Genomic DNA, 57468 nt, shown 5'->3' on the forward strand with positions numbered 1-57468 from the left:
GGGTGCCAACAGGTGCCTCTTCGAGCCAGCGCCCGACAGCGGGCAGCGCCGTCTCGTCGGCAACGAGGAGGTGGAAATCGATGTCGTCGGCCAGCCCGGCGCAGGTCTTCGGTCCGGCGAAGCTGATCCGATCACCGACCGCGACGCCGAAAGCCCAGTCAGAGGCCAGTCCGGAGTCATGGCGCACGATGTCGATGCTGAAGGAGTTCGTCTCGTGGTCGACGCTGCGAACAGTGTAGTCGCGGGCACGGTTGAGCGCTTCCCGATTCCAGTTGAAGCGGAACTCCTCCTGCTCGCCGATATCGAGGGATGAGCCGTCGGGCGGGGGAATGACGAGTTTCACGTGATCGTCGAAACCCTCGGAGCGGAATGCAGGCCGTGCAGCCTCGCCGACCCCACCGGCCGCCAATTGATCGCCTGCCACTGTCAGGCGTCGCATGTTCGGGGTGATGTCGACGATGCCGGTGACTTCCACTTCTCGCAGGATGATCGGCAACACCTGCAGAGGCCTGGAAGTACGCGGCATGTATTCAGCTCCGAGGGTTCTTGACGTATGAAACAGCGAGAAACAGAGAAGCCGGACCCACAACTTCAAGCAGGTGTGTCAACTGCCTTAGGCAAGACCGATGTTCCCTATATCTCATAGGTGAGCCTAACCTGGGATCGCAGCAGGTGCAACCACTTATTTTCAACACCGACCAGAGACCGCCACCTCAGTTCGCTCCGACACCCCTGGTCTCGCCTCGTCTTATTCGCGCGGTCCCGACAGCAGCATGAGCGCGGCACCGGCGACGATGCGCTTGTACACCGGCTCGACAGACAGCGTGTCTCCGCCGGCTGTGAGGAGCCCGAACTCGGTGAGTTCCTGCAGCTCGTCTGCCAAGAGCGTGGAGAGTCGCTCGGCGCGCACCTCGCCGAGGTCGAGGTCGGGGCGTTCGGGTGCCGAGTCAGGAGTGAGGATCTCGATGAGGCGTTGGGCGATCGTGATCGCCGGGGCGCCGTAGTCCTCTCCGGGAACGAGGTTGATCACGTCGAGCAGCCGCTCGTAGATGAAGGCGCCGATGACCGGCAGTGCGGTATCCGCGCTCACCTCACCCTTCTTCCACTCGTCGGCGGCGCTTCCCGGGCGGACCTTGGTGCCGGTGATCTCGGTGATCTCAGCACTCTGCATCACGGCCCACATTGCTTCGAGGACGGGCACCTCATCGGCGCTGCGCGCATAGTTCACGCCGTCTTCGTACCGGGCGTTCGACGCAACCCCGACGGCGTCGATGCCGAACTTTTCGGCCGCCTCGGCGATATCGGCCCGCTTCACCCGTCCCGTACCGGTCAACGGGCGGGAGTCGCCGATCCATTCGAGAATGCCGGCCACACCTGAAACGAGGCGGTTGTCCGACAACGGCTGCGCGAGCTGCTCCTCACTCAGGGCATTGGCTTCGACTGCGGCCATCAGGGCCGAGGGCAGCGGGTCGGTGCGCATGCTCGCGGCCTCGGCTCGGGCGCGGGCGGCGTTCCAGCGTTCGGGGTTCTCGTCGGTGTCCATGCGGAAGCGGAGATAGTTGTCGAGAGCTTCTAGGCTGTCGAGGAAGATCACCGTCGACGGCGATTCGCCATCGGTCTTCTCGGCCTCCTCCTGTCCGTCGACTGCGAAGCTTTCAAGGACGTCGAGGAGGTCGTCGATTCCCTCCGGTTCGTCGATATCTGCGCGGGAGGACACGGCGATGCAGAACAGGAGGTGGGCGATGTCGAAGACCTCTGAGTCCTCGTCGACGTCGTCGTAGGTCTCGGCCAGCCAGTCGCGGAAGCGCTGATAGAGCGGCATCTCGTAGACGGTCTTCTCGACCGCGTCCATTCGTTCGTCGACGCTCTGCGGGTCGGCGTGGGGATTCGCCTGTGCGCTCGCCTCGGCGCTCGATCCGCCGAGCCACTCAGGCAGGTCCTGTTCTGCGGCAGGGCCGTCCTGGACGTCCTGGTCGTCCTGGTCGTCCTGGAACACTCGGTCGGTGGAACCGTAGGTGCCCGCAACCGGTTCCGGATAGCCGTCGAGCGGCATGAGCTCGTCGACGAATTGCTGCTCCAAGACCTTGTTTCGTTTGGCCAACCGCGCGACCGCGGCGGCTACGGCGAGCATGGAGCCCTCGAGGACTGGACGTCCGCTGTTGCTGGCGATGAGGCGATCGAGGCTGTCGACGACGCGGCCCTTATGTGCCAGGGCCAGGATGTCGCGGGCCACGGCACGGGACTTCTTCGCCGACCACTTCGGTGCCATCACTCCGCCGAGCTTCGGTCCGTGCACGTCGTCGGTGAACCATTCGTCGAGGAGGTCCATCGCTGCCCCGGTCACCTGCGCGACGCTCGGGTTGAAGTCCTGGGGGTCAGAGGGCAGGGAGGCCACAACAGCCTCGGCGGTTTTGATGTCGCCTTCGGCAAAGGTCACGGAGAACGACCGCAGCTTCCCCAGAGCCAGTCCGCGGTGGGCACCGACCGGGGTGAACAGGCGGCGGTTGTATTCCTCCTGCGCCTTCTCCATGGCTGCGTGGAATTCGGCCTCGGTGAAGTCCGCATTCGGATCATCGACGTCAATGCCTTCGGCCTTGAGGAACGGCGCCAGCTCCCGCATCATCCCGTCGCCCATGCCGGGGTTGTGGCTGATTTTGCCGCCCGCTGCCATTCCGTGGAATTCGGGACCGTCGAAGAAAGTAGACACGCATTGCTCCTGCCGAGGATGAACTGAAGAAATAACGGTAACAAATCAGACCTCGTCGGCCCCACAACTGCCCCGGCATGGCCCCGCGGCTTCACCGAGATCACATTTCGGGAGTCGGCGGTACCGCACACAGCTCTGCGGGCCCGGTCGGTGTTCACGCCCTGGTCAGCGCTCAGCCTCCCGGAGAAGCGAGGGTCTTCCGCACCGCCCTGATGGTCAGCTCGAGAGACTGGGCGCGCGCGGTCGGATCGTCGACGCCGACGCTCACGCTGTAGAGGTGTCCGGAGCCGATGGTGAGGTAGACGAACGCCGCCGCCCATCCGATGGGCACGCCTTCATCGATGGAACCGTCCGCCTGCCCTTTCGCGATGACGGCCTCGAGGGGATCATCCTCGGCATCCGCAGATTCAGCGCACGTGCTGGACTCAGCGCCTGACCGGGACTCGGCGGCCGCCTCGGCGAAGGATTCATCGGTGATGATCGGGTTGTCGGCGAAGAGCAGGGTGAGCACATCGGGCAGAGTGAACAGCTCCGCACAGATCCGCTCGAGCGCAGCCAGCCCGGTCCCTTCGCCGGGACGGGCCTTCATGACCGCCTCACCGAATCGCCGGGCACCGAGCAGGGCCGCCGCACCGACGAGCGCCTCCCGATCACCGAAATGTCGGTAAAGAGTGGTGCGACCGACGCCGATCGACTGTGAAAGTTCGATCATCGACGCCTGCGGGTTCGCGGCAAGGTGGGTCAGTGCCTCGCTGACCAGCGCCTCTCGGCCCAATCGACGCATTCCCTGCACCGGCACAACCCCTCCCTGACTCTGCGAACGATACAGAGCAGTCTACTTGTGGAACAGCGTTGTTCCACTTTGGTATCATTGAGTACCGACAATGCCTTCGAGGATCGAGCACGTGATGGATCAGCCCCAGCAGAAGATCGACTTCGCAACCCAGCAGCCCCACGCCCCCGCGACGTTCGCGCTCAGTCGGAGCGACGTCGTCGTCATCGGCCTCGTCTGCATCGGCATCGGGGTGGCGCTCGGCTTCTTCCTTCCAGCCCTCGGCTCGATTGCCGCGACTTTCCCCATCCCTTTCGGTGACGTCATCGAGAAGCTCAGCCGCTTCGACCAGGCGTGGGTCGTCATCGCCCGACCGATCATCGGCGGGTTGCTCGGACTCATCGCCGCCTTCTTCATCGCCGCATCGACGACTCCCCTGGTCGTCGATGAACACGGAATCACCATCGGCCGAGACGACGACCACCCGCTGCGCATCTCCCGCGCCTCGTTCTCGACCGCGTACTTCACCGACGGCAAGCTCGTCGTCGTCACCGAGGGCGGGCACCAGGCCTTCAAAGGAGATGCCGAAGGCAAAAAGACCGCGATTGCCGAGGCCTTCACCTCCCGCGGATATCGCTGGGGCGAGATCTGAGGGCCGCGGCGCCGAAGGTTGGGACGGCGTACATCGCCCCGCTCGGAGAGGACTTCTCACCGAGAGCTGATGCGATCGACGGGAGGAAGTAATCCAGAAGTGACGAGCTGGCGAGGGCGATATCGATAAGGCTTTTCAACGTCCTCGATGCCAACCCTGCGGTCGTCGTCCACAACCGCGACAACGAAGAATGCCGAGCCAAGCCGACACCGCCGCTCTCTCGTCGGCACGAATGAGAATCGGCCCCGAAATATAGTTCTCCGAGGCCGATTAACAATGTGGGAACGCAGGCAACCACGCGGCAAAAACGCAATCTCTCATACGCGTCCACATGCTTGCTAGACGCAACGTCCCGGTTTCAGACTTATCCGGCTCATCCCAATCGGGGGTGTAGGAGTTGGGGTCTGAAGCCGCCGGTCTCGAGCAGGCTTCGGGCGATGTAGTTGGTCAGGTTGCGGAACCCGAGTGCGGAGCCGCGCAGGTGTTCGAGCCGTCCGTTGAGCGCCTCGGTCGGCCCGTTGCTGGTGCCGGGTCGTTCGAAGTAGGCGAGCACGTCAGTGGCTCGCTTCTTCAGGGTCCGGCCCAGGGCGGTGAGCTCGGTGAGCACCTTGGGGACGCCGGCGCTGAGGTCGGTGATCAGCTTCTCCAAGAGCTCGCGGCCACGTTGCCGGTCCTCGTGGCGATAGGCGGCGATCATGCGCTGGTAGACACCCCAGGTCGCCTCGACCTCGACGTGAGCGTCATCAACGAACAGCGCGCGTAGCCTGTCGCTCTGCTTGTCGGTGAGCAGGTCCGCGCCGGTGTGCAGCGTGCGCCGCGACTTGTAGAGCGGGTCGTCCCTGAACCCACGGTGCCCGTGGATCGCGAGTTGGACCCGGCGCCGGCACCTGTCGAGGGCGTCACCGGCCAGGCGCACGACGTGGAAGGGATCCATCACCGTGACTGCGTCCGGGATCTCCTCTGCAGCGGCGGTCTTGAACCCGGTGAACCCGTCCATCGCCACCACCTCGACCGCGTCACGGAAGGCGTCGTCGCGGTCGGCGAGCCAGGTCTTGAACGCCGCCTTCGACCGGCCCTCGACCATGTCCAGCAGCCTTGCTGGGCCGGCGCCATCGCGGACCGGGTGAGGTCGATGATCACGGTGACGTACTTGTCGCCACGCCTGGTGTGGCGCCAGACGTGCTCATCGACGCCAATGACCTTCACGCCCTCAAACCGCGTGGGGTCGTTGATCAGCAGCCGCTTGCCTTCGCCCAGGACCGCGTTGGTGGCGGTGTCCCACGCGACCCCGAGTCCCTCGGCGACACGGGCGACGGTGAGGTGTGCGACCACGATCCCTTCCAGCGCCCACCGCAGCCCGGTGCGCGAGAGCTTCGCGCGTGGCTCCGCCGCGGCGCTGGTGTCTCGGCGCCACACGTGTCCACAGTCGGCACAGCGGTAGCGGCGCACTACAACTTCCAGCACGGTCGGTCGCCAGCCCAGCGGCTCGTGGGCCAACCGCCGGATCACGGCGTCACGAGCAGCGCCTTCGCTGCCGCACCGTCGGCACCACTGATCTGGTTCCACCACGCGGCACGCGAGGACCGCACGATCCGGTTCAAGTCGTTGTCCGGTCACGCTCAGACCGAGGCCGTCGAGTCGAGCGAAGGCGGTCAGGTCAAGGCGGCCGAAGCCGGCCGGCGGGGTAGCGTCGGACACGTCGAGGTCTTTCGGATGGATGGCGTAGGAACCTCCGTCGTCGCGAGATCTCGATGTCTATCTGCGGACCGACGCGCCCGGCCGACCTACACCCTCATCTGAGAAGACCCCTGAAACGTCTTCGACGACGACGGGACCGGCGAGGAGGAGGGCGCGGTGAGCTAAAGGAATGGAGCTTGCTCGGCTTCGACGCCGCCGCAAGCTCCGGTGAAACGATCGGTACTGGTCGGTCGTCGTCGGTCACCACCGGATGGCGGCGTCCCCCACGCTCGGCGTTTGCGCAGGTCAGCGGTTCGTTCGCCCAGTGGGCGCATCAAGCGATAGACGCAAAGCCGACGTGATTAGGTCGTCGGTTCGATTCCGACAGGCGGCTCCGGCGAACAGCCCCTGACCTGCGGAAACGCAGGGCAGGGGCTGTTCGGTTCTGGTGGTCGCGCGATGCGCTGGCCTCACGGCTCTGCCCGACACCGACGTCGCTCTCCTCTGCGACGGACCCTCGCCGGCTGAGCGCTCGCGGCCGGCATCCTGTCCGTGTGCCGATAGGCCTCGCGCCGCTCGGCAACGCCGCATGGCGTTGCGTCGCGACCTGGCGACGGCTCGGCGGGGCGCGATCGTCTCGTGCGTTGGCGGACTACGGGAGCTTGGACGCGAGGACGTCGGCCGCCAGGATCTCGGGTGCTGCGCTGAGGAGGTGCTGGTTGGCCATCAGGGCTGCGACGATGGCGCCGTTGGCGTGGGCGTCGCGAGCGGCCTCGTCGGGGAATGCATCGAAGATCCAGAAGGTGTCGGCGTCGGTCCTGACCGCGAACCAGACAATCGTTCCTACTTCTTCGTTGGCGAGTGCGACAGCGCCGGCGAGCAGATCGGCGAGCGCGTCGTGCTGTCCATCGGCCGCGACGATCTTGGCGACGAAGGCATACGGAAGTGATGCGGGTGTTGACATGAGGGACTCTCCTTGAAGTCGTGTTTCTTCGTGTGACGAGTTCAGCATATGACGAGCGAGGGCCGGTGGGTAGTGGCGTATACGGCAGTATTGCTATTGTTTACGTCATGCGTATTGGACTGATCGCGATTGACGGCTGCTTCGGTTCGGCTATCGCGTCGATCATCGACATCGTGCGGGTGGCCGACGGAGCCCGCGGCGATGTCGACCCGCGGATCGACCCGATCGAACTCGCCATCCTCGGACCGAAACGGCGAGTGGCCACGACGGCATCGATGACCCTGTCGGTGGACCACCCACTGTCGGAGTCCGCAGAGTTCGACGTGGTCGTCGTCCCTGCGCTTGGAACCCTTACGGCCGCCGCTACCAACGACGCCCTCCAGAGCCGAGATGCTCGTTCGGTCATCGCCTCGCTCGGGCGCCTCGACGAGGCGACCACCCGGATCGCCGCGGCGTGCACCGGCGTGTTCGCTGTCGCCGAGACCGGACGGATGCATCATCGGCGGGCGACGACCAGCTGGTTCCTGGGGCCGGAGTTCCTGAAGCGCTATCCGACCGTCGCCCTCGATCTCGACACCATGGTCGTGGTCGACGGGAACCTCGTCACCGCCGGCGCCGCGTTCGCCCACATCGACCTCGCGCTCTCACTCGTGCGATCGATCAGCCCCGACCTGGCCCAACACGTCGCCAAGCTCCTCATCATCGACGAGCGCCCGTCGCAGGCGGCCTTCGTCGCCTACGAACATCTCCGGCACGAGGACCCGATCGTCGTCGAGTTCGAACGCTTCGTGCGCGCCCGCCTGGACGAACCGTTCAACGTCGCCTTCGTCGCGCAGTCGCTCGGCACCAGCCGGCGCACCCTCGAACGACGAGTCCGTGCGGCGCTCAACCTCACTCCGCTCGGCTTCGTCCAACGGCTTCGCATCGAACGAGCTCGGCACCTCTCAGCAACCACGGACCTCACCTCCGCCGAGATCGCGCTACGGGTCGGCTACGCGAACGCCGAGACTCTGCGCTCCCTCCTGCGTAGGGAGCGACGCCGTTCCTGACCTATCGCCATGCCTGTAGCCGGTGTGCTAGTGCTCGACTGGAACCACCTCTCAGCACGTCGCGTAGCCGCTCCTGCGTCGCCCCTGGGCGACCTACTCGACACGCCCGCAGCACAGGCCATGTGACGTGTCCCGGCTTCCCGAACGGTCTGGGTTGGGTGGCTGTGATGTCGCTGCGTTCTCGTCGAGAGGATCAGCAGACCCGATCAGAGTCGATTGGGATAAGACGCGAAGGCGGTCAGTTCAGGGCGGCCGAAGCCGGCCGGCGGGGTAGCGTCGGACACGTCGAGGTCTTTCGGATGGATGGCGTAGGAACCTCCATCGTCGGGAGATCTCGACGTCTATCTGCGGACCGACGCGCCCGGCCGACCTACACCCTCATCTGGGAAGAGCCACTTATCCGCGAACCAGGGCAGAGACCCCGAAAGCATCTAGCGCTGAGGACGTTCCCAAATACAACGCGCATAATTCGATGCCGAAAGCTGAATAGTCCATGGCTTCAGCTGTGTTTAGTGTGACAGTTGCGTTTCTTTCTTTTACTGCCGTTTTAGCCCAGTCACTGTAACGGCTTTCGTCAGTTGCACGGCCCGGTTCTTCGGGTGCCAGCCCTGCCACTTTCCTCCATATCGAACTGCACCCTGCTTATTGCCGGTGTGGAACCACTTGATGCTCTTCCACTTCCCGGACAGAGAGCCAGTTCCTTTGAACCCGTAGTAATTAGAGCCCCTCATACAGAAATATCCGCTCGCCGCCGAACACCCAGGGCCGACAATTGATATCTTGTGGGCCGAGATTGTGGTTTCCAGTTTTGCTGCGACGATCTTCCCGTTGTCAGGATCGACCACTACAGTTGCCGGAGCTCCCGACTCGTCAATCTCTTTGACCTTGTCAGGGTCGGTGGTCGCACCGGGTACAAGCTCCAGCGGGTCTGCTTCGGCACCGTCTTTCAGTAGCGAATCAACTCGAGCGTCTTCATCTGCAGGCGAAGACTCTACCGGCTGGATGTCTTCACTCAACACTGCCGATGCTGGTCCCGCGGCGAACGTTGAACCGGCGACCAGGGCAAGCCCACCAACAATTGAGACAAGCTTCTTCATAATTATCCGTTCTATCCAGTGTGGCCGGAGTCCAATCATCGTATTCGACTCGACCCATCTATGTTCGTTCCCTATCTGCGTGTCTGAAGTATTGACACTTGGGGCATAGTCAGCTCTGCAGCTGGCCTTGATCCCCTTTTTGTTTAGTCTTCCGAATCTGGCTCGCTACCAGTCTTCCCACCAGCATTCCCACTACAATCCCGACCCATCCGATTACGACCGTCGCTGAGTTGAACTGTACTCTGCCCAGCGGGATAACCATGTACTGGACAAGTTCGACAGCAAGCGACAGTAACGCCGCAATGGAAGCGGCCCCGACAATGTGGCGGAACCGAAGGAACAGTCCACTAGCTACCCCTAATGGCGCAAAAAGCAGCAGGTTCATCGACTGCCAATTGACCGAGAATAGCGCCCCTGGGGCCGGGAACGACCAGGCCCAGACTCGGGTCGTCGTCAAACCATCGTTCAATCCCGGCGCGTGCCCTGACGGTGTCACTGTCGCAGCGATCACAACGGACACGCTCGCCATCCAGAAGAACACGATTACTGGATGCTCTCGAAGCCGTCGGCCAACAGGCTTTGCGATTACTGCTGCAACGATCGCACCAACTGCCGCGACCGGAAGTGCGTAGGGCAGTGCAGTTAGATATCTAAGCATTTACAGTCCTGTACAGAACGTCGTTCTCGTGTAGTAGTTCTTGCCCGAAATCGTGTCTTTCATCAGAGCACGAGCGCATGGCCGTTTGCTGCTCAACGACGCAGAGCCCGAGAACGTCGCTGTCTTTGTTTGCTTCGACTTCATCTTGTAGGTTCCGGACCACGACACCGGGCCTTGAGCTCCGCCCTTCTTGTTGACCGCCTGGAATCCGAACTTAACCGAAACCCCCGAACCTTTCGTCTTCTTGTACGTGACTTTGGCCTTCGAGACACGGTTGCCATTGGAGTAGACCTGGGCGTTGAGAGAGCCGTTCTGCACGTCGTTATATCCCGCGTTATACCAGGTGTAGCTTGCTGCTTCCGCGTTGGTTGAAACCCCCCAGCGTCAGGGCCGCTGCCGCTACCCCTGCAATGAGCATCTTCTTCACATGATTCCTCTCTGCTGGAACTCCGGTAGTCCTCAGCCGGTATAGAGGTTATGTTCATACTCGGCCTCCGCACATCCCCCAAAAAGACGAAATTGCACAAGAAATGTTGATCTACTGCGCTGGACTTGCACGCACGGCTGTGTGAAAGAGCCCTCACCGTCCAGCCAAACGTCCACTCGACCTGCCGGAACCGGCCCCTTCGTCCCGAGTTCGCGACACGTTTGGCCGCCCGTCCTCACCTGCACCTAAGCCATGGAATCGTGACTCGGCTCACGCCACCATGGGGCCATGACCATTGACGTTCCCACCACAGGCCGCTCACTGCCCCAGCTGCAGCCGATCAGCTTCATCGGCGCAGATGGCCGGCTCACCGACACTCCGACCGAAGGGCTGCGGATCCCCAGCGATGCCGCCCTCACCGGTCTCTACCGGCAGATGGTCCTCGTCCGCCGGTTCGAAGCGCAGGTCACGCATCTGACCCGGCAGGGTCGACTTGCAACCTACCCCTCCGCGGCAGGACAGGAAGCCGCCGAGGTGGGGGCCACCACCGCGCTGGCCCCGAACGACTGGCTCTTCCCCACCTACCGCGACTCGGCAGCGCTGCTGACCCGCGGAGTGCCCGTCGCCGAGATCCTCGCCGCCTTCCGCGGGGACTGGCACTGCGGTTTCGACCCGTGTGAGTATCACGCCTCACCTGCGGCGACACCGCTGGCAACGCAGACTCTGCATGCCACCGGATTCGCGATGGCCGCGAAGCTCAAAGGCGAGGATGCAGCGACTCTGACCTTCCTCGGCGACGGCGCCAGCAGCGAAGGCGACACCCACGAGGCCTTCAACTTCGCCTCCGTGTGGCAGACCCCGACGGTCTTCGTGCTGCAGAACAACCAGTACGCGATCTCCACTCCCCTGCGGGAGCAGACGAACGCGACGATGCTCGCCGATCGCGCCGCCGGATACGGAATGCCGGGCCTGCGCGTCGACGGCAATGATGTCGCTGCCGTGTTCGCCGCCGTCGCCGCGGCACTCGAGCGCGGTCGGAACGGGGACGGTCCGACCCTCATCGAGTGCCTCACCTACCGGATGGAGTCGCACACGAACTCCGACGATCCGACGAAGTACCGCGACTCCGAAGAGGTCGAGCACTGGAAGCAGTTCGATCCCATCGACCGTCTCGAGAAGTATCTGCGAACGACCGGTGCCCTCGACGATTCGACGGTCGCAGAGGTCGCCGAGGCGGCTGAGACCCTGGCCGCGTCCGTGCGCGATGCGATGAACCAAGAGGCCGAGGTCGACCCGCGCGAACTCTTCGCCCACGTCTATGCGACCCCGCGCACGGCCCTTGCCGAACAGCAGCAGGTCCTCGAAGCCGAACTCGCCGCGGCAGGCCACGCATGAGCGTCGAAACAGGCACCGACCCGACGTCCGATCCGACCGCGGTGAACGACGAAACAGCACCGGCCGCCTCGGCGAGCACCGAACCGGCGACAATGGCCGCACCGTCATCGGTGACGATGACGAAGGCCCTCAACCAGGCGCTGCGCGATTCTCTGGCCGACGACGACACTGTGCTCGTCTTCGGTGAGGATGTCGGCCGCCTCGGCGGGGTCTTCCGCGTCACCGAAGGACTGAGGGCCGAATTCGGGTCGAACCGGGTCTGGGATTCCCCGCTTGCGGAGTCGGGCATCATCGGCACCGCAATCGGCATGGCGATGAACGGCATGCGCCCGGTGGTCGAGATGCAGTTCGACGCCTACGCCTACCCCGCGTTCGAGCAGATCGTGTCCCATGTGGCGAAGATGCGGAACCGGACGAAAGGCCGGGTCAGCCTGCCGATCACGATCCGGATTCCCTATGCCGGCGACATCGGCGGAGTCGAACACCACTCGGACTCGTCCGAGGCCTATTGGACGTCGACGCCGGGTCTGACCGTCGTCACGCCGTCGAATCCGGCCGATGCGTATTCGCTGCTGCGCGAGTCGATCGCCTCCGATGATCCGGTCGTGTTCATGGAGCCGAAGTCGCGGTACTGGATGAAGGAGACCCTGTCTCTGCCGGTGACGACGGCGCCGATGAATCGGGCCCAGGTCATCCGCGAGGGCACCGACGTCACCCTGCTCGCCTATGGTCCGACGGTGCGGACGGCGCTCGATTCCGCCGAGGCCGGGGCCGAGCACGGACTGTCCATCGAGGTCATCGACCTGCGCACGCTGTCGCCGTTCGATGATGAGACGGTGTCCGAGTCCGTGCGCAAGACCTCGCGCGCGGCGATCATCCACGAGGCCGCGCAGTTCGGCGGATACGGCGCCGAGGTGGCCGCCCGCCTCACCGAGCGCAACTTCACCCACCTGTCGGCCCCGATCCTGAGGGTCGCTGGATTCGATGTGCCGTATCCGTCGCCGAAGCTTGAGGAGTTCTATTTGCCCACCGTCGAACGCGTGCTCGATGCGCTCGAGTCCTGGGATTGGGAGCTGTGATGAGTGCTGATCTGAATACGGGCACGCGCGAGTTCATCCTTCCCGACCTCGGCGAAGGCCTCACCGAGGCGGAGCTGATCTCCTGGAAGGTCGAGATCGGGGACGAGGTCCACGTCGATCAGATGGTCGTCGAGGTCGAGTCCGCGAAGTCCGTCGTCGAACTCCCCTGCCCGTACGCCGGGCGGATCGTCAGCCTTCACGCGAACGCCGGGGACACCGTCAGCGCAGGTCAGCCCTTGCTCTCCGTCGCCGAGGCGAGCGCCGAGGCGAGCGCTGAGGCAGGCGCTGAGGCAGGCGCTGAGGCGGGCGCGGGCGCCGGGCCTGTGGACGGCGGCGAAACTGGTGCCGGCGAATCGAGCGGCGCGAACCTCATCGGCTACGGTACATCGGAGCCGAAGACCCGGTCGACGAAGAAGCGCTCGTTCGGCGGCAAGCACACGGCCGGGCCTGGTGCGGCCGAATTTGGTGCGGCATCCACTCCGAGCCCGGCTGAAGCGCCCGCTGTTCCGACCGTCGCCCCGGACGCCCCATCGCAGCCGCCGGCAGAGACGTCGACCTCCACCGATGAGTCATCGACGGAGGCAAGCGAGCGCGTCTCCCCCGTCTCTTCCCCACTTGTGCGCAAGCTCGCGAAGGACCACGGCATCAGCGCCAAACACATGCCCGGCACGGGTCCGGGTGGGGTCGTGACCAGGGCCGATGTCCTCGCCGCGATCGAGTCGGGCACGGCTGCGAACGTCGAAGCGGCGAGCGCTCACGTCCCCGCGGGGACGTCACCAACCGGCGAACCTCAGTCGACCACGCAACGCAGCGCCACCTCGGTGGGGGCACCTTCGCCTGTCGGGCGGGCCGACCGCGATACCCGCACCCCGATCACGGGGCTGCGGAAGGTCGTGTCCGAACGTCTCACGAAGTCGCGGCAGGAGATCCCCGAGGCGACGATCTGGCTCGATGTCGACGCCACCGAGCTGCTGGGCACGAAGCGCGCGCTCGAGGCGCGCACGGGTGAGAAGTATTCGCTGCTGTCCCTCGTCGCCCGCTTCGTCGTGGCCGGGTTGAAGAAGTACCCGATCATCAATTCTTCGATCGACACGGCCGCCGGCGAGATCGTCACCCACGGCGACATCAACCTCGGCTTGGCCGCGCAGACCCCGCGCGGGCTCATGGTTCCCGTTGTCCACGGGGCCGGCGAGATGAGTCTGAGGCAGATGCGCGACTCCGTGTCCGAGACCGTCGGGAAGGCCGCCTCGGGCAAGTTCGATCCGTCCGAGCTCTCCGGCGGCACGTTCACGCTGAACAACTACGGGGTGTTCGGCGTCGACGGTTCGGCCCCGATCATCAATCTCCCCGAGGTGGCCATGCTCGGTCTCGGTCGGATCAAGGACCGCCCGTGGGTTGTCGACGGCGAGCTCACGGTACGCAAAGTGATGTACCTGTCGTTCGTCTTCGACCACCGGGCGTGCGACGGTCAGGAGCCGAGCGAGTTCCTCACCTTCGTCGCCGACTGCATCGAGAACCCGATCTCGCTGCTGCCCGAGCTCTGACGAGCGCTCTCGATCAACTCGAAGCTCGAAAAAGTCGTCACCCGCGACGACTTTTTCGAGTTTCGCGTTGACTGAGCGGGGACGAACTCAGGCACCGAGCGGCGCCGCTGCTCTTCCGATGTCGAGACGCGGCCAGTCCGCGAGATCCGCCAACATCTGCCGGTCGTGGGTGACGACGATGAGCGCCGCCGTGGCGGTCCCGAAGGACTCCGTGAGTTCGTCGACCAGCGAGGCGGACAGATGATTCGTCGGTTCATCGAGGATGAGCACGTCGGGTTCGACCGCCAGACACATCGCCAGCTGGAGTCTGCGCTGCTGACCCTGCGAAAGTCGGTGAACCGGTGTTGTCGAGTCATCCGCCGAGAGCAGCCCGAGGTCCTGCAGGGTAAGGTCGCCGGACAGCGACGACCGTAGTGCATAGTCCTCGAACACACGGGCGGCGGTGTCGGCGGCGTTCCATTCGGGCACCTCCTGACTGAGCAGCTCGACCCGTGCCTGCGGATGTCTGTGCACCTCTCCGGAACTCGGATCGAGACGGCCGGTGAGGATGTCGAGAAGCGTCGACTTGCCGGTGCCGTTCGCGCCGGTGATGAGCAGGCGGTCGCCGGGAGCGATGCTCAGAGACACCGTCTGCCTCATCCGCCCTTCAACGGTGACCGATTCCGCTGCCAGCGGTGAGCCGCCTTCCGCTTCCCACCGCTCGTCATCGGATTCCGATACGTCCGGCCACTGCAGACGCAGAGGCGGTTCGGGCACTTCCACGGCGTGCCGTTCGAGGTCTTCGACGCGACGGTTGAAGGCCTGCACGACGCCGGCGGTCCTCGTCGCGCGAGTGTGCTTGCCGGTTCCCTTCGGCGGACGCCACCCCGTGCTCAATCGGGATCGGGCGTCATCGGCGGCTTCGGACAGTCGGGCGTGCTCGGCCACCTCGGCGAGGTAGTCCTGCTCCCAGTTCTCACGGTCCCGACGTTTCCCCGCCACCCATCCGCGGTAGCCGCCGGAGTAGTTCCGGGGGCGTCCGTCGCGACTCCGGTCGAGATCGAGGAATTCGTCGGCAACATCGTGAAGCAGCGCCCTGTCATGGCTGACCAGGGCGAATCCGCCGTGTCGGGTGCGCAGTCGCTCGGTGAGGAACGCCAGTGACTGGGCGTCGAGGTGGTTCGTCGGTTCGTCGAGCAACAGGATGTCGGTACTCGAGCCGAGGACGACGGCCAGACGCACTCGATAGCGCTGGCCGACCGAGAGGCTCGCGAGGCTCCGCGTCCGGTCCGAGCACGCGGAGAGTCCCGCCAGTGCCGTGTCGATGCGCCGCTCGCCGCCCCATGCGTCGAGGCGGGTCGCCAGGTCGAGGGCCTGCGTGAAGGCTTCGTCTGCTCCGGGCTCGTCCCGCGCCATTGCCTCGCCGGCGGCGTCGAGAGCGGCCAGCGCGGCCTTCTCCTGGCGCAGGGACTCATTGATGAGATCGCCGACCGTGCGGTTGTCGTCGGCGTCGAGCGCCTGCTCGAGCAGGGTGACGGTACCTGATCGCCGCAGCTCTCCCTGATCGGGTGGAAGGGTACCGGCGAGGACATGCAGCAGGGTCGTCTTTCCGCTGCCGTTCTCACCGACGACGGCCAGTCGCGAACCGGCGGAGACCGTCAAGTAGAGACCGGTGAGGATCTCGCGGTCGCCGCGCATGATGTGAATGTTCTCGGCGCGGATGTGTGCGGAAGATCCTGCGGGCAGGTCGAGTTCGGGGGATGAAGATGTTGATTTCGGCATCGTGGTCTTTCAGCTCGTCGTGGAGCCGGACAGCATGAAACCACCGTCCGGCGAGGGCCAGGACGGCGCACGAGAGTGATGTGAAGGGTCCCGCCGCCGTCAGCGGCGGCTACGGAGCCTTCTGGAGGGCATACCGAATTCATGGCACCAATTCTAACAGCGGGATATTTCTGTATTAGTCCCGGGGACAGCGAGCCACTGGCGGAGTCGTCCCAAACGACAGGGCGAGCGGTGTGGTCGAAGTTCCAGCCATTCCAGGTCCAGACGATCAGGCCGAGCGCGGCTCCGGATGGATCTCAACCCGCAGGTTCAGCGCCTTGGTCACTTGCAGGACTGTTGACCAAGTCGGATTTCCATCCTCCGACAACGCCCTGTAGAGGCCGTCGCGGCTCATGCCGACTCGGCGAGCCAGGTCGCTCATATTTCCTGATCGAGCGATGATCCCGAGCGCCGCCGGAAGGGCACCCGGGTCATCCGCGGCATCTTCAAGGGCCGTCTCCAGCAAGATCGCGGCATCATCGGCAGTGGCAATGTGATCAGCGGCGTCGAAGATCGGATACTTCACGTCGTCAGTCATGTCCACCCTCCTTCCTCTGGTCCAGCTTCCAAGTATCAGCAAGCTTCTTCGCAGCGGCTATGTCCTTACCCTGCGTCGACTTGTCACCACCGCAGAGCAGCACGATCAGCTCAGACCCGCTCTGAAGGAAATAGATCCTGTAACCGGGACCGGAATTGATCTTGAGTTCAGACAACCCGTTTCCGATCGGTGCCACCTGGCCAGGATTCCCGTGCGCAAGCCGATCCAGTCGAAGCAGAATGCGGACACGAGCTTTCTCATCCTTGAGGCCCTTGAGCCAACGATCAAATGTTCGGGTAGTTCGAACAACAGCCACGTGTCGATTATATCTGACACTTTTGCGCTGCACCAGGGTCCGCATTGTCAGCTGACTGCTCGGTCATCTCCGTCAGCATAGCTCTCCGATTCCACACTTCGGACGGCCATTTCATCTGTGATTCATGGCACTAACCTTGCCGAGGCTGCCGACCGGCTGCCGGTGTCGAGTGAAAGAAGGTCGCTCATGTCGCAATGTGACGATTCGGCCCCAACGTCAGGGCCACCTCGGCGGCGGTATTCGCTGGTCCTCCTCATCGTTCCCGTCATTCTCTACGTCCTCACCCCGGTCGTGGCGAACTCGGTCGAGCCGCGTGTCGCCGGATTGCCGTTCATCCTCGCCTATACGATCGCGGTCACGATCCTCACCTGGCTCTTCGTGTGGATGACCGCTCGCGGCGACCGGTACTACCGGCACGATCTGCCCGAGCACATCCCCTCCGATGTCGCATTCGGTGAGGACCACGAGATCGAAGAGGCCGCGAAATGAGCACCCCCGCGATCATCGCCTGCATCATCTTCGGCCTCGCAATGCTCGCGACCATCGGCATCGGCATCTGGTCCGGCCGCGGCCGGGAGAGGTCGCTGGACGAATGGTCGGTGTCCGGGCGGGGGCTCGGCTTCGTCTTCATCCTGCTGCTCATGGCAGGCGAAACGTATACGAGCTTTTCGTTCCTCGGCACGGCCGGTTGGTCCTACTCCTACGGTGTGCCGATCCTCTACCTCATCGGGTACCTGAGCATCGGTCTCGTCGTCGCCTACCTCGTCGGCCCTCTGTTCTGGACCTATGCCGCCCGGCACAAGCTCGTCAGTCTCTCCGACATCGTCGAACACCGGTTCCGCTCGCGTGGGTTGGCGATCCTCGTGGCTGTCCTCGCGACGATCTTCATCGTCCCCTACATCCAGCTGCAGATTCAGGGCATGGGTGCAGTCGTCAACGCCATGAGCTACGGCGCGATCGACCTCAAGGTCGCCGCCATCGTCTCCTTCATCGTTGCCGAGGCGTTCATCCTCTTCTCCGGACTGCGCGGTTCCGCCTGGGTCAGCGTCCTCAAGGACGGACTGGTCATCCTCGCTGTTGCGTTCCTCGCGATCTACGTACCGCTGCACTATTTCGACGGCCTGGCTCCTCTGCTTGACCGCGTCGTGAGTGAGAAATCTCAGTGGCTGACCTTCCCCGGTGCAGGCGATGGCATCTACGGGGGTGCATGGTTCATCTCGACGATCATCCTCAACGGGATCACGATCACCGTGTTCCCCACGTCGATCGCCGGCTACCTGTCGGGCACCTCGGCGAATGCTCTGCGACGCAACTCGATCATTCTGCCCTGGTATCAGCTGCTGCTCCTCGTGCCGATGATGGTCGGGGTGGCTGCACTCTTCGTCGTCCCTGCCCTCAAAGACGCCGACCTGGCTCTGTTCTCCGTGGTCATCGACTCACTGCCAGCACCTCTGGTCGCACTCATCGGTGTCGCCGGTGCCCTGTCGGCCATCGTCCCGATGAGCGTGTACATGCTCTCAATCGGGTCGATGTGGGGACGCACCGTCCTCGGTGGTGGGCTGTCTGGCCCGAAGAACTCCGCGTCGATGACTGCCGAACAGGCGTCGGCTCGGGGTCTGCGGCAGAAGACGCTGTCACAGTGGGTATGCCTCATCGTCGGCGTGATTGCGCTGGTGATGAGCCTGCTCATGCCCGATGCCCTCGTCGAGCTCTCGGTGCTCAGCTATGAGGGTCTCGCGCAGGTTGTTCCCGCCGCTCTGCTCGCCCTCTACTGGCCGCGGATGAGCAAGCAGGCAGCTGCCGCCGGTCTCATCGTCGGTTCGGTGACCATGGTGGCCCTGCACTACACCGGACACGATCCGCTGCTGGGTATCAACGGCGGCCTGTGGGCGGTCGCGGCCAACCTCATCGTCGTCGTCATCGTCACCCTGGCCAAGCCGGACCCACGCTGGGTCCCGGCCGCCGAGCGGGCGAAGGTGGCCGCCTGAGGACGTGACCAAGTCAAACCATCCACCGCCGAGGTGGGCCCTCAGTTGGGGTCCACCTCGGCGAGGGTGATCGTCACACGGTTTCAGTCAGTGCCGACTTCAGTCAGTGCCGGTTCCTGCTGCTTCTTCGCCGACCGTGAGTGCCGGACGTGCTGCACCAGCGTGAACAGCACCGCAATGGCGAGCACGGCGTAGATTCCAATTGTCAGCGGACTGCCCACGAGCACGGCCGCATCGCCGTCAGCGACTGCCAGCGCGCGCCGCAGCTCGGTCTCGGCAAGGGGTCCGAGGATGACGCCGATGAGCAGTGGCGCAACGGGGATCGCGTAACGACGCATGAGCAGACCGAGGAATCCCAGGACGATGAGGATGATCAGATCGACCAGCGACGCCGAGATGGCATAGGCGCCGAACATGGCGATGACCGTGATTCCCGCGTAGAGATAGTGCTGTGGAACGCGGAGCAGTCGGGCCCAGGCCGGGGCTGCCAGCAGGTTGATCACGAGAAGGACGACGAGGCCGATGAAGAGTGAGGCCAACAGAGTCCAGACAAGATCACCTGAACGCTCGAACAGCAGCGGTCCTGGCTGCAGACCGTACTGCTGAAATGCCGCGAGCATGATGGCCGCGGTGGCAGAGACCGGCAGGCCAAGTGCCAGCATCGTGCCCATTGCCGTTCCAGCGGTGGCATTGCCAGCAGCCTCAGGTGCCGCCAGCCCCTTGATCGAGCCGACGGTGCCGAACTCCTTGTCACCGCGCATGGCGGCCAGGCGCTTCTCCGTGCCATAGGCCAGGAAGGTGGGAACCTCGGCTCCGCCGGCCGGGATGAGCCCGAACGGGGCCCCGAACGCGGCACCGCGCAGCCATGCCGGCAGTGCGGCACGGAAATCCTTGCGGCTCAGTCGAGCGATTCCCTCCGATGAAACCTTGAGCGATTCCGGATCCCGGTGGATCCGCGAGGCCACATGGAAGACCTCGCCGAGGGCGAGCAGCCCGATGGTGATGACGACGATGTTGATGCCGTCGAAGAGCTGCGGAACATCGAAGGTGAAACGCGATGTTCCCGACGGTCCGTCGATGCCGACGAATGCCAGTGAGACACCGATGCCCAGCGATGCCAGGCCGCGAACCACAGACTCCGATACGACAGAGCTCACCGCGATGAACGCGAAGACAGCCAGGGCGAAGTATTCGGCGGGCCCGAACATGGTCGCCAGTTTGACCAGGTAGGGCGAGAAGAACACAACGATCGTCGTCGAGATCAGACCACCGATGAACGCTCCGATCGCGGCAGTGGCCAGGGCCGCCGCCGCACGACCGCTCTTGGCCATGCGGTGACCTTCGAAGGTCGAGGCGATCGCTGAGGACTGTCCCGGAGTATTCAGCAGGATTCCTGCGGTGGAGTCACCGAACAGACCGCCGAAGTAGACCCCGGCGAACATGATGAACGCCGCCGTCGGGTCGAGTGAGAAGGTGATCGGCAGGAGGAGGGCGACCGCCATCGACGATCCCAGTCCCGGGAGCACACCGACTGCTGTGCCCAAGACGGCACCGATGAAGACGAAGAGCAGATTCGCGGGCGTGAGCGCGGCGCCGAACCCGTCCAGAAGAAGATGCAGCTGTTCCATCACAGACCTCCGATGAATCCGACAGGCAATGGCAGGCCCAGCAGACCGCCGAACAGCAGCTGAACCGTCGAGGACAGGAACACCGCAACCCAGATGTCCATGATCGGGTGCACAGAGCCCAAGGCGCGGGCGATCATCCAGAACAGGGCCGCTGCGGTCAGAATCCAGCCGAGGGGTTGGAGCAGAACGACGAATCCGATGCATGCCGCCACGACGATGCCGATGGTCTTCCAGTCACTGTGCATCCGCTTATCGGCAGGGTCTTCGCGGTCGCCCACCCGGTGCACCGAGTCTTCTGAATCCTCCATACGTCCTAAGTCGTGGAGCATGTCTGTGGAGAAGTTCGCGCGATCGGGCACACCGGAGGACTCATCGGGTTCGGGCCGTCGATACACGTCGACAGCGAGCACCAGAGCATTCGCGATGAGGAGCACTCCGAGTATCCTGGGCACGAATTCGGGTCCGGGAACCGAGTCACCGAGGATGTCCATGGTCAGCGACCCCACTATCAGGGTGATGCCGATGGCCAGGAGAATGCCGACGATGACGAACTCGCTGCGGCGCCAGAAGAAGGTGGTCGCGGCGGGCTTTGAGTCCGTCGCCTTGCCTGTGGTCTTAGTCTTCGTACTCATCACATTCCCAGTTCGTCGACGGTGCGTTCGGCGGTTTCGGTCTCGTCTGCGATGAAGCGGTCGAGTTCATCACCGACCATGTACGAGTCCGTCCAGCTGTTTCGCTTCAATGTCTCTTTCCATGCCTTGCTCGAATGGAGTTCGTCGATGATTTCAAGGTATTCGGCCTTGGCCTCGGCCGAGATTCCGGGAGCAGCCACGAAACCGCGCCAGTTCGCCATCGACACATCGGCGCCCAACTCCTTGAAGGTCGGCACATCGACTCCCGGGACTCTCTCATCTGAGGAGATCGCGATGGCGCGAAGGGTGCCGGCGTCGATCTGGTCGGCAACCTCGTTGTAGCCGGAGACTCCCACAGTCGTCGAGTGCGACAGCAGTGAGTTGAGCGCTTCGCCGCCCCCGGAGTAGGCGATGTAATTGACCTGCGCCGGATCGATGCCGACTTCCTTCGCCAACATGCCTGAGAGCAGATGGTCGATCGATCCCAGGGATCCGCCCGAGATGGAGAGTCCGTGCGGATCCTTCTTCCACTGGGCGATGAAGTCATCGAGTGTCTCAATGTCCGAATCAGCGGGAACGACCAAAGCGGAGAAGTCGTCGGCCATCCTGGCGATCGGTGTGACATCGCTGAGGTCGTACTCACTGTCATTGAGCGCGATCGCACCGACCATCACTCCGCCGCTGGTCATCAGCGTGTCATCGCTGCCCTCCTGCTGGACGAACTGGCTCAGTCCGATCGTTCCGCCGGCACCGGGGATGTTGACGACCTGAACATTGTTGACGATTCCATCGGAGCGCAGCACCTGCTGTGCCTCGCGGGTGAATCCGTCCCATCCTCCGCCAGTGGCTGCTGGAACGATCGCAGTGAGGTTGCTCCTCGCTGAGGCTTCACCTGCCGATGTCGCTGCACTGACGCCGGCCAACACAGTCACGACTGCAGCGACTGCGGCGAACCCTGTCTGTACCCATCGTGTCTTGATCATGTCGTAGGGAACCTCCTCGTTCCATTGCCGTTCGTTCGGGCGGCACCTGCAGCGCCATCCGAACTTGGTGTATACATTGAAGCGTAATTGAGTACACTCGTATACTGCAAGTACTTTTCATGAAGCGTCTGTATTTTCCTCAGACCACTGATACACATACAAGGAGGCTCGTTGTGAGCACGGAGAATCAGGAACTCGATGCTGAGGTGATCGTCGTCGGAGGGGGCAACGCCGGCTTCACCGCAGCACACGCTGCCCGCGAAAGAGGACGATCGGTCATACTTCTCGAGGCGGGGAGCGACGACAGTGCCGGCGGAAACAGCTTCTACACTGCCGGTGCCACCCGCATCGTCCACAACGGGATCGACGACCTGACCGACCTGGTGGAGGCCGATGACCGCCACTCCGTCAGTGAGGTCCCGCCCTATTCGAAGGACGAGTACATCGCCGACCTGGTCCGGGTCACCGAAGGACGAACCGACCTCGAGCTCGCCGACGTCCTCGCCGAGGAGTCTCACTCGACTCTCAGCTGGCTGAAGTCGCTGGGCCTGAAGTACCGCCTGATGTATGAGCGCCAGGCCTATGAGCGTCCCGACGGCTCCTACCTGTTCTGGGGCGGACTGCACGTGGGCAATGTCGACGGCGGCCAGGGCCTCATCGCCGACCACACCGCAGTCGCAAAGCGGATGGGCACCGACGTCCGATACGGTCATCGCGCCACGGAGCTGCTCGTCGAAGACGGTCAGGTGCGCGGAGTCAGCGCCGAGACCCCGGACGGGACGGTCACACTGCGCGCAGAATCCATCGTCCTCACCGCAGGCGGATTCGAAGCCAATGCCGAGATGCGCGCCGAGCACATGGGCGAGCGCTGGGCCAATGCCAAGGTCCGCGGCACTCCCCTCAACAAGGGAGACATGCTCCGCGCCGCACTCGATCTGGGAGCCGCACGCGGCGGGGACTGGTCGTCCTGCCACAGCGTCCAGTGGGACGCGTTCACCCCGAAGAACGAATCCAACCGGGAACTCACGAACCGTCTCACCCGGCAGTCCTACCACCTCGGCGTTCTTGTCAACAACGAGGGCCAGCGGTTCCTCGATGAGGGCGCGGACTTCCGCAACTACACCTATGCGAAGTACGGCAAGGTGATTCTCGAGCAGCCGGATTCCACCGCCTATCAGATCTTCGACCGCGATCTGCGCCCGATGCTGCGCAGCGAAGAGTACGAAATGCCAGAGATCTCTGAGGTCATCGCCGACACTCTGCCCGAGCTCGCAGAGAAGCTGAACATCGATCCGGCCGCGTTCAGCGCCACAATCGAGGAATTCAACGCAGGAGTTCTTCGCGACGTCGACTTCGACCCCACGATCAAGGACGGAAAGAGCTCTGACGTCACACCGGTCAAGAGCAACTGGGCAGCACCGATCGAGTCGGGTCCCTTCTACGCCTACCCGGTCACCTGCGGAATCACCTTCACCTTCGGTGGGCTGAAGTCCGACCTCGAGGGACGCGTGCTCAACGAATCGGGTCAGCCGATTCCCGGACTGATGGTGGCCGGCGAGATGCTCGGTGGCCTCTTCAGCCTCAACTATCCCGGCGGTTCCGGACTGGCCGCAGGCTGCGTCTTCGGTCGCCGCGCCGGTTCCATCGCCTGATCAGGATCGCACCGATCTCAGGGTGATGCGCCCGCCGGGTCGCTCTGGAACCAGTCGTTTGGTACGCCATGGCTTCTCGTTCTCGCACTGTCGAGGCAGGAGCCATGGCGTACTGTATACATAGTGCTCGAATGTGATACAAACCAGCCAGAAGGGACGTGCGGTCGTATGAAGAACTCCGCTGCCGCTCAACTGACAGATCGCGATTCGATCTTCGAAGCGGTCAGGATGGACATTCTTGACGGAACCATCCCACCGGGAACTCAGCTCAAGGAAGTTGCCCTTGCCGAGCGCTTCGGAGTCTCACGGACCCCTATCCGGGAAGTGCTGAGCCGACTGGAAGAAGCCAGCCTCGTCTCTCGTAAGGCGCGCGGCCTCGAGGTCGCTGCCATCGACACCGAGAAGATCGTCCAGGTCTATGACACACGGATCCTGCTGGAAGAGGAAGTGGCCGGACAGGCCGCCATGGAGCGCTCGATTCGCGACGTGTTCCAGCTGCAGGCACTGCTCGAACGAGACCGCACACTGGTCGACGCCAGTGACCGCACCTTGATTCGCAGCAATCTGGAATTCCACGCCGCGGTGTGGTCGGCTGCTCACAATCCCGTGCTCGAAGATCTGCTCAACAGGCTGACGACCCACCTCGTCCACGCACCGCAGTCCACTTTGTCCATCGGCAATCGCTGGGCAGAAGCGCTCGACGAGCACGAGGCTCTGATCGGCGCCATCGAGAACAGAGATTCCGGTCGGGCTCGCGAGATCGCCCGCGGCCATTTCACCACAGCGCGCTCAATCCGTCTCGATATGCTTCGCCAGATGGTGCTCGAGCAGCAGATCTCGGATCTGAACTAGATCGTCTAACGGCTCAGGCCGAATACACCGCGTCCCCACCGACATATGTCGCGCGCACGTCGATGTCCGCGATCCCGTGCGGGTCGATAGTCAGTGGGTTGTCGCCGAGGACGGTGAAGTCGGCGAGGTATCCCGGTGCCAGCCGACCCTTGTAGGACTCCTCCCCTGAGGCTTCGGCAGATCCGAGGGTGAAGATCGACAGCGCCTCGGCGGCCGTGACCTTCTGCGAGGCTCCGACAGTGATCCCGTCGTCGACGCCCGTGCGGGTGACCAGGGACTGCAGTCCGGACAGCGGCTGGTAGGGCCCGCACGGATAGTCCGAGGACCCGGCGACCGTGACACCGGCGTCGAGGAATGCCCGGTGGGCGAACATCCGCCCCATCCGCTCCTCGCCGTACCAGGAATTCAGCGCCCCGCCGTGATAGCCGGGGTAGCCGGCGAAGGGGACCGCGATGGCGCCGAGGCGGTGCATCCGCTTCAGAATGTCGTCGTCGATGAGGCTGCAATGTTCGATCCGGTGCCGCAGTCCCGGGCGCGGGATCCGGGCGGCAACGTCTTCGAGGGCGTCGAGGACGAGGCGGATCGCGGCGTCACCGTTGGCGTGGACGCCGACGCGGTTGCCGTCGGTATGGACACGTTCGACGTTGGCCCGCAGCTCCTCGGTCGAGGTGGTCTGCACGCCCTGGTAGTTCGGGTCGGTGAAGGGTTCGGAGAGCAGGCAGGTCCGCCCGCCGATGGCTCCGTCGAGGAATGCCTTGACGCCGATCAGCTTGAGCCGATCATCGCCGAATCCGCTGCCCACCCCGAGGTCGACGGCCTTGTCGTAGTGGTCGATGGACAGGAGCATGCCGATGCGCATGCTCAGATCGCCGGCATCGCGCACGGCCGAGAGAATCGAGATGTCCTGTGGACTGATGAGGGCGTCGCAGATCGACGTCAGTCCGGCGGCGTTCCACTGCGCGATGGTCCGTGCCGCTCCCAGCTGCAGGTCCTCAACCGTGTCGCCGGTAATGAACCGCTCCCCGCGGGCAGTGGCAGGCATCAGCACATTCATCAGCGCCCGTTCGATGAGCTTCCCGTTGAGCCGACCATCGGAATACCGGTCATAGCGCCCGCCGTCCGGGTCGGGCGAGGACTCCTCTATGCCCAACCACCGCAGTCCCGCGGAGTTGACCACACCCCAGTGTCCGGCGACATGGCTGACGACTACCGGGGTCTCCGGGGCGATCCGGTCGAGGTCATCGCGGAGGATGATCCCGGTCTTCTCATCGTCATAGCGGCTGCCCTTGACCCACACCCCCGCCGAGGTGGCGCTCACCTCGGCGGCGATCGTGTCCAGAAGTGCGGGGACCGTTCCCACTGCCGCGTGCGAGAGGTCGAGGTGGAGGGCATCGCCGGCGGTCATCGCCAGGTGGATGTGGGCGTCGTTGAGGCCGGGGATGATGGTCGAGTCACCGAAGTCGAGCACCTCGGCGCGGGGGAACCTGTCGCGCAGCTCTGACAGTGCGCCGGTGGCAGTGATCATCTCACCGGTGACGGCCAGTGCCTCGGGGTCTGGCTTGGGAGCCGACGCTGAACCTGCCTGTGCCGCGATCGCCTTCGCGCGCACGATCGTCGGTGTTCTCTCCTCCATGGGATGCTCCGTCTCTGCAGCTGGTGTGAGTTACCCACCATCGTGCCACCTCACAGCACCCAACACCGTGGACCAACGACCGCCGAGATTCCCGGACGAACGCCGCTCAGTCGTCCCAGTCGTCTCAGTCGTCGAGCAGGGCAGCAGCGTACATGGGGCGGGCGGCATCGGCGCTCGGCGGGTGGAACAGCCCGGCGGTCGCATCTCGGTAGAGGCGTGAGAGTTCGTGGCTGTTGTCGAAGCCGCTGCCTCCGGAGCACATGAGCGCTGTCTCGGCAGCGTGACGAGCCGCATCGGACGCCTTGATCCGTGCTCCCACCAGGCGCAGCGGCCAACCGGAACCATGGTCGACCAGGGCGTCGAAGTCCCTGGTGTAGGCATCGAGCATGGCGGGAACGGACAGGTAGTCGAGGTGCGCGTCGGCGAGGCGAGCGCGGGTCTCGGGCACCTCGGCGAAGGTGGTTCCGGCCTTCGCTGACTTGCGCTTATTCAGTCCTGCGGCCCCGAGTTCCAGAGCGCGAGCGGCCACACCGGCATAGACGGAGGCGATGAGCAGCTGGAAGTTGCTCGTGATCGCGAAGGTCAGCGGGTCGGGGTGCTTGCCGGCGGGGATGGTGCGTGAGACGCGTTCGGGGCGCATGGGGACCTTGTCGAGGATCGTCGCCCGCGACTGCGAGGCCCGCATGCCCATGACGTCCCAGTGTTCGGAGACCGTGATGCCCTGAGCGCTGCGTTCGATGAAGCCGTAGACCAGCTGTCCCTCGGCGGGTTCATCCGCATCGGGACCTGCGAAGCTCGCGTCATCATGTTCGATCGCCCCATGGACGATGAGTCGCGTCCACACGGGTGAGAGGGAGGTGAAGATCTTCACGCCGGTGAGCAGGTAGCCGCCGTCAGCGGTCGGTTCGGCCACCGTGTTCGAGCCCTGCATGACCCAGTCGTTGGAGGGTTCGGAGATGCCGAAGGCGAAGATCTCCCCGGCCATCGCCTCTTCGAACACCCAATTCAGGGAGGCGTCGCCGCGGTCGTTGAGTGCCTTGACGACGCCGGTGCACATGAGGTGCATGTTGATGGCCAGCGCGGTGGCAGGTGCCGCCGAGGCCAGGCGCTGCTGGAGTCGGGAGACCTCGTGCAGGCTCAGTCCTGGACCCCCGTAGGCGTCGGGGACGAACAGGGTGAGGTAGCCCAGGGATTTCAGTTCTTCGAGGTCTTCGTCGAAGAACCGGTTCTCCCGGTCGTAGACGCCGGCGCGTTCGCGGAAGCGCTCGAGCACCTCGGCGGGGAGGTATTTCTCGGCCAGTTCGCCGAGGTGGGTCTCGCGGTCCGTCATCATGTCTCCTCGTTCACGGGGTCGGGTTGTTTACCGGTTCAGGTTGCTCAGTGGGGCCTGCGCAGAATGATGGCGCCGTTGTGCCCGCCGAAGCCGAAGGAGGTCGACAGCACCGTATTGATCGAGTCCCCAGAGGTGCGCGCCTGACCTGCGACGATGTCCCAGCCGTCGAATTCCGGATCGCCGAGGTTGAGCGTCGGCGGCAGCCTCTGTTCCGCCATCGTGCGGATGGCGATGATGGCCTCGACGACTCCGGAGGCGCCGAGGAGGTGGCCAGTGGACGACTTCGTGGCGCTGATCGGAATCGAGTGCGCGGTCTCCCCGAGCGCGGATTCGAAGGCCTTGAGTTCGGCGGCATCTCCGGCAGGGGTGCCGGTGGCGTGGGCATTGATGTGGTCGATGTCGTCGGCCCCGAGGCCGGCATCAGCCAGGGCCTGGGTCACCGCCGAGGCGGCACCTCGCCCCTCGGGGTGCGGGTTCGTCGGATGGTGGGCGTCGCTGGCGGCGCCGAATCCCGCGAGCTCGGCGAGCACACTCGCCCCACGAGCAGCGGCACTCTCTTCGGATTCGAGGAGGATCGCCGCGGCGCCTTGGCTCATGACGAATCCGTTTCGGTCCTTGTCGAAGGGTCTGCTGGCATGGGTGGGATCGCCTTCGAAACCGGCGGCGAGGGCTCGCATGTTCGCATTCGAGGCCAGGTTGACCGGGTTGAGGCAGTCCTCCATTCCGACGACGAGGACCGCGTCGGCGTAGCCGTGGCGGATGCGTCGCATTCCTTCGCCGAGGCCGATCGCCCCGCTGGCGCAGGTGGCCGAGACTCCCTGTCCCGGTCCGCGGAAGTCGAAGCGCTGGCTCAGCAGTGCCGCGGCGGAGTCGGGTGCGCCGTGGATCGCCAATGTCAGGGGCACCGAGCGGGGTCCACCGTCGACGAGTGAGCGTGTGGCATTCTGCATGGAGTCGACAGGCCCGGAACCGGTGGCGGCGATGACAGCGACACGGGATCGGTCCCAGGGGAGCTCGTCAGCCTCATCGGTCTGCGCTCCCGCCGCGGCTCCCGACCGTGCAGTCCCTGCATCCGGCCGAGCGATCCCGGCCTGGGCGAGAGCTTGGCCGCCGGCGGCGATGGCCCAGTGCTGAACCGGGCTGAGTCGGCGGGCGAGCGCTCGGGGCAGCACCGCCTCGGCGTCGAAGTCCTTCACCTGGCCGCCGATGCGCACGGCCAAATCCGTGAACTCTTCGCCTTCGAGCACGCCGATCGCGCTGTGACCGTCGACGACGGATTTCCACAGGGAGTCGACGTCGTTGCCGCTGGGCGTGATTGCGCCCAAACCGGTGATGACGACGCGGCGGCTCGCCGTGCTCTGCACGTGCCGAGCCTCGGGTGTCGATGCGCTCACAGTCGCTGTCCCTGTCCGTCCATGATGAGGTCAACGGTCTCGGCGCGCCGAATCTTCCCGCCCACGGTTCTGGGCAGCTGTTCGAGCCGATAGATGCGACGCGGAACGAACTGGGGTGCCAGGTGAGTGCGCGCATGGTTGAACAGCGCAGCCTTGTTGATAATGGGTCGCGCTGTGCCGGCAACGGGCCCCGGTGTGCCGGGGCCGGTTTCGATCACGAGGACGATGATGCTGCCCAATGCGGGGTCGTCGAGGGCGATCGCGCAGACCTCGCCGAGGTTGTCGTAGGTCTCGAATGCCCGCTCGACCTCCGGCAGGGAGACCTTGTGCCCACCGGTGATCGCAATGTCCCCGGCCCGCCCGGCCAGCTGCAGCATCCCGTCCACCATGCGGCCCTGATCATCGACGCTGGCCCAGCCGTCCTGACCGCGCAGCACTGCGTCGGTGGTGCCGGTGACGTAGCCATAGGAGCAGGCCGCAGCCTGGATCCACAGGGTGCCGATTTCCCCCTCGGGGACCTCGCCGCCGGACTCGCTGCGGATCTGGGCGCCGATGCTCGGATAGATGGTGATCCAGGTGCCGTCACCATCGCGGCTGTCACCGATGAATCCGATCTCCGCGGCACCGTAATAGCTGATCAGGCGCGTGTTCGGAAGGATTTCGCCGAGGCGGTTGCGGATGCTCGCGGGCAGGTTGGCTCCGCCTGTGACGACGAGATCCAACTCGGTGAAACGTTCGGGGTCACGGCGGGCCGCCTCGGCGAGGGCACGGACGACTGCGGGGACGGCGACGACGCGGGTGATGGCCTCGGCGGCGATGCGTCTGCCCATCGTGATCGGGTCGAACTCGTCGGCAACGTGCACGCTGCCCCCGGTCGCGAGGCTCTCGATGACGGCGTAGAGCGTGAGGCTGTAGGACACCGGACCGGGTGCCAGGGTTGCGACGCCGGGCAGCGGTTCGAGGTGGGCCGAGGAGACTGCGACGTTGTCGCGGTACTGCTGGCGGGTCTTGATGAAGGCCTTTGGATTGCTCGTCGTCCCAGAGGAGAAAAGCATGAGGAAGGGCTCGGACGCATCGCGGACGGTGGGCGCAGGGGCGGGAGGTGCGGGCGCGAGAGGTGCAGTCACTTTCGCTGCGACGGCGGCTTCGCGGGCTCGGAAGTCGGCGAGACCGATGACTGTGCCGGTCCAGGTGGAGGCGGCGAGCGCCTCGGCGAGGGCGGTGGAGTCGCTGATGACGAGGCCGATTCCGGTGGCCCGGATGATGCCGAGCTGGTGGGCCATGGGCCAGCGCGGATCGATGGTCGCGGACACGGCGCGATAGCCGGCGAGGCCGGCGATGATGCGCGAGGTGTCGAACGCCGAGGTGGCACTGATCGCGGTGATGGGGATGCCCTCGGTCTCCGGCGCGGGAGTCGGCGGGACAGACTGCGCCCGATGCAGCTCATCGACGACGGCGAACATCGACCGGGAGTCCTCGAAGAGCTCAGCGTACGTCAGCGCCTCGCCGGAGCCGACGAGGGCAAGCTGCTCGGGGTGGCTGTCGGCGACATCGAGGATCGTCGAGGTAATCGGCACGTGCAGCCTCCAGTCTTCTGCGATCTGGCTGGATCCGGGGTCCTCGGTCAGCCGCCGGGATCGTCACCCCCGACACACGAGTCAGTATAGGAGGAGTGGGATCACGTCGCAGACCTAGTCACGTCGAACGGTTCACTGCCTGACCTCAGCTCCAACATCGCCTGCGGGCAAAGCCGGGCGGCTGACTCGCGACCAGCGCTGCACTCCCAGACAGATGAACGAGGCGGCGAGCATCACGACACCGGCTCCTGCCATCAGGATTCCGGTGTCGACCGTGTAGAGAGCGGCGAAGACCGTCACACCCACGGCTCCGCCGACGTTGCGGGCGGTGCTTCCCGCGCCCGAGGCGAATCCCGGTCGCTGTGGCAGCGCATGCATCGCCGCGGCAACAATCGCCGGGGTGAGGATCCCGACCCCGATCGCCCACACAACCAGCGCAAGCCACAGCCCCCACAGGCTCGGCCCTGACACGGTCAACCCCATCAGCCCGAGTCCCACGCCGGCGATGATGAGCCCGAGTGCGCTCGTCCTCCATACGCCGAGGCGGTTACTGATCTTCCCCGACAATGCCCCGAATATCGGCATCGGCAGCAGTGCGGGAAGAGTGGCCAGCCCCGCTTGGAGGGGGCTCAGTCCGCGATCGTCTTGGAAGAACTGGGTGAGCAGGAACAGGGAGCCGAGGACACAGACGTTCATCAGTGCGGCGACGATGCAGGCGAGCAGGAGTCTCGATCGCGATGCGCCCGAGGAGCCAGCGTGGTCTGGCCGTGCATCGGAATCCGAGCTTTCGGCGGCACCCAGGTCCCGCCTCGGCGAGGAGAACACGACGATGGGAATGAGGGCTACGAGGATGATGGGCAGGTTCAGCCAGAACACGGCCCGCCAGCTGTCCAGTTCGACGAGCAGCCCGCCCAGCAGGGGCCCGATCGGCAGCGCGACCCCGCCCAGTGCCGCCCACAGTCCGACGAGCTTGTTGCGCCCCCGGTCATCGGCGGCCGACTCCGAGAGCATCGCCAGGGTGCCGGTCATCGTTGCGGCGGCGCCAACACCCTGCAGTCCGCGTGAGGCCACGAGTGCCTCGATCGTCGGCGACAGCGAGCAGGCCAATGAGCCGGCGAAGAAGCAGAGGAACCCGACGATCACGATCCGACGATGGCCCCAGCGGTCCCCGATCGCGCCGAAGGCCAGCAGCAGGGCGGCGAGGACAAAGGTATAGGCGTTGACGACCCCGGCCATCCCGGCCTGTCCCGCCTGCAGATCAGCGTTAATCTGCGGCAGTGCGACGTTGACGACAGTCACATCCAGGAGGACGAGGAAGTACCCGGCGCAGAGGCCGAGGACAAGCAGTTTCGGCATGCACCGACGCTATCGGCGCCCTCTCACGCGTGTCGAGGGTCGGACAAGACTCACATCCGCTGCCCGCGAAATCATATCCCAGCACAAAAAGAGGAACTTTTGGTGCGGAAATCACCTCGGATTCCGCACCAAAAGTTCCTCAATGTCATGCCCCGCGCCGCAGACTTTCTGGCCTCCAGCTGGGATCAGGCTACCGACTCAGCATCAGTCAGCGCTGTAGTCAGTCAGCCACGTAGTACATGCGCTTGTTGACGAATTCGTCCATGCCGTAGGGGCCCAGTTCGCGGCCGAAGCCCGAACGCTTGGTGCCGCCGAATGGAATCTCCGCACCTTCGCCACCTGGGGTGTTGACGTTCGTCATGCCCACGTCGAGACGCTGAGCCAGCTTCGCAGCACGCTCGGGGTCCTTCGCGAACACGGCGCCGCCGAGGCCGAAGCGGGTGTCATTGGCCAGCTTCAAAGCGTCATCGTCGCTGCCCACCTTGTACACGGTGGCCACGGGGCCGAAGAGCTCCTCACGGTAGGCGTCCATGTCCGAGGTGACTCCGGTCAGCACGGCAGGAGAGACATAGGCCGAACCGTCGTCGGCAAGTTCGCCGCCAACGAGGGTCGCGCCCTGTTCGACTGCACGGTCGAGCTGCTTGCGCAGGTTTTCCGCGGCACCACGCGAGGACATCGGCGAATATTTGCCGTCGCCCGCCTCGTCGGGGGTGCCCTTCGTCCAATCCTGGGCGCGCTTAGTCAGCCCGGACACGAAGTCCTCGTAGATGTCGTCCATGACGATCATGCGCTTGTTCGCGTTGCAGACCTGGCCGGTGTTGTAGAGGCGGGTGCCCCATGCGGGGTCGACGGCCTCGTCCATGTTGTCCGTGTCGAGGACGATGTAGGGATCGGATCCGCCGAGTTCGAGGACGGCCTTCTTGAGGTTCTTGCCTGCAGTCGCGGCCACGGCCGAGCCGGCCCGCTCGGAGCCTGTCAGCGACACACCTTCGACGCGGTCATCGGCGATGATGGTCTCGATCTGCTCGTGTGTGGCGTAGATGTTGTTGTACACGCCCTCCGGGATGCCGGCTTCCTTCATCATGTCGGCGATGATCGCCGATGACCGGGGGCAGATCTCCGCATGCTTGAGGATGATCGTGTTGCCCAGCACCAGGTTCGGCGCAGCGAAGCGCGCAACCTGGTAGTAGGGGAAGTTCCAGGGCATGATGCCCAGGAGTGCTCCGACGGGTCGGCGCTGGATGAAGGCCTTGCCGCCCGACATCGATTCGATGGGCTCGTCCGCGGCGAACTTGGGTCCGTTGTCCGCGTAGTAGTTGAAGATGGCCTCGCAGAACTCGGCTTCCTCGATGCCTTCGGCGACGGGCTTGCCCATCTCCAAGGCGATGACCGTTGCGAGTTCTTCCTTGCGCTCACCGAACAGGGCGGCGACCTTGTTCACGATCGCGCCGCGCTCTTCGATGGTCTTCTCGCGCCAGGCCAGGTAGCCCTTGTGAGCCGCGTCGAGGACCTCCTCGATCTGCGCATCGGTGGCGTTGTCGAACGATTCGACGACCTCGCCCGTGGCCGGGTTCTCGACACGGTAGCCGCCTGCAGCACTGCCTACATTGCTCATTCCAGACTCCTTTGACTAGCGACGCCCTTGTAGCGCCGGATAAGGCGTTTGCATCGCTGTTGCCGCCGAAATCGACGGATCGCGTATGCCTGCCTCTCACGCTATCAACACGTGACGTGTGCAACAAGTGCCGGAACCTGGGGGAATCATCAGTGCGTGACGACCTGGAGCGGTCTCGCCGAGGTTGTGCGGATTTCGCGGACAATGTCACGAAATCCGCATCCTCGGCAGGTCGTACTCACGGTTTCTGCACCGCCCTGCGGCGCTCGTTCAACGCCGCGTCGAGACAGAGAGCCTCAGAAGATGGAGCTGTAGGCGTTGAGCGCCAGCTGTCCGCCGAGGTGGGCGTAGAGGACCGTCGAATCCTTCGCCACCGTGCCGCTTCCGACGAGGTCGAGCAGCCCCGCCATCGACTTGCCCTCGTAGACGGGGTCGAGGATGACGCCTTCGAGTTCGGCGGTGGTGCGGATCGCGTTGACGGTCGTCTCGTCGGGGATGCCGTAGGCAGGGCCTTCCCAGCCGGAGCGGATGTCGACGTCAGCATCGGTGATCTCCCGACCGAGGCCGATGAGGTCAGCGGCATTGTTCGCGATGCGTTTGACCTGGTCACGGGTCTTGTCCAGGGTCGCAGAGGCGTCGATGCCGATGACCTGGCGCTTGGGACCTCCGGCCGCCTCGAGCGCGGCGAAGCCTGCGATCATTCCCGCGTGAGTGGAGCCGGTGACCGTGCAGACGATGATCGTGTCGAAGAAGACGCCGAGCTCCCTCTCCTGTTCTGCGACCTCGTAGGCCCAGTTGACGAAGCCGAGTGCACCGAATTTGTGCTCCGAGGCACCGGCCGGAATGGGGTAGGGCCTGCCACCTGCGGCCTCCACCTCGGCGATGGCGTTCTCCCAGCTCGAGCGGATGCCGATGTCGAATCCAGCGGAGTCGAGGTGCACATCGGCGCCCATGATGCGGGAGAGTTCGATGTTGCCGACTTTGTCGTTGACCGGATCGTCCCAGTCGACCCAGCGTTCCTGGACGAGCCGCGACTTCAGTCCCAGGTGTGCCGCGACGGCCGCGACCTGCCGCGTGTGGTTCGACTGGTAGCCGCCGATCGAGACGAGCGTGTCCGCGTCAGAGGCGAGGATGTCGGGAACGATGTATTCGAGCTTGCGGGTCTTGTTGCCGCCGAACGCGAGTCCGGAGTTCACGTCTTCGCGCTTGGCCCATACCCGGGCCCCGCCGAGGCGGTCACTGAGTCGCTTCAGCTCGTGGACCGGGCTGGGCCCGAAGGTCAATGGGTAACGTTCGAAATCGGTGATTGCCATGGTGCCCTCTTCGTTTGGTGAAGCCGGTGTGGTCTGGTGAAACTGGAGTCGTCTGGTGAAGCCGGTGATGAGTCCTTGCGATATGCAATATATTGCATTCTGCGAAGGACTACAATGGGTCGAGCACGATATCCCATATGCCAGGACCGCCGAGCAGATCACCCCAACGACAGGATCGAGAGAGGTCGAGAGTGCCGATTCCCACGAATGCACCGATTCCCCAGCGCAGACTGCTGCGCGACGACGTCTACCGCTCGATCCGCGACGCCATCGTCCGAGGCCAGCTGGCACCCGGGGAACAGCTGCGCGACCAGGAGCTGGGGGCCTGGCTGCAGGTCTCGCGCACCCCCGTCCGGGAGGCGCTTCAACGCCTGGCACAGGCTGGACTGGTCGTGGCAGAGCCCGGACGCATGACCCGCGTGGCGCCGGAGAATCCCGAGGCAGTCGTCCACGCTCGCCAGATCGCGGCCCAACTGCACGCCCTGGCCATGAGCCTGGCCTTCCCGAACCTCAACGTATCCGATGTCTCCGCAATGGAAGCCGCCAACAATGAGCTGAGATCGGCACTGAGAGACTCCGACATCGACGCGGCCATCGCCGCCGATGACGCATTCCACGAGGTGGCCCTGGTCCGCAGCGGCAATCCCCTCATTCCCGAACACCTCGAGGTCGTCACCGCGACACTCCGGCGAGCCGAATATCTGCACTTCGACTCCGTCAAGGGCTCGGCCTCACCCGAGCAGCATGACCAGATCATTGCCGCCGTCCGAACGGGCGAGGCCGATCGAGCAATGGCTCTGACCTGCGAGAACTGGTCGACGCTGACCAGCCACGGCGCCGACTGACTGAGCCTGCTGACTCCCCCGCCACTTCCGCCTGCCAACACAGCCCGATGACGCCCCTGGGTCGATCGCACCCACAGTAAGTCATCAAGTGATTAGATGTCTCGTGTAGAGTGGCGCCCACGATCACCGACGATCAAAGGAAGAACAATGCATTCGACGACGAAACGCATACTGTCCATCGGCCTGACTCTGGCGCTCCTGCTCAGCCTGGCCCTCGCCCTCACCCCACGATTGACCGCGGCCGCCACCCCGCCGAACCAAGCAGACAGCCGCTCCTCACCCGGATGCGGAGTCGAGCAGAAGCCCGGAAACGACCAGGGAACGATCACCTCGGCGGGAGAGGATCGCACCTACCGGATCAACATCCCCCGCGACTACGACATCACCTCGCCGATGCCGCTCATCCTCGGCTTTCACGGCCGCGGCTCCGATGGGGCGGAGTTTCAGAACTACACCGGACTTCCCGAACTGCCTGCCATCACGGTCTTCCCCGACGGCATCGCCGAGGACGGAAAACGCTCCTGGCAGGGCGCGCCCTACGCCAGCGGCGCCGATGACGTTCGCTTCGTCGCCGACCTCCTCGACTCGCTAGAGGACGACCTCTGCATCGACCTCAACCGCGTCTTCGCAACCGGAAAATCCAACGGAGGCGGCATGGTCTCGGTCCTCGCCTGCCAGCTGCGGGACCGATTCTCCGCCTTTGCCACGATCGCCGGCGCCTACTACCCGCAGTCCTTCGACGGCTGCGACTACTCCGAACCGACGCCGATGCTCGCCATCCACGGCACGGGCGACGCCACCATGCACTACGAGGGAGGCGAGCGCCAGGGCGAGACCTACCCATCGGTGCGCACCTGGCTGGAGCCCTGGGCCGAGGCCGCGGACTGCACCGGCTCGAAGGATCGGAAGGTCGGCAAGAGGGGTGAGAAGGTCGTGCGCACCAAGTGGCAGAACTGCCGGGACGGAGTCGATGTCGAACTCTATTCTGTTGCCGACGGCGGTCACGTCTGGCCAGGTGAGACCATGTACAGCGGTGGTGGATATGTCACGCAGGATTTCTCCGCCACGGACACCCTGTGGGAGTTCTTCAAGGACCATCCGAGGGCCGAACCTGCCCACGAGTGACCCTTGACACACGATTCACTAAGTGATTAGATGACTTAAACACTTGAAGGAGAGTGCCATGACAGCACCCATCGGACTCGTCGAACGACTCACCCGCGAGATCGTCGGCACGATTCGCACCCAGAACCTGCAGCCCGGTCAGACCCTGCCCTCGGCAAAGGCCCTGGCTGAGCGCTTCGAGGTCACCGTCCCCACCGTCCGCGAGGCCCTGCGCCGCCTCGAGGCCACAGGATCGGTCGAGCTCAAGCACGGTTCCGGCACCTATGTGCGAGAGGCGATCAACCGTCGCATCCTCGACAATCCGCACTACGTGCCCGTGGATCTCGCCGCAGCCATCGAGCTTCTCGATGCACGCATCGCCATCGAACCCGGCATCGCGGAACTCGCGGCCAGCGTCCAAGGTGACAGTGCCGTGGAGACGATGGAGACCGCGGTCGACAACGCCCTGCAGCTGCACACCGAGGTGCCCGCGGGTCACTTCCACGTCGAGCTGGCCAAGGCCTCGGGGAATCGGGCGCTGCACGAAATGCTCGTCTCCCTGCTTGCCATTCACTCCCGCACTCAGCAGGCGGCCCGCTTCACCTACGATCGCCTCCGCGACCACGACGAGCACGCCGACATCCTCGATGCGATCAAGCGCGGCGATGGCCTCGAAGCATCGCACCGGACGCGCAAACACCTCGAGAGCATCAAAGCCGCGGTGCTGGCCGATTGGTCGGAACAGTCTGCAGCCGATTCGTCGGAGTCCACCACCACTGAAGGAACCGAACAGTGACCCGGCAGAGCGTGGCCGAGATCCGACCACAGGTCCGCAAGTACGGAGAGCTGACCTCACTCGAGGTCGAGGTTGCCAAGGCGAATGACGCCCTCCTCATCCTGCCGGTCGGCGCCTGCGAGCAGCACGGCGACGGGCTGCCGCTGAGCACCGACAGCATCCGGGCCGACCACGTGGCCATGGCCGTGGCCGAGGAGCTCGCCGGCAGCACCGAATCCCCCAACGCCTTCGTCCTCCCCAGCATCGACTACGGGGTGTCTCCTCATCACGGGAACCTGCCCGGCACGATCAGCCTCGACCCTCGTACCTTCGTCGACATCGTGACCACCGTGGCCGGTCAGCTCTGCGACTCCGGCTTCACCCGCATCCTCGTGGTCACCGGCCACGGAGGCAACATCGCCGCTCTCGGGGTCGCCCAACAGGTGCTGCTGAGCTCCCACCCGGATCTCGCCTTCGCCTACTCACCGGTCAGCGGCCTAGCCACCGAGACGACCGCCCAGCTGCCACGCACCGAGGTCAGTGGGCATTCGGGTGAATCGGAGACCTCGCAGATGCTGGCCATCGACGACAGCCTCGTCGACTCATCTCGACTCACTGCCGGTGCCACGGCACTCGACGAGCTGTCTCCGCGAGCACGCCTGACCCGGACCAAATCACCGTCCAGCGCGGTCACCTTCGACCGATACGCCGACAACGGTGTTCTGGGCGACCCTCGCACGGCCACGGTCACGGCCGGGGAGGACATCCTCGGCGAGATCATTGCGAAACTCGTCTCCTACTCCAAGGAGATGCTGCGTCTATGACAGCCGCCCGCACCTGATCCCACCAACGATCCGCAGCCACACCTTTCACCGCAGCTACACCTTTCACTTCAGTCACACCTTCACCACCTCAGTCCCATCTCTCTGACCAATGGAGTTCACGGGTCGCGCCGAGTCGTGCCCAAATGCTCCTTCACCACCTGGAAAAACAGGAGCCAGACATGGAAACGACCACCACGGACAAGCCCACTCAGGAACGCCTCCCAGCAGTCATCCGCTTCCTCAACGTCATCGAGAACGTCGGCAACAGACTCCCGCACCCCTTCTGGCTGTTCTGGATCCTGGCCGGAATCCTCGCCGTCCTCAGCCTCGTTCTCTCCTCCATGGGAGTCGGGGTCAACGACCCCGGCACCGGGGAATGGACGCCGGTGAACAATCTGCTCAGCGGCGACGGGATCGCGATGGCGGTGAGCACCTCGCTCGCCGCCTACCAGTCCTTCCCGCCGCTGATCACGATCATGGTCGTCATCATGGGAGTGGCCCTGGCCGAGCGCACCGGGTTGCTGTCCACAGCGATGAAGGTCTCGATCGCGAAGGTCCCCGCGTCTCTCATCGTCTTCACCGTCGCCTTCATGGGCACGGTCTCCCACGTGGCCTCGGCAGCGGCCTACGTCATCCTCGTCCCCTTGGGCGGCATGGTGTTCAAGGCGGTCGGGCGCTCCCCCGTCCTCGGCGTCATCGTCGCCTACACCTCGATCGCCTCGGGATACGACGCCAGCCCCATCCCGACTCCAAATGATGCGATCTTCGCAGGAATCACCTCGGCGGCGGCGAACATCATCGATCCGGACTACATCGTCACTCCGATCGGCAACTGGTACTTCAACATCGCCAGCTCCATCCTGCTGGCCATCGTCATCACCATCGTCACCGAACTCGTGCTCACCAAGCGTCAGAACCTCGAAGCTGACGAGGACGCCGAACACGAAGACCTGGTCATCACCGCCAAGGAGCGGTCGGCGCTGCGGTACTCGATGTTCGCAGTGATCGCGATGCTCCTCTTCGTCGTCGTCCTCGTCGTCCCGGACAACGCTCCCCTGCGCGGGGACGGCCCCATCGGCGAGTCCCCGTTCCTCACCGGCATCGCATTCATCATCGCCATGATCTTCGGCGTCGGCGGAATGGTCTACGGGTTCCGTGAGGGCACGATTGAGAAGTTCGCCGACGTCCCCAAGCTCATGAGCCAGGGCATCGTGTCCATGGCCCCCGTCCTCGTCCTGTTCTTCGCGATCGCCCAGTTCCTCGAGTACTTCGCGTGGACGAACATCGGCATGCTCGTGTCCGTGTCGAGCTCGGAACTGTTCACCGGCCTGGGGCTGCCGACGTGGGTGATCTTCATCCTCGTGCTGATCGTTCTCTCGATCGTCAACGTCCTCATCACCTCAGGCTCGGCGATGTGGGCGATCATGGCCCCGGTCATCGTGCCGATGCTCATGCTCCTCGACGTCCCACCCGAGACCTCGCAGGCCCTCTTCCGCATCGCCGACTCGGGTTCGACTTCGATCACCCCGATGAGCCCCTACTTCATCCTGGCCCTCGGCTTCATGCAGCGCTATCAGAAGTCCGCAGGCATCGGCACCCTCGCCTCCCACACCCTGCCGCTGGCGGTGTGTATGACGATCATGTGGAGCCTGCTGTTCTTCCTCTGGTGGGGCCTGGGAATTCCACTCGGACCGGACGCCCCCGTACGGTGATGATCTGGCGCGCGAGAGACTGCGAATGACATTCGCTCGACACTCCGCAGCAGGTACACCTGCACAATGGTTCACCGAAATGGTTCCACTCCTGGTCAGGAACCTTGTTTCCACCCTCGGCACCGATAGCACAAGGGGTATTTCCACAGGCGTTGTCGAAAAAGCGCCCAGAAAAGTTATTGACTCGATATAAATGACCGATATACTCGTCGGTAACACCCCGCAGTAACATACATCACAACGAGACGAGATACGTCACGGTGCGACGCCGACATAGCTGTCGGCCTCCGGAGGAGGATCAATGAAGTTCCCGAAGCTCAGCAACAGCATCCGCAAGATCGGCAGATCACACACAGGTCGAATCGCCCTAGTCGCGATTCCTACGGGTGTCGTCTCCGCCATTTTGATGGGCGGGGTAGCTCAGGGCGCTGTTCCAGTTTCATTCGCGGTGTCAGGAACTCAGTTCCAGATCACCTCCTCGCAGCTCGAGGGAACAGGCTTCTCCCAGTACAGCGGGTACGCCAAGGACGCAGAGGGTGGAAAGCACTCGGTTGTGACCGCCAACATCAAGGACGCCACGCTGGAGAACCTCTGCCAGTCGGCAGTCGCGGACACGCCGATGGGCAAGGTGGGTGTGCTCATCAAGGCCGGCGGTAAGGGAACTCCTGCATCGGCCAAGGACCTGCAGATCGGCATGACGGGACTCCGTGGCGACGCCGAGTTCAAGAACATCCGCATCGGCGTCGACGCATCCGACGTCAACACTGCGGAGAAGGGGACCAAGGGCGACTTCGCCCAGGACGCCGACACAATCTCGATCAAGAAGCTGGAACAGGACTCGTGGAGCACCACAGCCTCCGTGTTCACCCTGAAGGACATGGAGCTGAAGCTCACTGACGGATCCGAGACGTGCTTCTGATGAAGGAAGCCGCAATCAACGATCAGCAGACCGACAGGCAGGAGGACTCCGTGCAGCGTACGAATCTGCTCGCGTTGTCCCGCCGATCACGCCGCAACAGTGAGCGCGTGGAGGCCCAGCCCGAATCGACCGTTGAGACGGCCGAATTCGCCGCTGCGACATCCGGTCGTGACGATGCCAATCGTGAGGATGCCACCAACGAAGCAGCCGGTCACGAAGCGACCGGTAGCGAAGCGGCGGGTCACGAAGCAGCCGATCGCGAAGATGCTGCTAGTGAAGATGCTGCTCGTGAAGGAACCGGTCGCAAGGGAACCGGTCGCGAGGATGCCCCAAAGCGTCACCGCTTCCGGAACTGGCGTCGCCAGCGTCCCTTCATCGGCGGAGTGCTGGCCGTGCTCGGCGGAGTCGAGCTCTTCTTCTCCGGGCAGCTCGACACCGGCAACCTGCAGGTTCAGTTCGGCATCGAGGGTCTGCAGGCCACGGTCATTCCGATCGCTCTCGTGGTGCTCGGGCTCCTGTCGATGTTCAGGCCCACGCATCACGTGTTCTACGGGATCATCGCTCTCGTTCTTTCGGTCTACTCGCTCATCGGGGTCAACCTCGGCGGGTTCATCCTCGGAATGCTGCTGTCCTCGATCGGATCGATTCTCATTGTCGCCTGGATGGGACCTCGGAAGCCGAAGTCCGACGCTCCAAGCTCGGACGCTCAGGCACCAGCTGCCGGGCGGAGGGAAGACACTCAATCCGCAGGTGAAGAGGGCGTTGCATGAGGGCGCCCAGCCGCCGCACGGCGTCGCTCCTGGCGGCAGCTGCCCTCATCGTCCCGTCTGCTGTGGGAGTGACAGCGGCAGCACCGGCTCACTCATCTCCACTGTGCAATCCGCTGTTCGGATGTGAGGATTCGGAATCGAAGGAGCCGAGTCCGGATGTGAAGCCCACGGCACCGATCTCTCCGGAGATTCCCGTGAAGCCGAAGGATCCGAAGTCGCCGGGACCCACCGACGAACCGACAGACGAACCGACTGAGACGCCGACGGATGAACCTTCCGAGACGCCTACAGACGAACCGTCAGACGAGCCCACCGATCCAGGTGGGTTGGGGGTCAAGGATCCAGATGAAGAGCCGGATGATGAGGAGCTGAACGGCGATTTCCCGAAGGATGCTCAGCTCGATGAGAACGCTCCGATCTTCACTAAGACTCCCGCGGCCATGGGCTCTGAGTCACTGTCATTCAAGGGGCTCAAAGGGATCTCGTTCGCAGCTGTTCCGACCGCCGACGGCGGGAAGATCACCACGCTGAAGATCCAGGCCGAGGAGATCTCTATCGACGGGTTCTCCCTCACGGTGCGTCCGCCGGAGGAGAAGGAAGGACTGTTGACCACCGCTGACACGATGACGCTCAAGGGCGATGTCACGGTGTACATCGGTTCGATCACCGCCACGACGAAGAACGGCGATTCGCTGACCCTGGGTCCCGAAACGCCGCCGACCATGGACGATGTCGAACCTGGACTCCTGCGAGTCACGATGGGATTGGTCGGTTCCACCGCCGAATCGATCAACTACTCGAACACCGACCAGGAGCTCAAGGAAGCCTGATCACGACCGCGTCGACTCGTTCGTCGCACACGCGTCACCTACAAGAGGCCCGTCGTTTCCCAGCATTGCGTACTGCTGGGAAACGGCGGGCCTCTTCATCCGTCCTTGCTCATCTTCATTCGTCCCTGCTCAGTCGCCCCTCTTCGCACGCTCCAGCTTCTTGGCTTTGAGCGAATCCCGCACCCCACGTAGTTTGTCGCGCTTACGACGACGTCCCGCCTCGGCGGCCTTGATCTGCTCCGCGGTCGGTTCATGATCACCCATGCCGACCTGCAGCTCGGCCGGTGTGATCTCACGCATCACGCCGACGTCGATGCGTTTGCGCAGCCGCAGAATCTCAAGGCGCAGAATCCGGGACAGGAAGTACAGGCCCAGCAGGTTGGGGAAGGCCATGAGGAAGAAGATGGCATCGGAGAACGCGATGACCGATTCCAGCGACATGGAGGCACCGACGATGACGGCCAGGATCCAGAAGATCTGATAGGCCTTATCGGCCTTCTTCGAATTCCCCGTCAGATATCCCAGGGCCTGCTGGCCGTAGTATCCGTAGGCGAGGATCGTCGAGAAGGCGAAGAGCACCACACAGATGGTGAGCAGGATCGGGAACCATCCGGCCACCGTCGCGAACGCCTCGGAGGTCAGACCGATCCCATCCTCCGAGCTCGACCCGTAGAGACCGGTGGTGATGATCGCCAATGAGGTCAGGGTGCAGATGATGACGGAGTCGATGAGCGGCTCCCACATCGCCACGAAGCCCTCGGTCGCAGGCTTCGTCGTCTTCGATGCTGCGTGGGCCATGGCCGCCGAACCGATGCCGGCGGCGTTCGAGAACAGGGCCCTCTGAATACCGACGATGGCCACACCGATGACTCCGCCGGTGAGACCATCAGGGGTGAAGGCACCGGTGAACATGAGTGCGAAGGCATGCGGGATCTCACCGATATTCATGACGAGGATGACGAGGATGCTGAGGAAGTAGAGAATCGCCATCATCGGAGTCAGCTTCGACGTCCACTGGCCGATCTTCTTGATCCCGCCGAGGATGACCAGTGCCGTCAGCGCCGCGACGACGGCGCCGATGAGCCACAGCTTGTCGGCGAGGAAGCTGCTGTCCCCGCCCGTGGCTTTGACCAGGATCGCCGCGGCCTGGTTGGCCTGGAACAGATTGCCCGCACCGATGACTCCGATGACGGTGGCGATCGCGTAGAAGACCGCGAGGAACTTGCCGAGCTTGGGGCGCCCGATTTCGGCCAGACCGTCGCGCAGGTAGTACATCGGCCCACCGGAGACGGTGCCGTCTGCCTGGATCTTCCGATACTTCACGCCGAGAGTCGCCTCGGCCATCTTCACGGTCATGGCGAAGAAGCCGAAGATGATGATCCACAGGGCGGCTCCGGGTCCGCCGACGGTGATCGCGACAGCGACGCCGGCAATGTTGCCCAGCCCCACCGTCCCGGAGAGTTCGGTCGCGAGGGCTTGGAAGCTCGATACCTGGCCCGGATCCGTTTTGCGGGTGAAGCGCCCGCGGATGATGCCGATCGAGTACTTCAATCCCCTGATGGGCTGGAAGCGCAGGTAGACGGTGAGGAATACCGCCGCCGCCATGAGCCAGACGACGATGAGGGGGATGCCGACTCCGCCGATGGAGAGCTCGAAGAACACGACGTTGCTGAAGGCTTGGGCGATCGGACCGACGAACGATTCGATCGCCTGGTCGATGCCCGAAGCGGCCGTGATGTCTGCGGCCGCCTGGGTTTCGGCCACGGCGTGGGAAGCGGTGGTCATCCGGTCGGCATTGATCGGGATGGAATCCAGGACGGCGATGTCGTGGATCTGGTCAGAATTTTCAATTATGGAGTTCATTCTCACGGGCGCTTGGTTGCGATTCGTCCGGAGGATCGGTCCGGCACCGGCGCCTGAAAACAACCTAGCAAGAACTCCACGAGCTGTCAGCTAACGTTCAGCTTTCAACAAACTCCAAGGTCACCGGGCTTTCCCGAGGTCACTGGCGTCGGCGCAGGAAGTCGACGAAGCTGTGCGCGATTGCCCGGTTGATTCTCACCAGCCCGGCGTCCGCCTCGGCGACCTCGGCCCTGATGGATTCGTTGGTCTTGCCCTCGGGCAGTTGGAGGGGGTCCGAACTCAGCCACTGTGCGACCTGCGCGGCATCGGACTCGGGATGGAACTGGGTGCCCCACGCGAATTCGCCGACCCGGTACCCCTGCACGGGTGCGTCGGAGCCGGTAAGCAGGAGTTCTGCGCCCTCGGGCAGCTCCATCTCCTCCTGGTGGAAGAGGACCGCGGGAATCGTCTCTCCCGGTCCGCCGGCGATGGCCGCGAACACAGGATCCTTCTCCCCCGCCGAGGTGGTGTGCAGATCGTAGATCCCGATCTGGGGGCGATCACGTCGGAAGATCCTCGCCGAGCTGGCTGCTGCCAACAGCTCGCCACCGAGGCAGATGTTGAAGCTGGGAAACTCCCCCGCCGCCGAGTCTCGCAGCAGGCTCCTGACCTTGGGCAGCCACGGGTTGACCGTGTCCTCGAGAGGCCCTGCGGATCCTCCCAGAACGAGGAGAGCGGCATAGCCGTCATCGGCAGCTGAGCCGTGAAGCGCGGCTGAGCCGTGAAGCGCGGCTGAGCTCTGAAGCGCGGTAGGGATTTCGTCGCCGAGGTAGGGGCGAAGGACATCCACCTCGGCGCCGGCCTCTCTCAGCCAGTCGCCGAACCGCTTCGGCCCCGCGCCGTCTTCGTGCTCGATGACCAGGATTCTCAATTCGCTCATGGAGTCATTGTCACCGATGCGAATCGGTGCCGTCGACATAGTCTTGGAGCTGAGATTGGATTAGTTTTGGCAGAGTCTTGAATCTGACATCGTGTCAGGTGGGTCAATGGTGATGACGACACGAGTAGGTGACATGGGACGAAGTGAACACCGCATGAGGATCGGTGAATTCGCCAGGCTCGGCCAGGTGTCAATCCGGATGCTCCGGCACTACGAGGCGCTGGACCTGCTCATCCCGCAGCACGTCGATCGCTTCAGCGGCCACCGCAGCTACTCGGTGGCGCAGTTGACCAGATTGAACCGAATCATGGCGCTGAGCTCGCTGGGGATTTCACTGAAGAGAATCAGTGTTCTCCTCGATTCCGAGCCGAGTACCAGCGAATTGGTCGACATGCTCACTCTCCGTCGCCATTAGCTGCAGACCGAACAAGAGGTCGCGGCAGCATCTCTGGCCGAAATCGAGTTTCGATTGGCCCTCATCGAAAGGACGACCATGAAGTTCCCGGACTCCGTCATCAAGGAATTGCCGGCAGAGAGAATCATCGGCACGACTGTCCTGCTCGGCGAACCCCCGTTTGATACCTCGGAGATCGGCCCACTATCCGGCAAAGTCGCTGGTCAGATCATAGCTGCCGGTGGCGACCTCGATGTCGGCGTCGGGCTCTACTCCGATTCCGAGGCGGGCACCGAGGTCACATGCGGTTACCGCATGAACTCGGCCGATGGCAACGGTCTCAACACAACCGGCCCCACCAGCACCGAACTGGACACCATCGAGTTGCCGCCATGCACTGCTGCCACTCTCATCCACGAGGGTTCGATGAGCAGAATCGGTGCGAGCTGGCAGCACCTGAGCGAGTGGTGTCTCAACCAAGGTTATTCGCTCAACGGTCCTTGTCGAGAGATCTATCTGGAGGAAGACGACGGCGACGGTTCTGACTGGGTGGTCGAACTCCAGCAGCCGATCACCCGCTAGGCACACGAAACGGGGCCCGTGCTCAACGATGATGTCGTTGAACGCGGACCCCGGCACCACCTCGGCGGCGGTGTTTGAGTGGTCAGTTGGCGATTGACGAAGCGGTGGCCGTGGTGACGGCCTTGTCGGCGACGATGGCCTTGCGCAGTGACAGGAAGAGCAGAACCATGCCGACGGAGAGCGCGATGTGTCCGAGCCCGGCGATGCCGGAGATCATGGCGCTGGACTCCTGGCCGAGGACGGTGAGCATTCCGTGCCAGACCATCATGCCGGCGGTGAGGATGATGCCGGCGTTGTAGGTCCAGAAGAACCAGGAGAACATCTTGGTGCCCGAGAGACCGAAGACCTTGTCGAGGACGAGGACGATGAGCAGGACGATGAAGCCGAGCGTGAGCAGGTGGGTGTGGACGACGCTGAGCTGAGTGAAGCCTCCTTCTGGGAAGTCGTTGGCCTTGGTGAACTCCCGGTAGAACAGGCCGGAGAGGACGCCGATGATCATGTATGCGAATGCCGCGTTAAATATTTTCTTCATGCTTCTACTTCATCAAGATCCGGCATTCGAATCCTGACCCAGAGGATTGAACTCTGTTCCCAACTTTTGATTGATGTTCGTCCTCACACCCTCAAACCTCCCGATTTCGCAGGGAATCCGGGTCAAGGACGGCTAGCCTGAAGGCATGTCCAAGGAGAATCTGTTCGCAAAGATCGACCGCATCGCCGGCGGCAGCAAAGCAGGACTCATCGTTCCCGCCGAGGGGCTCGCCCATCCGAAGACGAAACGCGCGTTCGCGTGGATCACGGGGCTGCTTGCCTTCGAATTGGTCCTCGGCGTCGGCGCGGTCGTCGTCGCTGTCATCATCGCCGGCAACGGCGAACCCGTGCCGTTCGCAGTCTGGATGCGCACCGTCGTCGTCCTCGCGATGACCGCCACACTGTTCTACTTCTTCTGGCGCTCGACGAAGGGCTACTACTGGGGCTACCAGCGGCTGCGCCTCTTCGCCCAGATCTTCCCGGTCATCACCCTCGTCATGGCGGCCATCCCCGGCCTCTACCCGATCTGGATGATCACCGAGCAGATCGTCTTCAGCCTCATCATGATCGGCGTCGGCGATTTCCTCACCGGCGATCACATGCGCGAGGTGTTCCGGAAGCCCGAGAGCTGAGATCAGGGCCGGGCAGGCTGGGCTGGGTTCAGCTCGGGGGTGAGTCTCAGCCGGCCACGAGCTTGCGGGCCTCCTCCTGGTGGGCCGCGATGAGCGCCTCCTTGTCCAGCTGTTCACCGCTGCTCCCGATCGCATTGCCGTCGAGAACGCGCCACTGACCAGCGACCATGACCTTGTCCGCCTTCTCCGCTCCGCAGAGCACGAGGGCAGGAATCGGATCGTGTGAGCCGGAGAAGGCAAGTCCGTCGAGGCGGAACATCGCCAGATCGGCCTGCTTTCCGACCTCGATGCTTCCGATGTCCTCACGGCCCAAAGCACCAGCGGATCCGCTGGTGGCCCAGTCGAGGACGCGAGCGCAGGTGACATCCTCCGAACCGTAGCGCAGACGCTGAATGTAGAGAGCCTGCCGGACCTCGCGGATGAGGTTCGAGGCATCGTTCGACGCCGATCCGTCGACACCGAGACCCACGTTGACCCCGGCATCCTCGAGTTCGACGGCTCGGGCGATGCCCGAGGCCAGGCGCATGTTCGAGGTCGGGCAGTGCGCCACGGAGGCTCCTGCCTCGCCGAGGCGGGTGATCTCATCCGTATCGAAGTGGACACCGTGTGCCAGCCAGGATCGGTCACTGAGCCACCCCACGGACTCGAGATAGTCGACGGTGCGCAGCCCGAATCGTTCCCGGCAGAATTCCTCTTCGTCCAAGGTCTCCGCGAGGTGCGTGTGGAGTCGGACGTCGAGCTCCTCGGCGAGGATCGCGCTGTCGCGCATGAGTTCGGTGGTCACGGAGAAGGGTGAGCAGGGAGCGAAGCCGATCTGGACCTGCGCACCCTCTCCACGCTCGTGGTAGGCCTCGACCAAGCGGCGGGAGTCGGCGAGGATGACGTCTGCATCCTGCACGGTCTGCTGCGGCGGCAGCCCGCCGTCCTTCTCCCCCAGGGACATGGATCCGCGAGTGAGCATGGCCCGCATGCCGAGTTTTCTGGTCACCTCGACCTGGATGTCGATCGCGTCGTCCATACCTGTCGGGAACAGGTAGTGGTGGTCGGCGGCTGTGGTGCATCCGGATTCGAGGAGTTCGGCCATGGCCACAGTGGTGGCCAGTTCGAGGGCCTTCGGCGTCAGCCGGGCCCAGACCGGATAGAGGTTCGTCAGCCACCCGAAGAGCGGCAGGTCCGCCACGGGAGCCCACGCTCGCGTCAGGGTTTGGTAGAAGTGATGGTGGGTGTTGATCAGACCCGGAGTGATCACGTGCGCGCTTGCATCGACCACCTCGGCGACGGACTGCGCCCCACCGGTGGGCTCACCACCTGCAGGGACGAGTTCAACGATGGTTCCGGACTGTTTGTCGATGACGATGCCGCCGGAAGCCTGCGCCGCGTCGACGTCGCGCCCGAGATGGACAGCCATGGGATTGCGCAGCCACAGCGTGGAGCCGGTCGGGTTGGTCGTCGCTGCTGTGGAACTGGTGCCTGTGAACCGAGTGCCTGTGGTCATTCTTGCCGCCTTTCAGTGCTGGTGTCGATCGAATCATCCGATCGACTGCTCTGTGGCGACTTCACTGGGGGCGAAGCGCCACCAGCTCAGGTTTATCGGCGTCTGCTGCTCCGCCGTCCGGCGCGTGCGATGACGAACAAGTCACGAAGCGGATGTATCGGCAAGGGGTCTTTCCGACCCCGAACCGACTGCGCTGCAACCACACGTCATACACTTCAGGTGGCTCTGATTTGTCCCCGAAGCATGTACCGGCAAGACTGCACTCTAGCATGTGTGGCAGATCACGAAATGAGTTTGCCATCCCCCGATGATTCACCTAGCATTTTGCGATAAGGAAAGATACTTTCACATCTTGGAAGTATGGAAACCGATCCCTTACATTCAGTCGACCACCCGCATCGCCCACCCAGGCCGGGAACCCGAGGCTGTCGCTCAGGGAAGAACTCAACGGAGAGATAGATGTCGACATCAAAGCAGGCACCCAAGGGCAAACAGGCAGAGGCTGCCCGTCCGGAGGATGAACGACTCCCGGTCGGCACCTCATTCGCCTACGGTCTACAACACGTTCTGACCATGTACGGCGGCATCATCGCTGTGCCCCTCATCATCGGCAAAGCCGCCGGACTTGATGGCGCCGGAGTCAGCGTACTCATCGCATCATGCCTGTTCGTGGGCGGGCTGGCCACGATTCTGCAGTCATTCGGCGTTCCGTTCTTCGGCTCGCAGCTGCCTCTCGTCCAGGGAGTGTCCTTCGCAGGCGTTGCCACCATGACGTCGATCCTCGCGGGAGGTGAAGGGCTTCCGGAGGTCTTCGGCGCAGTCCTTGTAGCCTCGGCGATCGGACTCATCGTCGCCCCAGGTTTCGCGCTCATTGTGAAGTTCTTCCCACCTGTTGTCACGGGCACCGTCATCACGACGATCGGCCTGTCCCTCATGCCGGTGGCCGCAGGTTGGGCCATGGGCGGAAACGCCGAGGCACCCGATTACGGCAGCGGTCGCAATATCCTCATCGCCGTCGGCACCCTGGCCATCGTCCTCATCCTCAGCCGGATTCCGGTGGCCGCGATCTCCCGCCTGTCCATCCTTCTGGCAATCGTCGTCGGTACTGTCGTCTGCCTCATCTTCGGTTGGGCCGATTTCTCTCAGGTCCTCGATCGCGGCGTGTTCGCGTTCCCCGAGCCGTTTGCCTTCGGAATGCCGACGTTCTCTGCGGCAGCGATCATCTCGATGTTCATCGTCATCATCGTCACCTTCGCAGAGACCACTGCAGACATCATCGCGGTGGGTGAAATCGTCAAGACCAAGGTCGACTCCAAGCGGATCTCGAATGGTCTGCGTGCGGACATGCTGTCCTCGGCAGTGTCACCGATCTTCAACTCCTTCACTCAGTCGGCCTTCGCCCAGAACGTCGGACTTGTGGCGATCACCGGGGTGAAGTCCCGTTTCGTGGTCACCGCCGGTGGTGTCATCCTCGTCGTTCTCGGCCTGCTGCCTGTCATGGGCGGCGTCGTTGCCGCGATTCCCTCCCCCGTCCTCGGCGGCGCGGGCATCGTCCTCTTCGGCACAGTCGCAGCGTCGGGCATTCGCACCCTGTCCAAGGTCGAGTACGAGGGCAACCTCAACATGATCCTGGTGGCGGTGTCCTTGGCGTTCGGCATCATCCCGGTCGTCCAGCCCGACTTCTACAACTCCTTCCCCTCATGGGTCGGAATCATCCTCCACTCGGGAATCTCCTCGGCAACCCTGATGGCCGTGCTGCTCAACCTGGTCTTCAACCACATCGGCGTGCGAAGCAAGGACCGCACCGAGCGTTCGGTGTTTGTCGCAGGCACCGGTCGAGTCATCCGCAGGGACGAGCTCGAGCGCCTCATCAACCATGAAGCACTGTTGGCAGAAGGCGACACCGTCAAGGACGGGAAGATCGTGGACTGCAACGGTGAGGAAGTTCCTGTTGTCTCGGAGCAGCAGCACGAGAAGGTCGTGGAGGCGATCAAGAGCGGAGAGGCGCAGACTCAAGATGACGTGCGTCGAGTGATCAAAGAGACCGAAGACTGACCCTTACGGGTCAACGGCCCGAAGGACGGCCTGACTCTCTCGGACGAAGCAGGCAGTTCCAGCCGCCGGTGGTGGTGCACACGCACACATCACCGGCGGCTGGCTGTTTGGGTCGGTAAATTGGCTACCGTGGTCCGAAACTGACCGCTGGGGCCGGAGGCTCAGAACGGCGGTGGGCCGCCGGAGTCCCAGATCCACTCGTTCTCATTCACGGTTGAGCGACCGCTAAGCAAGGGGGTGTTCTTCACCCACCCTGCCTGTCCATCGGCAGCGGCTGGTCCGGGGCACCCCTCAGAGATCTGTGTGTCTCCGTGCCATCTCTCGCCTGCTGGCCGGGTTGTCGACTTCGGCGGGTCAGATGTTGGGGCCGCCTGCCGTTGCAGTTCCTCGAACACCTTCGCGTGGGCGGCGTTGATCGGATGGTCACCTGCCGCCACCTCGGTGCTCAGTCCGTGTCGGAAGACGTATTGAACGAATCCTGCCCGGTTCATTCGCACCGAGTATTTGCGATCTGTCTTTGCTTGATGGTGCATTTTGCACAGCGGGTGGAGATTGCCGAATCGCGTCAGCCCACCATCCGCCGGATGCTCATGGTCGAACGGCACGACATGGTCGATCTCCGTGGTCTCCGCTCTGCGTGTGCATCCGGGAATCGTGCAGGCCTGCCATTTCGCAATCAAAGTCTGCCGGACATTTTCGGGTATCTGGTAGGTCGCCGCCTTGGCATCCACCGGTGTGCCGGTTGCCGGATCTGTGAGAATCCGCGTCCAGGACTTTGCGTGCTTGGCAACGCGCCTCGCGGTCTCTGCTGGGATCGGAGAACCGTCGGAGAATGTTCCGGGCAGTTCTGCGGATCCCGCCAGCGTAAGGAAAGGAACCGTGGTGATCATCTTCGCCTGCGAGTCCAACCACTGCTCGTGAGTGGGCATCGTGAGAACGACTTCCGGCCCGCTTGTGTCCTCATCAGTATCCGAGCCAAGTTTGCCGACACTGCCATTGCTGCCAGCACGGGCCCCGTTAACGCCCTCTTGCACGGCATTGACGACAGCAGCCGGGGTCATAGTCTGTTCAGCGGGCACATCGAGCGGAATGTCGCGCGTCGAAGTCTCCCCTGTCGTCGTATCGGTCGAAGTGACCTGGATGCTCAGCTGCGGGATGGTCCGCGTGAGGATGTCGAACATGAGGGCATCGATTCCACGGTCGTCGTCGATCGCGGCGCCTGGCTCCAACTGGTCGTTGAATGCTGCGATGTTCCCCGATCGGATCGCCCGCGCAAACGCCGCGATCCGCAGGTAGCAGGCCTGCAGTTCGGGAGCGGGTCCGGCCAGAGTGAGATAGGCGGTTCCATCGGGGGTGGTCGTGATGTCGACACGTCGACGTTTGCTGGCCTCTTCCACACGTTCTTCGAGGGGTTCGAGGACTGCGATCTTCATGCCCAAGGACTTCCTGAAGGTTTCAATCGTGATGTCTGCGCGACGTTGCGCAAGGTATTCATCGATGAGTGGAAGGTTTTCGAACTTCACGTCGCGGCAAGCATGAGCAGTGGCATGGACGTGCTCGATGGTGAACTCGCCGGCAATGCAGCGGGCAAAGAATTTGGGCAACCCATGTACGAGGGTCATCGCCGAAGTTATCTGCACATATGCTCGTGCAGTTGTCGCCCCTAGAACTGTGGTGAATTCCGCGATGTCTTCGGCCTGCGAAAGTTCATGCACCCAACCGTAGAAGGTCTGATCCAACCGGAAACGGGGAAAGGGCGGAAGCTTGCTCTTACGTTTCTTGCGCTTCGCGGCCGCGGAAGAACGGCGCTCACGGTGGTATCTGCGGACGGTTTCGGCGATCGTCGCATGAGCATAAGGCTGCCCGGGGTGGGGATTGTAGAGCCGCAGATTCTCGACGGTCTCATTGAAGAACAGCTCTGCCGAGACGTCTAGAGCCGACAACTGAGCCTGATCGCTGGCGGCAAACACCTGTGCCGCCTCGGCGAAAGGAGAATCAGCATCGATACGAAGGCGACGAGCGGAATGTGTCGGCCCAGTACCCGCCCCGCCAGTCCCCGTATCCGTTCCGTCAGCATCAGGCTCGGGTTCAGGTTCGGGTCCGCCGGTGTCTGCATCGGTTGCTTGCTCGGCCGCGGCATCCTGCACTGTCTTGTCGGATTCAGTCTGGCCAGCGGAATTGCGACCAGGCTCGGATCCGGTGTTGTCGGAATCGGAGGGAATCTTCACTGGTGGTCACCTGATCTTCACGTCGCTGTGAGTGCCTACCTCAATTCTAGTCGCAAACCGTATATTTTAACATTACGATTAGATAACAAACATCACTCTTGTTCGATCTTCAATCGATCAAACATTTAATATGAAAGGCCTAGGGACATCACTACGGAAGGTGGAAACAGGAGAAGAAAGAGAGATAGCGACAATCCGCCCCACACCCGACTGCTCACCAATGCGCGACCGCTCACCAATGCCCGCCCGTTGATCCGTCACAGTTCACCGAATCAACAGTCCCGGCAATTGGTCCATCGCGGTGAAGATCTCATGGGCACCCACGACTTCCAACGCCTCAGGCCGCTGGTGCACTGGCGAGTCGGGACAGAACCCCAGCACATGTGCACCCGCGGCAACGCCCGCTGTCACACCGGTCGGCGAATCCTCGATCACTGCGGTCTCGGTCGGGTCGACGCCCAGGGCGGCAGCCGCTGCCAAGTACACGTCCGGAGCCGGCTTCGAATGCGGCAGCTCCATTCCGGAGAAGATCCGGCCATCGAAGACGTCGAAGAGGCCGATCTTCTGCAGTTGCAGGTGGATCTTGGGACGATCAGCGCTCGATGCGCACGCGAGCAGGCCCGGATAGATAGCGTCCAGGTCACGGACCGCCTCGGCGATTCCAGGGATTGCTTCCAACGAAGCCTCGAGCGCTACATTGCGACGCTCACGAAAATGACTCAGCCATTCAGCGTCGATGCGCACACCAGTGTGCTTTTCGATGACGTCTGCCTCGTCGCGGAGCATCTTCCCCACGAACCGGGAAATGCATTCCTCCCGCGAGATCTGCCACCCCAGCTCGTTGAGCATCTCCCACAGAACCGTATTCGTGAGACGCTCGGAGTCGACGAGCACTCCGTCGCAGTCGAACAGCACAGCAGCATATTTCGGGCTCGAATCCATACTCTGATTCTGCCACCCGGTACTGACTCAACAGCGTTCGCCCTAGGTCGCACGCCGCCCGAAGTCAGCCGACCGACATCGTGGATGCCGAGTACAGGATGTAGGCGGAGAAGAGCGCGCAGCCGATGATGACCAGCGCGAACAGACTCAGCCAGGCACCCGCGGGCAGGCTGGAGCCCTGGGCGAGGATGTAGGCATCAGACTGCTGGATGTGGCGCCTGCGAGTGTGCACGCGGATGACCTTGACGAGGTCCTTGAGCGAGCCGATGGCCAAGGCTGTTCCCAGGCCGGCGACGAAGATTGAGATCGATTCGATCGGCAGGAACACGACGACGAGCTGCGCGGCCACGGCTGTGACCACCGCAATCATGGCACCAGCGAGGTTCCGGATGAAGATGAGCGCGACCAGCAGAATGAGCGCACCGACCGAGAGTGCCAACGCAGCCCACCCCTGAGTCGCCGAGGTGATGAGAACCAATCCGAGGACGCCGGGTGCCGGATATCCCCAGAAACCCGACCACGTCGCAGAGAATCCGACCTTGCCGAAGGAATTCATCTGCCCCGAGTGGTCGAAGTTCAGCGAAATTCCCTTGACGACCCGACCGGTCATCAAGGCTGCGAACGCGTGGCCGAGCTCGTGGACAAAGGTGACGAACATGCCGAAGAATCGCCAGATTCCGGGCGTCAGCGTGACGACCAGCGGGATTCCGATGACGAGGAGCAGCTGAACGGCGTCGGGTTCAAGGCCGTCCTGACGTCCGAATCCGGCCGTGATGGCTTCCCACCAGGTTGATACACCCTGCTTCAGATCCATGCACGCACCTCCGCCGATTCCTCTCCCGCTGCCGACACCTGATCACCCGCAGCCGACAATTGCTCGTTCATAGCGGCCCAGTCTATGAACCGACCCTGAGTGGCATCTTCAGGGTCCGCGGAGCCACCCCTAAAAGGAGTCATCCCCTCTGCCAAGCCACCCAGATCAGGGCATGTGATCGAAGTCTCCGCGCCAGTCTCTTACCCGCGCTTCATCCGCGCTCATAGAATTCTTCTGTGCCGACCACCGACGCTCTTCTCGCCTTTCTCGCCGCAGCCCTCGTCATCATCGTGATCCCCGGGCCGACTGTGCTCTTCGTCGTCGGCCAGTCACTCTCACACGGTCGACGTTCGGGTCTGACGAGCGTGCTCGGCGGCAGCGTCGGCATCATCCCGATCATCGTGGCCGTGGCCTTCGGTGTGGGCACCATCGTCGCCCAATCGGTCGTCATCTTCACGATCGTCAAGATCCTCGGCGCAGGCTACCTCGTCTACTTAGGCGTCCAGGGCATCCGGCATCGCAAGATCGGCAATGAGGTGCCCGAAGACCCAGCCCTGGCACGAGAAGCCGACGCCGAGGTGGAATCGTTCGTTCCTGCCGGACGCGAACTCAGCTACCGGTCGATGTTCATGCAGGGCTTCATCGTCGGCATCTCGAACCCGAAGACGATCATCTTCTTCGTCGCCGCCCTCCCCCAGTTCGTCTCGATCGAGGCCGGGCATGTGCCGCTGCAGATGATCATCCTCGGCCTCCTCTTCCAAGGCCTCGCCCTGTTCTCGGACGGATCCTGGGCCTTCATCGCCGGGACAGCGCGCAGCTGGTTCGCTCGCTCGCCGAGGCGGATGTCACGCATCCGTGGAATCGGCGGCGGCATGCTCATCGGCCTGGGCGGAACGCTGGCCTTCGCCAGCCAGTAGTCCGCCAGCCAACAATCCGAGATCGCTCGACGCTCCGGCCCGAGAAATCGAGCCTACTAGCTCGAGAATCCGCGCTCACTGGTTGGAGAACGCGGCGTCAAAGGACGTGTCGGGCCGCTTCCACAGCAGTTCACGGATCCGCACGACCGCCTCGGCGGCTCCATGGAGACGATCCATCCCGGCATCCTCCCATTCGATGGAGATCGGCCCGGTGTAGCCGATCGAGCTCAGCGCTCGAAACGCATCTTCCCAGTGCATGTCCCCGTGCCCCGTTGACACGAAGTCCCACCCTCGCCGAGGTTCTCCCCAGGGAAGATGTGAACCGAGGATTCCGCTTCGTCCGCTTGCAGGCCGAAGTCGTGTGTCTTTGCAGTCGACGTGGTAGATGCGGTCGGCGAAGTCGGTGATGAAGCCGATGGTGTCCAGGCCCTGCCACAGCAGGTGGCTCGGGTCCCAGTTGAGACCGAAGGCTTCCCGGTGGTCGATGGATTCCAGGGCGCGCACGGTCGTCCAGTAGTCGTAGGCGATCTCGGAGGGATGGACCTCGTGAGCGAAGCGCACGCCTTCACCGTCGAAGACATCGAGGATGGGATTCCACCGATCGGCGAAGTCCTCGTAGCCGGCATCGATGACCCCGGCCGGAACTGGTGGGAACATCGCCACATACGGCCAGATCTTGGACCCGGTGAACCCGACGACCGTATCCACACCGAGCTTTCGGGCCACTCGAGCCGCCCGCTTCATGTCCTCGGCGGCCCGTTGCCGCACGCCTTCGGCTTCACCGTCGCCCCAGACATAGTCGCGCACGATCGCCTGATGGCGGAAGTCGATCGGATCATCGCACACGGCCTGGCCCGCGAGGTGGTTCGAGATCGCCCAGACCTTGAGACCGTGTCGATCGAGCACATCGAGACGTGACTGCAGGTAGGCGGGGTCCTCGTCCGCTCTGGCGAGGTCCAGGTGGTCACCGGAACACGCGATCTCCAGCCCGTCATAGCCCCAGGAGGCCGCCAGTCGAGCGACCTCCTCGAACGGCAGATCGGCCCACTGACCCGTAAACAGGGTGACCGGATGAGATGAGTCTGTCATTGCTGCTCCTTCGCAGTTCGTTTCGCCGCCCAATCCGCCGAGTCCCCGTCCGTACCGAAAGCCCCGTCCGCAACGGAGTCCCCACCCTTGCCGGAGTCCCCGTCCGCACCTGAAGCCCGGCGTCGTTGGTGGTCGGTGAGGAATTCGGCACTGGCCCGGGCGAGCTCGTCTTGGCTCGGTGCCAGCGGACGCCAGATTGAGGCGGCCACGGCGATGGTGTCGTTGTCGGCGGTGAAGCTCTCCACTGTCAGAGGTCCCGCGTAGGCGATGTCGTCTAGGGCATCGAAGAAGGCGTCCCAATCTGTGTGGTCCCCGCCCACCGGGCCCCGATCGTTGCCGCAGACTTGGACGACCTTGCAGTGGTCTCCGGCGGCTCTGATCGCGGCCGCAGGCGGGCGCTCCTCGATGTTCAGGTGATAGCTGTCCAGCGCCAGTCCGATGCCTCGATCCAACAAGGGGTCGAGTGCCTCAAGTGCTTGGTCGACCGTATTGATGATGCTGGTCTCGTACCGGTTGAGAGGTTCCACCGCCAGGGTCACGCCGCGTTCGGCGGCGTAGTCGGCAACGGGGCGCAGCGCCTCCCGAAGTGTCTCCACG

50 protein-coding genes and 1 pseudogene (2 of these 51 only partly in view) are annotated in these 57468 nt (G+C 63.7%); 22 read left to right on the forward strand and 29 right to left on the reverse strand.

What is annotated here, in order from left to right; translation table 11 throughout:
* The 3 genes from BAUR9175_RS01855 to BAUR9175_RS01865 all read right to left on the reverse strand — a co-directional run.
* On the reverse strand, nt 1–526 hold the start of the coding sequence (locus BAUR9175_RS01855; RefSeq protein WP_069599170.1) for a siderophore-interacting protein. 1367 nt of this gene lie to the left of the window's left edge; 526 of the gene's 1893 nt are visible here — the first part of the coding sequence; its start codon is at nt 524–526; its stop codon lies off the left edge, out of view.
* 222 nt (nt 527–748) lie between these two features.
* On the reverse strand, nt 749–2707 hold the full coding sequence (locus BAUR9175_RS01860; protein WP_069599169.1) for a hypothetical protein: 1959 nt from the start codon (nt 2705–2707) through the stop codon (nt 749–751).
* 172 nt (nt 2708–2879) lie between these two features.
* Nucleotides 2880–3506: a TetR/AcrR family transcriptional regulator gene (locus tag BAUR9175_RS01865; RefSeq protein ID WP_236850579.1), complete on the reverse strand. Its 627-nt coding sequence runs from the start codon at nt 3504–3506 to the stop codon at nt 2880–2882.
* Between the two features lie 109 nt (nt 3507–3615).
* Here BAUR9175_RS01865 and BAUR9175_RS01870 point away from each other — a divergent pair, with 109 nt between their 5' ends.
* A complete protein-coding gene (locus BAUR9175_RS01870; protein ID WP_096145807.1) occupies nt 3616–4131 on the forward strand; it encodes a YqeB family protein in 516 nt (171 codons plus the stop codon).
* Nucleotides 4132–4504: 373 nt separating this feature from the next.
* Here the strand turns inward: BAUR9175_RS01870 and BAUR9175_RS01875 are convergent.
* A pseudogene (locus BAUR9175_RS01875) lies at nt 4505–5829 on the reverse strand (ISL3 family transposase).
* A 631-nt stretch (nt 5830–6460) separates the two neighbouring features.
* Nucleotides 6461–6772, reverse strand: coding sequence for a putative quinol monooxygenase (locus BAUR9175_RS01880; RefSeq protein ID WP_096145797.1), 312 nt, complete (start codon nt 6770–6772; stop codon nt 6461–6463).
* A gap of 107 nt (nt 6773–6879) precedes the next feature.
* Here BAUR9175_RS01880 and BAUR9175_RS01885 point away from each other — a divergent pair, with 107 nt between their 5' ends.
* Nucleotides 6880–7821 carry a GlxA family transcriptional regulator gene (locus BAUR9175_RS01885; protein WP_096145798.1) on the forward strand — a complete coding sequence of 314 codons (942 nt, stop codon included), beginning with the start codon at nt 6880–6882 and terminating at the stop codon, nt 7819–7821.
* A gap of 536 nt (nt 7822–8357) precedes the next feature.
* Here the strand turns inward: BAUR9175_RS01885 and BAUR9175_RS01895 are convergent.
* Together BAUR9175_RS01895 and BAUR9175_RS01905 are read right to left on the reverse strand one after the other, a co-directional pair.
* On the reverse strand, nt 8358–8918 hold the full coding sequence (locus tag BAUR9175_RS01895) for a hypothetical protein (protein WP_009883807.1): 561 nt from the start codon (nt 8916–8918) through the stop codon (nt 8358–8360).
* A gap of 658 nt (nt 8919–9576) precedes the next feature.
* Complete coding sequence (locus BAUR9175_RS01905; RefSeq protein ID WP_069599165.1) at nt 9577–9894, reverse strand: hypothetical protein; 318 nt, start codon at nt 9892–9894, stop codon at nt 9577–9579.
* Between the two features lie 397 nt (nt 9895–10291).
* Between BAUR9175_RS01905 and pdhA the strand changes: the two genes are divergently transcribed.
* The 3 genes from pdhA to BAUR9175_RS01920 are packed head-to-tail and all read left to right on the forward strand — an operon-like array spanning nt 10292 to nt 14021.
* Entirely contained in the window at nt 10292–11398 is a 1107-nt protein-coding gene (pdhA, locus tag BAUR9175_RS01910; RefSeq protein ID WP_096146230.1) for a pyruvate dehydrogenase (acetyl-transferring) E1 component subunit alpha, read from the forward strand.
* The gene (locus BAUR9175_RS01915; protein ID WP_009884983.1) at nt 11395–12477 is read left to right on the forward strand and encodes an alpha-ketoacid dehydrogenase subunit beta; all 1083 of its coding nucleotides are present in this window, start codon (nt 11395–11397) and stop codon (nt 12475–12477) included. The genes pdhA and BAUR9175_RS01915 overlap by 4 nt, the downstream gene beginning before the upstream one ends.
* A complete protein-coding gene (locus BAUR9175_RS01920) occupies nt 12477–14021 on the forward strand; it encodes a dihydrolipoamide acetyltransferase family protein (protein WP_101582822.1) in 1545 nt (514 codons plus the stop codon). Before BAUR9175_RS01915 ends, BAUR9175_RS01920 begins: the two co-directional genes overlap by 1 nt.
* Before the next feature lie 87 nt (nt 14022–14108).
* On the opposite strand, the gene BAUR9175_RS01925 is transcribed toward BAUR9175_RS01920, so the two are convergent.
* The 3 genes from BAUR9175_RS01925 to BAUR9175_RS01935 form a co-directional block, all read right to left on the reverse strand.
* A complete protein-coding gene (locus BAUR9175_RS01925; protein WP_096168371.1) occupies nt 14109–15782 on the reverse strand; it encodes an ABC-F family ATP-binding cassette domain-containing protein in 1674 nt (557 codons plus the stop codon).
* Nucleotides 15783–16050: 268 nt separating this feature from the next.
* Nucleotides 16051–16359, reverse strand: a complete 309-nt coding sequence (locus tag BAUR9175_RS01930) for an addiction module antidote protein (protein ID WP_009884979.1) — start codon at nt 16357–16359, stop codon at nt 16051–16053.
* The gene (locus tag BAUR9175_RS01935; RefSeq protein ID WP_009884978.1) at nt 16352–16675 is read right to left on the reverse strand and encodes a type II toxin-antitoxin system RelE/ParE family toxin; all 324 of its coding nucleotides are present in this window, start codon (nt 16673–16675) and stop codon (nt 16352–16354) included. Before BAUR9175_RS01935 ends, BAUR9175_RS01930 begins: the two co-directional genes overlap by 8 nt.
* A 186-nt stretch (nt 16676–16861) precedes the next feature.
* Here BAUR9175_RS01935 and BAUR9175_RS01940 point away from each other — a divergent pair, with 186 nt between their 5' ends.
* Together BAUR9175_RS01940 and BAUR9175_RS01945 are read left to right on the forward strand one after the other, a co-directional pair.
* Nucleotides 16862–17164, forward strand: coding sequence for a DUF3311 domain-containing protein (locus tag BAUR9175_RS01940; protein WP_009884977.1), 303 nt, complete (start codon nt 16862–16864; stop codon nt 17162–17164).
* Nucleotides 17161–18663 carry a sodium:solute symporter family protein gene (locus BAUR9175_RS01945; protein ID WP_101582825.1) on the forward strand — a complete coding sequence of 501 codons (1503 nt, stop codon included), beginning with the start codon at nt 17161–17163 and terminating at the stop codon, nt 18661–18663. The genes BAUR9175_RS01940 and BAUR9175_RS01945 overlap by 4 nt, the downstream gene beginning before the upstream one ends.
* An 83-nt stretch (nt 18664–18746) precedes the next feature.
* On the opposite strand, the gene BAUR9175_RS01950 is transcribed toward BAUR9175_RS01945, so the two are convergent.
* Genes BAUR9175_RS01950 through BAUR9175_RS01960 form a run of 3 tightly spaced genes read right to left on the reverse strand, consistent with a single transcriptional unit; the run spans nt 18747 to nt 21906 of the window.
* Nucleotides 18747–20291 (reverse strand): tripartite tricarboxylate transporter permease, encoded by a 1545-nt coding sequence (locus BAUR9175_RS01950; RefSeq protein WP_096146226.1) that lies wholly within the window; start codon nt 20289–20291, stop codon nt 18747–18749.
* Nucleotides 20291–20923, reverse strand: coding sequence for a tripartite tricarboxylate transporter TctB family protein (locus BAUR9175_RS01955; RefSeq protein ID WP_096146225.1), 633 nt, complete (start codon nt 20921–20923; stop codon nt 20291–20293). The genes BAUR9175_RS01950 and BAUR9175_RS01955 overlap by 1 nt, the downstream gene beginning before the upstream one ends.
* Nucleotides 20923–21906 (reverse strand): Bug family tripartite tricarboxylate transporter substrate binding protein, encoded by a 984-nt coding sequence (locus BAUR9175_RS01960; RefSeq protein WP_096146224.1) that lies wholly within the window; start codon nt 21904–21906, stop codon nt 20923–20925. The genes BAUR9175_RS01955 and BAUR9175_RS01960 overlap by 1 nt, the downstream gene beginning before the upstream one ends.
* Nucleotides 21907–22079: 173 nt before the next feature.
* Here BAUR9175_RS01960 and tcuA point away from each other — a divergent pair, with 173 nt between their 5' ends.
* Entirely contained in the window at nt 22080–23558 is a 1479-nt protein-coding gene (gene tcuA / locus BAUR9175_RS01965) for an FAD-dependent tricarballylate dehydrogenase TcuA (protein ID WP_240513682.1), read from the forward strand.
* Between the two features lie 168 nt (nt 23559–23726).
* Entirely contained in the window at nt 23727–24410 is a 684-nt protein-coding gene (locus tag BAUR9175_RS01970; RefSeq protein WP_101582826.1) for a GntR family transcriptional regulator, read from the forward strand.
* A 13-nt stretch (nt 24411–24423) separates the two neighbouring features.
* Here the strand turns inward: BAUR9175_RS01970 and BAUR9175_RS01975 are convergent, their stop codons facing one another.
* From BAUR9175_RS01975 to BAUR9175_RS02005, 7 genes are all read right to left on the reverse strand, one after another.
* On the reverse strand, nt 24424–26043 hold the full coding sequence (locus tag BAUR9175_RS01975; protein WP_096146221.1) for an amidohydrolase: 1620 nt from the start codon (nt 26041–26043) through the stop codon (nt 24424–24426).
* 124 nt (nt 26044–26167) lie between these two features.
* Nucleotides 26168–27373, reverse strand: coding sequence for an acyl-CoA dehydrogenase family protein (locus BAUR9175_RS01980; RefSeq protein WP_096146247.1), 1206 nt, complete (start codon nt 27371–27373; stop codon nt 26168–26170).
* Between the two features lie 47 nt (nt 27374–27420).
* Nucleotides 27421–28770, reverse strand: coding sequence for a beta-ketoacyl-[acyl-carrier-protein] synthase family protein (locus BAUR9175_RS01985; protein WP_240513680.1), 1350 nt, complete (start codon nt 28768–28770; stop codon nt 27421–27423).
* Complete coding sequence (locus BAUR9175_RS01990; protein ID WP_096146220.1) at nt 28767–30347, reverse strand: class I adenylate-forming enzyme family protein; 1581 nt, start codon at nt 30345–30347, stop codon at nt 28767–28769. The genes BAUR9175_RS01985 and BAUR9175_RS01990 overlap by 4 nt, the downstream gene beginning before the upstream one ends.
* A 132-nt stretch (nt 30348–30479) precedes the next feature.
* Nucleotides 30480–31703: an MFS transporter gene (locus BAUR9175_RS01995; RefSeq protein WP_096146219.1), complete on the reverse strand. Its 1224-nt coding sequence runs from the start codon at nt 31701–31703 to the stop codon at nt 30480–30482.
* A gap of 220 nt (nt 31704–31923) precedes the next feature.
* Nucleotides 31924–33318 (reverse strand): NAD-dependent succinate-semialdehyde dehydrogenase, encoded by a 1395-nt coding sequence (locus BAUR9175_RS02000; protein WP_101582828.1) that lies wholly within the window; start codon nt 33316–33318, stop codon nt 31924–31926.
* Nucleotides 33319–33614: 296 nt separating this feature from the next.
* Entirely contained in the window at nt 33615–34631 is a 1017-nt protein-coding gene (locus BAUR9175_RS02005) for a 1-aminocyclopropane-1-carboxylate deaminase (protein WP_069599156.1), read from the reverse strand.
* A 191-nt stretch (nt 34632–34822) separates the two neighbouring features.
* On the opposite strand from BAUR9175_RS02005, the gene BAUR9175_RS02010 reads away from it, so the two are divergent.
* The 8 genes from BAUR9175_RS02010 to BAUR9175_RS02045 all read left to right on the forward strand — a co-directional run bounded on the left by BAUR9175_RS02010 (nt 34823) and on the right by BAUR9175_RS02045 (nt 42410).
* Nucleotides 34823–35476: a GntR family transcriptional regulator gene (locus BAUR9175_RS02010; RefSeq protein ID WP_096146217.1), complete on the forward strand. Its 654-nt coding sequence runs from the start codon at nt 34823–34825 to the stop codon at nt 35474–35476.
* A gap of 147 nt (nt 35477–35623) precedes the next feature.
* Complete coding sequence (locus BAUR9175_RS02015; RefSeq protein ID WP_164513909.1) at nt 35624–36601, forward strand: CE1 family esterase; 978 nt, start codon at nt 35624–35626, stop codon at nt 36599–36601.
* A gap of 58 nt (nt 36602–36659) precedes the next feature.
* Entirely contained in the window at nt 36660–37376 is a 717-nt protein-coding gene (locus BAUR9175_RS02020) for a FadR/GntR family transcriptional regulator (protein ID WP_096146215.1), read from the forward strand.
* A complete protein-coding gene (locus BAUR9175_RS02025; protein ID WP_083248596.1) occupies nt 37373–38179 on the forward strand; it encodes a creatininase family protein in 807 nt (268 codons plus the stop codon). The genes BAUR9175_RS02020 and BAUR9175_RS02025 overlap by 4 nt, the downstream gene beginning before the upstream one ends.
* Nucleotides 38180–38358: 179 nt before the next feature.
* On the forward strand, nt 38359–39891 hold the full coding sequence (locus BAUR9175_RS02030; protein ID WP_096146214.1) for an AbgT family transporter: 1533 nt from the start codon (nt 38359–38361) through the stop codon (nt 39889–39891).
* Nucleotides 39892–40192: 301 nt separating this feature from the next.
* Nucleotides 40193–40810 carry a DUF6230 family protein gene (locus BAUR9175_RS02035; protein ID WP_009884744.1) on the forward strand — a complete coding sequence of 206 codons (618 nt, stop codon included), beginning with the start codon at nt 40193–40195 and terminating at the stop codon, nt 40808–40810.
* Complete coding sequence (locus BAUR9175_RS19290; protein WP_180959192.1) at nt 40810–41580, forward strand: DUF6114 domain-containing protein; 771 nt, start codon at nt 40810–40812, stop codon at nt 41578–41580. The genes BAUR9175_RS02035 and BAUR9175_RS19290 overlap by 1 nt, the downstream gene beginning before the upstream one ends.
* Complete coding sequence (locus tag BAUR9175_RS02045; RefSeq protein WP_096146213.1) at nt 41577–42410, forward strand: hypothetical protein; 834 nt, start codon at nt 41577–41579, stop codon at nt 42408–42410. The genes BAUR9175_RS19290 and BAUR9175_RS02045 overlap by 4 nt, the downstream gene beginning before the upstream one ends.
* Before the next feature lie 129 nt (nt 42411–42539).
* Here the strand turns inward: BAUR9175_RS02045 and BAUR9175_RS02050 are convergent, their stop codons facing one another.
* Nucleotides 42540–44273 carry an alanine/glycine:cation symporter family protein gene (locus BAUR9175_RS02050; protein WP_096146212.1) on the reverse strand — a complete coding sequence of 578 codons (1734 nt, stop codon included), beginning with the start codon at nt 44271–44273 and terminating at the stop codon, nt 42540–42542.
* A gap of 139 nt (nt 44274–44412) precedes the next feature.
* Nucleotides 44413–45192 (reverse strand): type 1 glutamine amidotransferase, encoded by a 780-nt coding sequence (locus BAUR9175_RS02055; RefSeq protein WP_101582881.1) that lies wholly within the window; start codon nt 45190–45192, stop codon nt 44413–44415.
* A 112-nt stretch (nt 45193–45304) separates the two neighbouring features.
* On the opposite strand from BAUR9175_RS02055, the gene BAUR9175_RS02060 reads away from it, so the two are divergent.
* Both BAUR9175_RS02060 and BAUR9175_RS02065 read left to right on the forward strand, forming a co-directional pair.
* On the forward strand, nt 45305–45607 hold the full coding sequence (locus BAUR9175_RS02060) for a MerR family transcriptional regulator (protein WP_164513765.1): 303 nt from the start codon (nt 45305–45307) through the stop codon (nt 45605–45607).
* Nucleotides 45608–45685: 78 nt separating this feature from the next.
* Nucleotides 45686–46168 (forward strand): GyrI-like domain-containing protein, encoded by a 483-nt coding sequence (locus tag BAUR9175_RS02065; RefSeq protein WP_096146210.1) that lies wholly within the window; start codon nt 45686–45688, stop codon nt 46166–46168.
* Nucleotides 46169–46250: 82 nt separating this feature from the next.
* On the opposite strand, the gene BAUR9175_RS02070 is transcribed toward BAUR9175_RS02065, so the two are convergent.
* Nucleotides 46251–46700 (reverse strand): DUF2871 domain-containing protein, encoded by a 450-nt coding sequence (locus BAUR9175_RS02070; RefSeq protein WP_009884737.1) that lies wholly within the window; start codon nt 46698–46700, stop codon nt 46251–46253.
* 145 nt (nt 46701–46845) lie between these two features.
* Between BAUR9175_RS02070 and BAUR9175_RS02075 the strand changes: the two genes are divergently transcribed.
* Complete coding sequence (locus BAUR9175_RS02075) at nt 46846–47331, forward strand: hypothetical protein (RefSeq protein WP_096160096.1); 486 nt, start codon at nt 46846–46848, stop codon at nt 47329–47331.
* 46 nt (nt 47332–47377) lie between these two features.
* Here the strand turns inward: BAUR9175_RS02075 and BAUR9175_RS02080 are convergent, their stop codons facing one another.
* Nucleotides 47378–48826 carry an 8-oxoguanine deaminase gene (locus BAUR9175_RS02080; protein WP_096160097.1) on the reverse strand — a complete coding sequence of 483 codons (1449 nt, stop codon included), beginning with the start codon at nt 48824–48826 and terminating at the stop codon, nt 47378–47380.
* Between the two features lie 459 nt (nt 48827–49285).
* Here BAUR9175_RS02080 and BAUR9175_RS02085 point away from each other — a divergent pair, with 459 nt between their 5' ends.
* Nucleotides 49286–50881 carry a nucleobase:cation symporter-2 family protein gene (locus BAUR9175_RS02085; protein WP_009884734.1) on the forward strand — a complete coding sequence of 532 codons (1596 nt, stop codon included), beginning with the start codon at nt 49286–49288 and terminating at the stop codon, nt 50879–50881.
* Between the two features lie 161 nt (nt 50882–51042).
* On the opposite strand, the gene BAUR9175_RS02090 is transcribed toward BAUR9175_RS02085, so the two are convergent.
* The 3 genes from BAUR9175_RS02090 to BAUR9175_RS02100 form a co-directional block, all read right to left on the reverse strand.
* Nucleotides 51043–53109, reverse strand: coding sequence for an HNH endonuclease signature motif containing protein (locus BAUR9175_RS02090; protein ID WP_101582831.1), 2067 nt, complete (start codon nt 53107–53109; stop codon nt 51043–51045).
* Nucleotides 53110–53373: 264 nt separating this feature from the next.
* Nucleotides 53374–54051, reverse strand: a complete 678-nt coding sequence (locus tag BAUR9175_RS02095; RefSeq protein WP_096168382.1) for an HAD family hydrolase — start codon at nt 54049–54051, stop codon at nt 53374–53376.
* 64 nt (nt 54052–54115) lie between these two features.
* A complete protein-coding gene (locus BAUR9175_RS02100; RefSeq protein ID WP_069599147.1) occupies nt 54116–54865 on the reverse strand; it encodes a M50 family metallopeptidase in 750 nt (249 codons plus the stop codon).
* Between the two features lie 236 nt (nt 54866–55101).
* On the opposite strand from BAUR9175_RS02100, the gene BAUR9175_RS02105 reads away from it, so the two are divergent.
* Nucleotides 55102–55782 carry a LysE family translocator gene (locus BAUR9175_RS02105; RefSeq protein ID WP_009884730.1) on the forward strand — a complete coding sequence of 227 codons (681 nt, stop codon included), beginning with the start codon at nt 55102–55104 and terminating at the stop codon, nt 55780–55782.
* A 75-nt stretch (nt 55783–55857) separates the two neighbouring features.
* Here the strand turns inward: BAUR9175_RS02105 and BAUR9175_RS02110 are convergent, their stop codons facing one another.
* Together BAUR9175_RS02110 and BAUR9175_RS02115 are read right to left on the reverse strand one after the other, a co-directional pair.
* Complete coding sequence (locus tag BAUR9175_RS02110) at nt 55858–56871, reverse strand: sugar phosphate isomerase/epimerase family protein (protein ID WP_096146206.1); 1014 nt, start codon at nt 56869–56871, stop codon at nt 55858–55860.
* A protein-coding gene (locus BAUR9175_RS02115) for a sugar phosphate isomerase/epimerase family protein (RefSeq protein WP_069599145.1) crosses the window boundary here: on the reverse strand, nt 56868–57468 show its 3' portion. 398 nt of this gene lie beyond the right edge of the window; only the last 601 of its 999 coding nucleotides appear in the window; its start codon lies beyond the right edge, outside the window; the stop codon is at nt 56868–56870. The genes BAUR9175_RS02110 and BAUR9175_RS02115 overlap by 4 nt, the downstream gene beginning before the upstream one ends.

Origin of the sequence: Brevibacterium aurantiacum (assembly GCF_900169065.1) — a bacterium.
GTDB classification, from domain to species: Bacteria; Actinomycetota; Actinomycetes; order Actinomycetales; family Brevibacteriaceae; genus Brevibacterium; species Brevibacterium aurantiacum.

What these genes read in the sequence shown, in the direction of transcription:
- BAUR9175_RS01970 (WP_101582826.1), top strand. Translation starts at nt 23,727, where the DNA reads ATGAAGAACTCCGCTGCCGCTCAACTGACAGATCGCGATTCGATCTTC.
- BAUR9175_RS01920 (WP_101582822.1), top strand. Translation starts at nt 12,477, where the DNA reads ATGAGTGCTGATCTGAATACGGGCACGCGCGAGTTCATCCTTCCCGAC.
- BAUR9175_RS02070 (WP_009884737.1), bottom strand. Translation starts at nt 46,700, where the DNA reads ATGAAGAAAATATTTAACGCGGCATTCGCATACATGATCATCGGCGTC.
- BAUR9175_RS01885 (WP_096145798.1), top strand. Translation starts at nt 6,880, where the DNA reads ATGCGTATTGGACTGATCGCGATTGACGGCTGCTTCGGTTCGGCTATC.
- BAUR9175_RS01880 (WP_096145797.1), bottom strand. Translation starts at nt 6,772, where the DNA reads ATGTCAACACCCGCATCACTTCCGTATGCCTTCGTCGCCAAGATCGTC.
- BAUR9175_RS02035 (WP_009884744.1), top strand. Translation starts at nt 40,193, where the DNA reads ATGAAGTTCCCGAAGCTCAGCAACAGCATCCGCAAGATCGGCAGATCA.
- BAUR9175_RS02050 (WP_096146212.1), bottom strand. Translation starts at nt 44,273, where the DNA reads ATGAACTCCATAATTGAAAATTCTGACCAGATCCACGACATCGCCGTC.
- BAUR9175_RS01870 (WP_096145807.1), top strand. Translation starts at nt 3,616, where the DNA reads ATGGATCAGCCCCAGCAGAAGATCGACTTCGCAACCCAGCAGCCCCAC.
- BAUR9175_RS02000 (WP_101582828.1), bottom strand. Translation starts at nt 33,318, where the DNA reads ATGAGCAATGTAGGCAGTGCTGCAGGCGGCTACCGTGTCGAGAACCCG.
- BAUR9175_RS01955 (WP_096146225.1), bottom strand. Translation starts at nt 20,923, where the DNA reads ATGAGTACGAAGACTAAGACCACAGGCAAGGCGACGGACTCAAAGCCC.
- BAUR9175_RS01995 (WP_096146219.1), bottom strand. Translation starts at nt 31,703, where the DNA reads ATGCCGAAACTGCTTGTCCTCGGCCTCTGCGCCGGGTACTTCCTCGTC.
- BAUR9175_RS02030 (WP_096146214.1), top strand. Translation starts at nt 38,359, where the DNA reads ATGGAAACGACCACCACGGACAAGCCCACTCAGGAACGCCTCCCAGCA.
- BAUR9175_RS02080 (WP_096160097.1), bottom strand. Translation starts at nt 48,826, where the DNA reads ATGACCACAGGCACTCGGTTCACAGGCACCAGTTCCACAGCAGCGACG.
- BAUR9175_RS02055 (WP_101582881.1), bottom strand. Translation starts at nt 45,192, where the DNA reads ATGAGCGAATTGAGAATCCTGGTCATCGAGCACGAAGACGGCGCGGGG.
- BAUR9175_RS02110 (WP_096146206.1), bottom strand. Translation starts at nt 56,871, where the DNA reads ATGACAGACTCATCTCATCCGGTCACCCTGTTTACGGGTCAGTGGGCC.
- BAUR9175_RS01945 (WP_101582825.1), top strand. Translation starts at nt 17,161, where the DNA reads ATGAGCACCCCCGCGATCATCGCCTGCATCATCTTCGGCCTCGCAATG.
- BAUR9175_RS02100 (WP_069599147.1), bottom strand. Translation starts at nt 54,865, where the DNA reads ATGGATCTGAAGCAGGGTGTATCAACCTGGTGGGAAGCCATCACGGCC.
- BAUR9175_RS01960 (WP_096146224.1), bottom strand. Translation starts at nt 21,906, where the DNA reads ATGATCAAGACACGATGGGTACAGACAGGGTTCGCCGCAGTCGCTGCA.
- BAUR9175_RS02020 (WP_096146215.1), top strand. Translation starts at nt 36,660, where the DNA reads ATGACAGCACCCATCGGACTCGTCGAACGACTCACCCGCGAGATCGTC.
- BAUR9175_RS02045 (WP_096146213.1), top strand. Translation starts at nt 41,577, where the DNA reads ATGAGGGCGCCCAGCCGCCGCACGGCGTCGCTCCTGGCGGCAGCTGCC.
- BAUR9175_RS02085 (WP_009884734.1), top strand. Translation starts at nt 49,286, where the DNA reads ATGTCGACATCAAAGCAGGCACCCAAGGGCAAACAGGCAGAGGCTGCC.
- pdhA (WP_096146230.1), top strand. Translation starts at nt 10,292, where the DNA reads ATGACCATTGACGTTCCCACCACAGGCCGCTCACTGCCCCAGCTGCAG.
- BAUR9175_RS02065 (WP_096146210.1), top strand. Translation starts at nt 45,686, where the DNA reads ATGAAGTTCCCGGACTCCGTCATCAAGGAATTGCCGGCAGAGAGAATC.
- BAUR9175_RS19290 (WP_180959192.1), top strand. Translation starts at nt 40,810, where the DNA reads ATGAAGGAAGCCGCAATCAACGATCAGCAGACCGACAGGCAGGAGGAC.
- BAUR9175_RS01895 (WP_009883807.1), bottom strand. Translation starts at nt 8,918, where the DNA reads ATGAAGAAGCTTGTCTCAATTGTTGGTGGGCTTGCCCTGGTCGCCGGT.
- BAUR9175_RS02015 (WP_164513909.1), top strand. Translation starts at nt 35,624, where the DNA reads ATGCATTCGACGACGAAACGCATACTGTCCATCGGCCTGACTCTGGCG.
- BAUR9175_RS02075 (WP_096160096.1), top strand. Translation starts at nt 46,846, where the DNA reads ATGTCCAAGGAGAATCTGTTCGCAAAGATCGACCGCATCGCCGGCGGC.
- BAUR9175_RS01975 (WP_096146221.1), bottom strand. Translation starts at nt 26,043, where the DNA reads ATGGAGGAGAGAACACCGACGATCGTGCGCGCGAAGGCGATCGCGGCA.
- BAUR9175_RS02095 (WP_096168382.1), bottom strand. Translation starts at nt 54,051, where the DNA reads ATGGATTCGAGCCCGAAATATGCTGCTGTGCTGTTCGACTGCGACGGA.
- BAUR9175_RS01930 (WP_009884979.1), bottom strand. Translation starts at nt 16,359, where the DNA reads ATGACTGACGACGTGAAGTATCCGATCTTCGACGCCGCTGATCACATT.
- BAUR9175_RS01925 (WP_096168371.1), bottom strand. Translation starts at nt 15,782, where the DNA reads ATGCCGAAATCAACATCTTCATCCCCCGAACTCGACCTGCCCGCAGGA.
- BAUR9175_RS01980 (WP_096146247.1), bottom strand. Translation starts at nt 27,373, where the DNA reads ATGACGGACCGCGAGACCCACCTCGGCGAACTGGCCGAGAAATACCTC.
- BAUR9175_RS01940 (WP_009884977.1), top strand. Translation starts at nt 16,862, where the DNA reads ATGTCGCAATGTGACGATTCGGCCCCAACGTCAGGGCCACCTCGGCGG.
- BAUR9175_RS01915 (WP_009884983.1), top strand. Translation starts at nt 11,395, where the DNA reads ATGAGCGTCGAAACAGGCACCGACCCGACGTCCGATCCGACCGCGGTG.
- BAUR9175_RS02060 (WP_164513765.1), top strand. Translation starts at nt 45,305, where the DNA reads ATGACGACACGAGTAGGTGACATGGGACGAAGTGAACACCGCATGAGG.
- BAUR9175_RS01950 (WP_096146226.1), bottom strand. Translation starts at nt 20,291, where the DNA reads ATGGAACAGCTGCATCTTCTTCTGGACGGGTTCGGCGCCGCGCTCACG.
- BAUR9175_RS02005 (WP_069599156.1), bottom strand. Translation starts at nt 34,631, where the DNA reads ATGGCAATCACCGATTTCGAACGTTACCCATTGACCTTCGGGCCCAGC.